The organism is Variovorax trehalosi (assembly GCF_051216415.1).
Lineage (GTDB): Bacteria > Pseudomonadota > Gammaproteobacteria > Burkholderiales > Burkholderiaceae_C > Variovorax.
On record NZ_JBPJZG010000006.1, the window covers coordinates 279,415 to 337,085 of the forward strand.

The 57,671-nt window shown below is 67.1% G+C and carries 48 protein-coding genes (2 of these 48 only partly in view); 16 read left to right on the plus strand and 32 right to left on the minus strand.

Annotated features, from left to right (window positions below):
• From era to ACSFA7_RS23390, 18 genes are all read right to left on the minus strand, one after another.
• Window positions 1–852, minus strand: partial view of a GTPase Era gene (era, locus tag ACSFA7_RS23305; protein ID WP_435501550.1) — the 5' portion only. It extends 117 nt beyond the left edge of the window; the window shows 852 of its 969 coding nt (coding positions 1–852); its start codon is at window positions 850–852; its stop codon lies beyond the left edge, outside the window.
• A gap of 7 nt (window positions 853–859) precedes the next feature.
• Window positions 860–1,546, minus strand: a complete 687-nt coding sequence (rnc, locus tag ACSFA7_RS23310; RefSeq protein ID WP_176661402.1) for a ribonuclease III — start codon at window positions 1,544–1,546, stop codon at window positions 860–862.
• A gap of 17 nt (window positions 1,547–1,563) precedes the next feature.
• Complete coding sequence (locus tag ACSFA7_RS23315; RefSeq protein WP_206177794.1) at window positions 1,564–1,932, minus strand: DUF4845 domain-containing protein; 369 nt, start codon at window positions 1,930–1,932, stop codon at window positions 1,564–1,566.
• 36 nt (window positions 1,933–1,968) lie between these two features.
• A complete protein-coding gene (lepB, locus tag ACSFA7_RS23320; RefSeq protein WP_435501551.1) occupies window positions 1,969–2,934 on the minus strand; it encodes a signal peptidase I in 966 nt (321 codons plus the stop codon).
• A 7-nt stretch (window positions 2,935–2,941) separates the two neighbouring features.
• Window positions 2,942–4,753, minus strand: coding sequence for a translation elongation factor 4 (gene lepA / locus ACSFA7_RS23325; RefSeq protein ID WP_435501552.1), 1,812 nt, complete (start codon window positions 4,751–4,753; stop codon window positions 2,942–2,944).
• Window positions 4,754–5,275: 522 nt separating this feature from the next.
• Window positions 5,276–6,760, minus strand: a complete 1,485-nt coding sequence (locus tag ACSFA7_RS23330) for a DegQ family serine endoprotease (protein ID WP_435501553.1) — start codon at window positions 6,758–6,760, stop codon at window positions 5,276–5,278.
• A gap of 107 nt (window positions 6,761–6,867) precedes the next feature.
• Window positions 6,868–7,938: a MucB/RseB C-terminal domain-containing protein gene (locus ACSFA7_RS23335; protein ID WP_435501554.1), complete on the minus strand. Its 1,071-nt coding sequence runs from the start codon at window positions 7,936–7,938 to the stop codon at window positions 6,868–6,870.
• Between the two features lie 23 nt (window positions 7,939–7,961).
• Window positions 7,962–8,627, minus strand: coding sequence for a sigma-E factor negative regulatory protein (locus ACSFA7_RS23340; RefSeq protein ID WP_435501555.1), 666 nt, complete (start codon window positions 8,625–8,627; stop codon window positions 7,962–7,964).
• A gap of 17 nt (window positions 8,628–8,644) precedes the next feature.
• Window positions 8,645–9,319, minus strand: coding sequence for an RNA polymerase sigma factor RpoE (gene rpoE / locus ACSFA7_RS23345; protein WP_256219179.1), 675 nt, complete (start codon window positions 9,317–9,319; stop codon window positions 8,645–8,647).
• Between the two features lie 10 nt (window positions 9,320–9,329).
• On the minus strand, window positions 9,330–9,812 hold the full coding sequence (locus tag ACSFA7_RS23350) for a hypothetical protein (RefSeq protein WP_435501556.1): 483 nt from the start codon (window positions 9,810–9,812) through the stop codon (window positions 9,330–9,332).
• A 13-nt stretch (window positions 9,813–9,825) separates the two neighbouring features.
• Window positions 9,826–11,070 (minus strand): beta-ketoacyl-ACP synthase II, encoded by a 1,245-nt coding sequence (gene fabF / locus ACSFA7_RS23355; RefSeq protein ID WP_206177788.1) that lies wholly within the window; start codon window positions 11,068–11,070, stop codon window positions 9,826–9,828.
• A gap of 96 nt (window positions 11,071–11,166) precedes the next feature.
• The gene (gene acpP / locus ACSFA7_RS23360) at window positions 11,167–11,406 is read right to left on the minus strand and encodes an acyl carrier protein (RefSeq protein WP_007830471.1); all 240 of its coding nucleotides are present in this window, start codon (window positions 11,404–11,406) and stop codon (window positions 11,167–11,169) included.
• Window positions 11,407–11,504: 98 nt separating this feature from the next.
• Window positions 11,505–12,248, minus strand: a complete 744-nt coding sequence (gene fabG, locus ACSFA7_RS23365; RefSeq protein WP_093434874.1) for a 3-oxoacyl-ACP reductase FabG — start codon at window positions 12,246–12,248, stop codon at window positions 11,505–11,507.
• Between the two features lie 27 nt (window positions 12,249–12,275).
• The gene (gene fabD / locus ACSFA7_RS23370; protein WP_435501557.1) at window positions 12,276–13,229 is read right to left on the minus strand and encodes an ACP S-malonyltransferase; all 954 of its coding nucleotides are present in this window, start codon (window positions 13,227–13,229) and stop codon (window positions 12,276–12,278) included.
• A gap of 49 nt (window positions 13,230–13,278) precedes the next feature.
• A complete protein-coding gene (locus tag ACSFA7_RS23375) occupies window positions 13,279–14,256 on the minus strand; it encodes a beta-ketoacyl-ACP synthase III (protein ID WP_435501558.1) in 978 nt (325 codons plus the stop codon).
• Complete coding sequence (gene plsX / locus ACSFA7_RS23380) at window positions 14,256–15,353, minus strand: phosphate acyltransferase PlsX (RefSeq protein ID WP_435501559.1); 1,098 nt, start codon at window positions 15,351–15,353, stop codon at window positions 14,256–14,258. Before plsX ends, ACSFA7_RS23375 begins: the two co-directional genes overlap by 1 nt.
• A gap of 61 nt (window positions 15,354–15,414) precedes the next feature.
• Complete coding sequence (gene rpmF, locus ACSFA7_RS23385) at window positions 15,415–15,597, minus strand: 50S ribosomal protein L32 (RefSeq protein ID WP_007830466.1); 183 nt, start codon at window positions 15,595–15,597, stop codon at window positions 15,415–15,417.
• A 155-nt stretch (window positions 15,598–15,752) separates the two neighbouring features.
• Window positions 15,753–16,310, minus strand: coding sequence for a YceD family protein (locus tag ACSFA7_RS23390; protein ID WP_435501560.1), 558 nt, complete (start codon window positions 16,308–16,310; stop codon window positions 15,753–15,755).
• A gap of 84 nt (window positions 16,311–16,394) precedes the next feature.
• Between ACSFA7_RS23390 and ACSFA7_RS23395 the strand changes: the two genes are divergently transcribed.
• The 3 genes from ACSFA7_RS23395 to ACSFA7_RS23405 are packed head-to-tail and all read left to right on the plus strand — an operon-like array spanning window position 16,395 to window position 18,885.
• Window positions 16,395–16,976 carry a Maf family protein gene (locus tag ACSFA7_RS23395; RefSeq protein WP_435501561.1) on the plus strand — a complete coding sequence of 194 codons (582 nt, stop codon included), beginning with the start codon at window positions 16,395–16,397 and terminating at the stop codon, window positions 16,974–16,976.
• A complete protein-coding gene (locus ACSFA7_RS23400; RefSeq protein WP_435501562.1) occupies window positions 16,973–17,734 on the plus strand; it encodes an SAM-dependent methyltransferase in 762 nt (253 codons plus the stop codon). The genes ACSFA7_RS23395 and ACSFA7_RS23400 overlap by 4 nt, the downstream gene beginning before the upstream one ends.
• A gap of 2 nt (window positions 17,735–17,736) precedes the next feature.
• Window positions 17,737–18,885: an MFS transporter gene (locus tag ACSFA7_RS23405; RefSeq protein ID WP_435501563.1), complete on the plus strand. Its 1,149-nt coding sequence runs from the start codon at window positions 17,737–17,739 to the stop codon at window positions 18,883–18,885.
• 17 nt (window positions 18,886–18,902) lie between these two features.
• Here ACSFA7_RS23405 and ACSFA7_RS23410 read toward each other — a convergent pair whose 3' ends face one another.
• From ACSFA7_RS23410 to ACSFA7_RS23425, 4 genes are read right to left on the minus strand one after another with little or no spacing between them, the layout of a single operon-like run.
• Complete coding sequence (locus ACSFA7_RS23410) at window positions 18,903–19,934, minus strand: S49 family peptidase (RefSeq protein WP_435501564.1); 1,032 nt, start codon at window positions 19,932–19,934, stop codon at window positions 18,903–18,905.
• A gap of 3 nt (window positions 19,935–19,937) precedes the next feature.
• The gene (locus tag ACSFA7_RS23415; protein WP_435501565.1) at window positions 19,938–20,306 is read right to left on the minus strand and encodes a Rieske (2Fe-2S) protein; all 369 of its coding nucleotides are present in this window, start codon (window positions 20,304–20,306) and stop codon (window positions 19,938–19,940) included.
• Window positions 20,307–20,316: 10 nt separating this feature from the next.
• Complete coding sequence (locus ACSFA7_RS23420) at window positions 20,317–20,991, minus strand: HAD family hydrolase (RefSeq protein WP_435501566.1); 675 nt, start codon at window positions 20,989–20,991, stop codon at window positions 20,317–20,319.
• Window positions 20,984–22,081: an RluA family pseudouridine synthase gene (locus ACSFA7_RS23425; RefSeq protein ID WP_435501567.1), complete on the minus strand. Its 1,098-nt coding sequence runs from the start codon at window positions 22,079–22,081 to the stop codon at window positions 20,984–20,986. The genes ACSFA7_RS23420 and ACSFA7_RS23425 overlap by 8 nt, the downstream gene beginning before the upstream one ends.
• A 548-nt stretch (window positions 22,082–22,629) precedes the next feature.
• Here ACSFA7_RS23425 and ACSFA7_RS23430 point away from each other — a divergent pair.
• On the plus strand, window positions 22,630–25,872 hold the full coding sequence (locus ACSFA7_RS23430; RefSeq protein ID WP_435501568.1) for an Rne/Rng family ribonuclease: 3,243 nt from the start codon (window positions 22,630–22,632) through the stop codon (window positions 25,870–25,872).
• Between the two features lie 50 nt (window positions 25,873–25,922).
• Here the strand turns inward: ACSFA7_RS23430 and ACSFA7_RS23435 are convergent, their stop codons facing one another.
• Entirely contained in the window at window positions 25,923–26,789 is an 867-nt protein-coding gene (locus ACSFA7_RS23435; protein WP_435501569.1) for a LysR family transcriptional regulator, read from the minus strand.
• Between the two features lie 108 nt (window positions 26,790–26,897).
• Here ACSFA7_RS23435 and ACSFA7_RS23440 point away from each other — a divergent pair, with 108 nt between their 5' ends.
• Window positions 26,898–28,445 carry an MFS transporter gene (locus ACSFA7_RS23440; RefSeq protein WP_435501570.1) on the plus strand — a complete coding sequence of 516 codons (1,548 nt, stop codon included), beginning with the start codon at window positions 26,898–26,900 and terminating at the stop codon, window positions 28,443–28,445.
• On the opposite strand, the gene ACSFA7_RS23445 is transcribed toward ACSFA7_RS23440, so the two are convergent.
• Genes ACSFA7_RS23445 through hemC form a run of 4 tightly spaced genes read right to left on the minus strand, consistent with a single transcriptional unit; the run spans window position 28,446 to window position 32,559 of the window.
• On the minus strand, window positions 28,446–29,729 hold the full coding sequence (locus tag ACSFA7_RS23445) for a heme biosynthesis protein HemY (protein WP_435501571.1): 1,284 nt from the start codon (window positions 29,727–29,729) through the stop codon (window positions 28,446–28,448).
• Between the two features lie 7 nt (window positions 29,730–29,736).
• Entirely contained in the window at window positions 29,737–30,837 is a 1,101-nt protein-coding gene (locus ACSFA7_RS23450) for a uroporphyrinogen-III C-methyltransferase (RefSeq protein ID WP_435501572.1), read from the minus strand.
• Window positions 30,834–31,616 (minus strand): uroporphyrinogen-III synthase, encoded by a 783-nt coding sequence (locus ACSFA7_RS23455; protein ID WP_435501573.1) that lies wholly within the window; start codon window positions 31,614–31,616, stop codon window positions 30,834–30,836. Before ACSFA7_RS23455 ends, ACSFA7_RS23450 begins: the two co-directional genes overlap by 4 nt.
• 16 nt (window positions 31,617–31,632) lie before the next feature.
• Window positions 31,633–32,559, minus strand: coding sequence for a hydroxymethylbilane synthase (gene hemC, locus ACSFA7_RS23460; RefSeq protein ID WP_435501803.1), 927 nt, complete (start codon window positions 32,557–32,559; stop codon window positions 31,633–31,635).
• A gap of 82 nt (window positions 32,560–32,641) precedes the next feature.
• Here hemC and ppc point away from each other — a divergent pair, with 82 nt between their 5' ends.
• The 5 genes from ppc to ACSFA7_RS23485 all read left to right on the plus strand — a co-directional run bounded on the left by ppc (window position 32,642) and on the right by ACSFA7_RS23485 (window position 46,067).
• On the plus strand, window positions 32,642–35,485 hold the full coding sequence (gene ppc / locus ACSFA7_RS23465; RefSeq protein WP_435501574.1) for a phosphoenolpyruvate carboxylase: 2,844 nt from the start codon (window positions 32,642–32,644) through the stop codon (window positions 35,483–35,485).
• Between the two features lie 165 nt (window positions 35,486–35,650).
• The gene (locus tag ACSFA7_RS23470) at window positions 35,651–35,869 is read left to right on the plus strand and encodes a hypothetical protein (RefSeq protein WP_257863372.1); all 219 of its coding nucleotides are present in this window, start codon (window positions 35,651–35,653) and stop codon (window positions 35,867–35,869) included.
• Window positions 35,866–44,061, plus strand: coding sequence for a glycoside hydrolase family 94 protein (locus tag ACSFA7_RS23475; protein ID WP_435501575.1), 8,196 nt, complete (start codon window positions 35,866–35,868; stop codon window positions 44,059–44,061). Before ACSFA7_RS23470 ends, ACSFA7_RS23475 begins: the two co-directional genes overlap by 4 nt.
• A 30-nt stretch (window positions 44,062–44,091) precedes the next feature.
• Complete coding sequence (locus tag ACSFA7_RS23480) at window positions 44,092–44,628, plus strand: hypothetical protein (RefSeq protein WP_435501576.1); 537 nt, start codon at window positions 44,092–44,094, stop codon at window positions 44,626–44,628.
• Between the two features lie 197 nt (window positions 44,629–44,825).
• Complete coding sequence (locus ACSFA7_RS23485; protein ID WP_435501577.1) at window positions 44,826–46,067, plus strand: MFS transporter; 1,242 nt, start codon at window positions 44,826–44,828, stop codon at window positions 46,065–46,067.
• On the opposite strand, the gene ACSFA7_RS23490 is transcribed toward ACSFA7_RS23485, so the two are convergent.
• The gene (locus ACSFA7_RS23490) at window positions 46,051–46,989 is read right to left on the minus strand and encodes a LysR family transcriptional regulator (RefSeq protein WP_435501578.1); all 939 of its coding nucleotides are present in this window, start codon (window positions 46,987–46,989) and stop codon (window positions 46,051–46,053) included. The two genes, ACSFA7_RS23485 and ACSFA7_RS23490, sit on opposite strands and share 17 nt — an antisense overlap.
• 118 nt (window positions 46,990–47,107) lie before the next feature.
• Here ACSFA7_RS23490 and ACSFA7_RS23495 point away from each other — a divergent pair, with 118 nt between their 5' ends.
• Window positions 47,108–47,572: a GNAT family N-acetyltransferase gene (locus tag ACSFA7_RS23495; RefSeq protein WP_435501804.1), complete on the plus strand. Its 465-nt coding sequence runs from the start codon at window positions 47,108–47,110 to the stop codon at window positions 47,570–47,572.
• Between the two features lie 255 nt (window positions 47,573–47,827).
• Window positions 47,828–50,227 (plus strand): alpha/beta hydrolase, encoded by a 2,400-nt coding sequence (locus ACSFA7_RS23500; RefSeq protein WP_435501579.1) that lies wholly within the window; start codon window positions 47,828–47,830, stop codon window positions 50,225–50,227.
• Between the two features lie 51 nt (window positions 50,228–50,278).
• Here ACSFA7_RS23500 and ACSFA7_RS23505 read toward each other — a convergent pair whose 3' ends face one another.
• Entirely contained in the window at window positions 50,279–50,680 is a 402-nt protein-coding gene (locus ACSFA7_RS23505) for a tautomerase family protein (RefSeq protein ID WP_435501580.1), read from the minus strand.
• 98 nt (window positions 50,681–50,778) lie between these two features.
• Between ACSFA7_RS23505 and ACSFA7_RS23510 the strand changes: the two genes are divergently transcribed.
• Window positions 50,779–51,261 carry a winged helix-turn-helix transcriptional regulator gene (locus ACSFA7_RS23510; RefSeq protein ID WP_435501581.1) on the plus strand — a complete coding sequence of 161 codons (483 nt, stop codon included), beginning with the start codon at window positions 50,779–50,781 and terminating at the stop codon, window positions 51,259–51,261.
• Window positions 51,262–51,267: 6 nt separating this feature from the next.
• Here ACSFA7_RS23510 and ACSFA7_RS23515 read toward each other — a convergent pair whose 3' ends face one another.
• From ACSFA7_RS23515 to ACSFA7_RS23525, 3 genes are read right to left on the minus strand one after another with little or no spacing between them, the layout of a single operon-like run.
• The gene (locus ACSFA7_RS23515) at window positions 51,268–52,551 is read right to left on the minus strand and encodes an AI-2E family transporter (protein ID WP_435501582.1); all 1,284 of its coding nucleotides are present in this window, start codon (window positions 52,549–52,551) and stop codon (window positions 51,268–51,270) included.
• Window positions 52,548–53,294 (minus strand): LytR/AlgR family response regulator transcription factor, encoded by a 747-nt coding sequence (locus ACSFA7_RS23520; protein ID WP_435501583.1) that lies wholly within the window; start codon window positions 53,292–53,294, stop codon window positions 52,548–52,550. Before ACSFA7_RS23520 ends, ACSFA7_RS23515 begins: the two co-directional genes overlap by 4 nt.
• A complete protein-coding gene (locus ACSFA7_RS23525) occupies window positions 53,291–54,367 on the minus strand; it encodes a sensor histidine kinase (protein ID WP_435501805.1) in 1,077 nt (358 codons plus the stop codon). The genes ACSFA7_RS23520 and ACSFA7_RS23525 overlap by 4 nt, the downstream gene beginning before the upstream one ends.
• Before the next feature lie 58 nt (window positions 54,368–54,425).
• On the opposite strand from ACSFA7_RS23525, the gene argH reads away from it, so the two are divergent.
• The 3 genes from argH to ACSFA7_RS23540 form a co-directional block, all read left to right on the plus strand.
• Window positions 54,426–55,823, plus strand: a complete 1,398-nt coding sequence (gene argH, locus ACSFA7_RS23530) for an argininosuccinate lyase (protein ID WP_354358138.1) — start codon at window positions 54,426–54,428, stop codon at window positions 55,821–55,823.
• A gap of 36 nt (window positions 55,824–55,859) precedes the next feature.
• Window positions 55,860–57,338, plus strand: coding sequence for a rhomboid family intramembrane serine protease (locus ACSFA7_RS23535; RefSeq protein ID WP_435501584.1), 1,479 nt, complete (start codon window positions 55,860–55,862; stop codon window positions 57,336–57,338).
• 183 nt (window positions 57,339–57,521) lie between these two features.
• Window positions 57,522–57,671, plus strand: the 5' portion of a protein-coding gene (locus tag ACSFA7_RS23540) for an efflux RND transporter periplasmic adaptor subunit (protein WP_435501585.1). The gene runs 1,074 nt beyond the window's last position; 150 of the gene's 1,224 nt are visible here — the first part of the coding sequence; the start codon lies at window positions 57,522–57,524; its stop codon lies off the right edge, out of view.

The window sequence follows — 57,671 nt, forward strand, 5'->3', positions numbered from 1 at the left end:
TTCCATGCCGATGCGCTTGATGCGCTCGCCCTTGTCGCCGATCACCATGGCCTTGTGGCCGTCGCGCTCCACCACGATCGTGGCGGCGATGCGCAGCAGGCGCTTCTGGCCCTTCTTTTGGGGCGGCTCTTCCTCGAACTTGTCGATGATGACGGTCGAGGTGTAGGGCAGCTCGTCGCCGGTCAGGCGGAAGAGCTTTTCGCGCACCAGCTCGCCGGCCAGGAATTTCTCGCTGCGGTCGGTGAGCTCGTCCTCGTCGTAGAACCAGGGCTGCTCGGGCAGGTACTTCTCGCAAATGCCGAAGAGGCGCTCGACGTCTTTCGAATTCTTGGCCGACATCGGCACGAACTCGGCGAAGGCGTGCTTTGCCTGCATGGTCTGCAGCCAGGGCGCGATGTCGCCGCGGCGGTGCACGTTGTCCAGTTTGTTGGCCAGGAGCACCGTCGGGATGCCCTTGCCCAGGAGCTTGAGCACGCGCTCGTCGGCTGGCGTGAAGCTGCCGGCCTCGACCACGAACAGGATCAGGTCCACGTCACCGACCGCGCCCTGCACGGTCTTGTTGAGCGACTTGTTCAGCGCGTTGGCGTGCAGGGTCTGGAAGCCGGGCGTATCGACAAACACGAACTGCGTCGCGCCCAGCGTGCGCATGCCGGTGATGCGGTGGCGCGTGGTCTGGGCCTTGCGCGAGGTGATGCTGATCTTCTGGCCGACCAGCGCATTGAGGAGGGTCGACTTGCCCACATTGGGCTTGCCGACGATGGCGATGAGGCCACAGTGTTGGGGTCCGCCTGCACCCGCAGTGTCGCCTGTGGCGTCTTCGGGTCCGGCTTCTGGATTGATAGCGTCGTTCATTGTGATTTCACGCAGCACCGCGTGCCTTGAGCCGGATCAGCATGGCGGCCGCGGCAGCCTGCTCGCCGGCGCGGCGCGAGCCGCCGATGCCGCGTTCGCGAAGGCCCAACTCGGGCACCTCGCACTCGACATCGAAAGTCTGTTTGTGCGCTGCACCCAGCGTCGCCGCCACGCGGTACACCGGCAGCTTCATTTTGTGGCCCTGCAGCCATTCCTGCAATTCGGTCTTCGGATCCTTGGCCGCCGCTTCCATGCGCGGGTTGATCTCGACCGATTCGTAGAGCCGGCGCACCAGCGCCTCGGCGGCCGCGAAACCCGCGTCGAGGTAGACCGCGCCGATCAACGCCTCGAGGGCGTCGGCCAGGATCGAAGGCCGGTTCGGCCCGCCCGAGCGCGCCTCACCCTCGCCAAGCCGCAGCAGCGGCGACAGCTGGAGTTCGAGCGCCAGCCGATGCAGGGTGTCCTGCTTGACCAGGTTGGCCCGTACCCGCGACAGATCGCCTTCGGGCAGGGCCGACAGGCGCGTGTACAGCAGGTGCGATACCGCCAGGTTGAGCACCGAGTCGCCGAGGAACTCGAGGCGCTCGTTGTGGTCGGCCGAGAAGCTGCGGTGCGTGAGCGCGAGCTGGAGCAGCCGCGTGTCGGAGAACGAGTGCTTGAGGCGCGCCTGCAGCGCGACGAGGCTGCCGTCCACCTTTTTCAGCGCCGCGTTCAGCGGGTCTCGCCCTTGTACTTGAGCGTCAGGTAGGCCGGACCGAACAAGGGGATCTCGCGTTCGTAGGCATACGAGACGACGACCTTGTCGCCGACCTTCTTGATGTCGAGATCCCTGCCGCTGACCGACTTGAAGTCGTCGATGGCCTGGGCGCGATCGAAGATGGCGCGAATTTCGGGCACCGTGGTGCCTTCCTTGGCCTTGTTGGCGGCCTTGTCGATGGCCTGCCATTCGATCAGCGTCGGAATGACCTGCGCAACGACCACGCCCAGACAGCCGAGTACTGCCGCGACGAACAGCAGGCCGATGAACGAGATGCCGCGCTGGTGCGCGGCCCTGCTGCGGATGGACCGGTTTGCTCTCATTGCCCTCTTACCCCTCGAACAGTGTTGAATGACTGCTTATTGAAATGGACCGATGCGGCCGAAATCGCCGAAGTTCATCCAGACGAAGAAGGCCCTGCCCACGATGTTCTTGTCCGGAACGAAGCCCCAGAAGCGCGAATCCGCCGAATTATCGCGGTTGTCGCCCATCATGAAATACTGGCCGGCCGGCACCTTGCAGACCACGCCTTCGACGGAGTAGCGGCAGTTCTCGCGAAACGGGAAGTCGCTGGCGCCCGGCACGAAGGACGGCGCACCTTCGTCGTTGAGGATCTTGTGCTGCTTGCCGGCGAGATCCTCGTCGAACTGCTTGAGCAGGCGCATCGATTCGCCGTCGAGATAGTCGGGCGCCACGACCTTCGACACCGGCTGGCCGTTGATCGTGAGCTTCTTGTTCAGGTAGGCCACTTCGTCGCCCGGGATGCCGACCACGCGCTTGATGTAATCCATGCTGGGCTTGGGCGGGTAGCGGAATACCACCACGTCGCCACGCGCGAGTGGCGTGCCATCGGTGATCTTGGTGTTGATGACCGGCAGGCGCAGGCCGTAGGTGAACTTGTTGACCAGGATCAGGTCGCCCGTCAGCAGCGTGGGCATCATCGAGCCCGAGGGAATCTTGAAGGGCTCGTAGAGGAACGAGCGCAAAAGGAACACCACCAGGATCACTGGGAAGAGGCCCGCCGTCCAATCGAGCCACCAGGGCTGCATCAGCAGGCGCTCGCTGGCCTTGGTGTCGGCCGTGTCGACCTGGGTGATGCCCTGGCCGGCCAGCCGCGCGTTGCGCTCTGCCATCGAAGCCTCGAGTTTGGCGGCAGCCGCTTCGCGCTTCGGCAGGAAATAGAAGCGCTCAGCCAGCCAGTACAGGCCGGTGACCACCGTGGCCACGAACAGCAGCAATGCGAAGTTGCCTTCGATCGCGCCGAAATACCAGGCGCCGACATAGCTGGCGAACGCCGCAAGGACCAGGGAAGTGATGAGTGCCATTTTTTGATCAGTCTTCGACTTGCAGAATCGCCAGGAAGGCCTCTTGCGGGACCTCGACGGAACCGATCTGCTTCATTCTTTTCTTGCCCGCCTTCTGCTTCTCGAGCAGCTTCTTCTTGCGGGTGATGTCGCCGCCGTAGCACTTGGCCAGCACGTTCTTGCGGAGGGCCTTGATTGTCTCACGCGCAATGATGTTGACCCCGATGGCGGCCTGGATGGCCACGTCGAACATCTGGCGCGAAATGATCTCGCGCATCTTCGAGACCACCGCCCGGCCGCGGTACTGCGACTGGGTGCGGTGCACGATGATCGAAAGCGCATCGACCTTCTCGCCGTTCAGCAGGATATCGACCTTGACCACGTCGGACGCGCGGTACTCCTTGAACTCGTAGTCCATGGAGGCATAGCCGCGGCTGACCGACTTCAACTTGTCGAAGAAGTCGAGCACGATCTCGCCGAGCGGCATCTCGTAGGTCAGCATGACCTGGCGGCCGTGGTAGGCCATGTTCATCTGCACGCCGCGCTTCTGGTTGGCCAGCGTCATGACGGCGCCGACGTATTCCTGCGGCATGTAGAGATGCACGGTCACGATCGGCTCGCGGATCTCGCTCATCTTGCCGACGTCGGGCATCTTGGACGGGTTCTCCACCATGATGACTTCGCCGTCGTTGCGCACCACCTGGTAGACCACGCTGGGCGCGGTCGTGATCAGGTCCTGGTCGAACTCGCGCTCCAGGCGCTCCTGCACGATTTCCATGTGCAGCAGGCCGAGGAAACCGCAGCGGAAACCGAAGCCCAGCGCCTGGCTCACCTCGGGCTCGTAGCGCAGCGACGAATCGTTGAGCTTGAGCTTCTCGAGCGCGTCGCGCAGCGAGTCGTACTCGCTGGCTTCGGTTGGGTAGAGGCCGGCGAACACCTGCGGCTGGATTTCCTTGAAGCCCGGCAGCGCCTCGGTGGCAGTGGCGGCCGCGCCGCCCGTGCCCGCCTTGATCAACGTCACGGTGTCGCCGACCTTGGCCGCCTGCAACTCCTTGATGCCCGCGATGATGTAGCCCACCTCGCCGGCTTCGAGCGAAGGGCGCGGTTCGTTGGCCGGCGTGAACACGCCGATGTTGTCGGCGTTGTACATGGCACCGGACGCCATCATCTTGATGCGCTCGCCCTTCACAAGCCGACCATCGACCACGCGCACCAGCATGACGACGCCGACGTAAGGATCGAACCAGCTGTCGACGATCATCGCGCGCAGCGGGCCGTCGGGGTTGCCGCGCGGCGCAGGCATCTTGTGCACGATCGCTTCGAGGATCTCGTCGATGCCCAGGCCCGTCTTGGCGGAGCACGGAATCGCATCGGTCGCGTCGATGCCGATCACGTCTTCGATTTCGGTGCGCGCGTTGTCGGGATCGGCGTTGGGCAAATCCATCTTGTTGAGCACGGGCACCACTTCGACACCGAGGTCGAGCGCGGTGTAGCAGTTGGCCACCGTCTGCGCTTCGACGCCTTGCGATGCATCGACGACGAGCAGCGCGCCTTCGCATGCCGACAGCGAGCGACTCACTTCATAAGAGAAGTCGACGTGGCCCGGTGTGTCGATCAGATTGAGGTTGTAGACCTTGCCGTCGAGTGCCTTGTAGTGCAACGCGGCGGTCTGCGCCTTGATGGTTATCCCACGCTCTTTTTCGATGTCCATCGAATCGAGCACCTGCGCTTCCATCTCGCGTTCTGCGAGGCCGCCGCAACGCTGGATCAAACGGTCAGCGAGCGTCGACTTGCCGTGATCGATGTGCGCAATGATCGAAAAATTTCTGATGTGATTCATCAACGGGAACGCTTAAGTACTTGAATTGGCTCGTGCTCAGCAGAGAGCAGGCAAGAAAAAAGGGCGCGTCTTCTGGAGACGCGCCCTGAACCAACAAGCAATGGCAACTGCAGTAGTTGGAACTTCATTGTAGGCAAAAAGGGAGGCACGTACATCCGGGAACAGGGTCCAAAGGGCTCGTTGCGGGTCCACAACATCAAAGATACAAACAGGTTATCCACAGGATCGGTGGAGCACTCACTGAACAACTTGTGGGCGATCTGTGGAGCACCGGTGGACTGCTGTCTGACATCTCGCATCGTGAAGGTCGTTGCACTCCTTATGCGCTGACTGGCCGCCGCGAGTGCCCTATTCTACCGAAAACCGTCCTTAGCCTTCCAAAAAGTTAGTGGGCACAAACAAAAATCAAGGCTTTTGAAGCCTCAGATTTTTTTAGGGATCCACGCCCGAACGTCGTAAACGCCTCAAAAAAACGGCCCCAAACCCGACTGCCGGGTGGGGCCACTTGACGGCAGCGCCGTATCAGCGTGCGGGACGGATCAGGGCGTATTGCGCCCAGTCGCCGCGACGGAACAGCACGCTGAGCGCCTTGCTCTTGTCGGCCTTGGCCAGCGCCGACTCGAACTCCCGGGTGTTGGCCACCTCGGTATTGCCCACGGCCAGGATGATGTCGCCTTCGCGCAGCCCTGCACGCGCAGCACCTTCGCTGGCGGCATCGACCTTCACGCCGCCCTTGAGCTTGAGCTCCTTCTTCTGCGCATCGTTGAGGTCGCTGACGGCGAGGCCGAGCGACTTGGCAGCTGCGGAAGCCGAAGGCTTCGGTGCCGGCTCGTCGCGATCGGACGCGCGCTTGGCGGGCTTGTCAGGCTCGATCTCGGCAATGGTCACGCTCAGGTCGCGCGAGTTGCCGCGACGGAACACCGTGAGCGTGCTTTTCGTGCCCGGCTTGGTGTTGCCCACCAGGCGCGGCAGGTCGCTCGGCTTCTCGATGGCCTTGCCGTCGAACTTGGTGATGACGTCACCCGGCTCCACGCCGGCCTTCTCACCCGGCGATCCGGCTTCGACGCCGCGCACGAGCGCGCCCTGCGCCTTGCTCAGGCCGATGGCTTCGGCCACATCCTTCGTGACCTGGTCGATCTGCACGCCGATGCGGCCGCGGGACACGCGTCCCGAGGTGCGCAGCTGTTCGCTCACGCGGATCGCCTCGTCGATCGGGATCGAGAACGAGATGCCCATGAAGCCGCCCGAGCGCGAGTAGATCTGGCTGTTGATGCCCACCACTTCGCCGCGCATGTTGATCAGTGGACCGCCCGAGTTGCCGGGGTTGATGGCCACGTCGGTCTGGATGAAAGGCAGGTATTCGCCGGTGTCGCGCTGCTTGGCGCTCACGATGCCGGCCGTGACGGTGTTCTCCAGACCGAAGGGCGAGCCGATGGCCATCACCCATTCGCCGACGCGCAGTTTGGAGATGTCGCCCACCTTCACCGCCGGCAGGCCGGTGGCTTCGATCTTGACGACCGCAACGTCGGTGCGCTTGTCGGCGCCGACGATCTTGGCCTTGAACTCGCGCTTGTCGGGCAGCGTGACCAGCACCTCGGAGGCATCTTCCACCACGTGCGCATTGGTCATGACGTACCCGTCGGCCGTCAGGATGAAGCCGGAGCCGACACCGCGCGGGCGTTCCTCTTCCTGGGGCTGTTGCGGCCTGTTGGGACGCGGCCCCTGGCGCGGCGTACCCGGAGCGGGCTGACCGAAGAAGCGACGGAAGAATTCCTGCATTTCCTCATCCATCTCGCCATTGCCGCCGCCGCGCTGCGCGACCTTCTCGACGGTGCGGATGTTGACGACGGAGGGGCCGACCTGGTCGACCAGATCGGTGAAGTCGGGCAGCGTGCGCGTCTGCGCATGGACGGGCTCGACGGGAAGAAAAGTGGCTCCGGCTGTCAGCGCGAGCGCGAAAGCCAGCACACCGGAACGAAGCTTGTGTCCCTCGACTTTGAACATCATGGGTTTTCTTTCAAAAGAACAGAGAGCGGCTAAAACAACAAAGGGCTATGAGTCTGCGTTGCGAGCTTGGTTCAGCGCAATCCGCGGGGCAATGGCCAGCCAGTGTGTCAACGCGTGCGAGCGAGGCTTTGGGCGAATGCGTTGAGCGTCTGCTGCGGCACTTCGCCCACTGCGGTCAGCCACCAGTCGCTCGCGGGTTCAGGCAACCGCCGGCGAATGGCGTTGGTGGCGCCGATGGTCAGCACGCCGTCCCGCGGTGCACGCGCGGCATCGTAGCGCTCGATGAAAAGCGAGACCGAAGCCAGACCGTCGGAGAAAGTCCACTGGACCGTGGCCGCATCCTGCTTCGACTTGTCGCCGCCGGTCGCGGGCCGACGAAAGAAACTGCGGGGCTTGAAACCGGCCACGGGCGCGCTGAGCGTCCACCCTTCATCCTGTGCGGTCGTGCGCTCAAGCTCGAGCTTTTCGACGCGGTAGCCCGCGGTGTTGGTCATCATCTGCGCGAGCGCCTGCGCCTTCACCGGCGCATCGAGCTGCAGTTCGGAGAACGCCGATTGCTCCACCACCCGCGATTCGCTGTCGATGGTCTGCAGCTTCACCACCAAGCCCGAGCGGCGCTCGCTCCAGATGCGGTAGCCGAAACGCAGGCCATCGTGCGGCACCAGTTGCACCACGTCGGCATCGAAACCGGCCACGCGGTCCTTGCCGATCGCGCGCACGTCGTAGAAATCGCCGATCGACGAATCGGTCTTGTCCGGCAGATTGGGAAAGAGATCGAGGTTCTCGCGCTTCTCGACCTTCACGACCTTTGCCTCGGGCAGGAAGGTCATGACATTGCGATTGCGCCGGAAGGTCGAGCGCGGCGGCCCCGAGAGCGCCTCGATGCGCTCGATCTGATGATCGCCGTCGCGCACATGCCAGATGCGCGCGCTCGACAGGTCGCCGCCCGGCGCCGACACCACGAAGGTGCCCACGTAGTTCCGTTGCCGCGCGCCGGTGTGCATGCGCTGCAGCCAGTCGGCCACGCTCATCGCCGGTGGCTCGTCCGTCTGCGCCGCAGCCGCACCCTTGGCGGTCGCCGGGCCGGAGCGGTTTTGTGCGGTGGCAACCTGCGCGAAGCAGAAGGCTGCAAACACAAGCACGAACGCGCGTGCGGAGATCGGCATCTGAACGGTCATTGCGGGCAGTTACGGACGCGCCATCAGCGCGTAGGTCCCTCGAAGGTGGCGTTGCGCAGGAAACCGGAAGGCATTTGCGAAGCACCGCCAGCCTGCTGGTGCGCTTCGAGCAATTGATCGAGGCGCGGATCGCGCAGCATGACTTGCGGATTGCCGTTTCCGACCATCACGCGCGTGGGCGTTAGCGTGGCGCTGGCTGGCTGCTGGCTGTTGACGGCCGCTGCCGCCAGGACCGAATTCATCGCGGGCTGCTGCTGAGCCGCGATCTGCGCGCCGGCCTGCGAACCGGAGGTGCCATTGCCGATCAGCGTCCAGCTGATGGCGGCCACGGCAACCATCGACGCGGCGCCTGCCACCAGTTTCCAGCGGAAGACCGGCTCGTTGGCCGCATCGGCCCTGCGCTGGACCTGGACCGCGGCCGGTGCGGCAATCGGCACCAGCGCCGGCATCGCGACCACCGGCTCCGCGGCGAGCCGCTGCTGGAAACGCGCGAGGAACGCCGAGCTGTCGCTGCACGCCGAATGGGAGCCCGAACGCAACACATCGCCCACCACGTGGTAGGCGTGCCAGGCCGCGCGCGAATCGCCTTCGGTGCAGACCGCTTCGATCGCCTGCGCGAACGCCTCGCCCTGCAAATGACCATCCGCAAGTGCGGACACCTGTTCCCGAACCGTCATCATCTGATTCATTTCATTCACCTGCTTACTTACCAACGCTTGCCGGACTGGTTGTCCAGAAGCGGTTTGACCCTGGCCGAAATGGCTTCGCGCGCCCGGAAAATACGTGAGCGCACCGTGCCGATAGGGCAATCCATGACCTCGGCAATCTCTTCGTAACTCATCCCCTCGATCTCGCGCAGCGTGACTGCCTGGCGCAACTCGGCTGGGAGCGCTTCCATGGCCGCCTCGACGGCGCTGGCGATTTCATTCGCCGCCATGACCGATTCGGGGGTTTCGTCGCTGATTGGTTCGTTTCCGGGACGGTAAGTTTCATCGTCGTCGTCAGAAGACGGCCGCAGCGCGCTTTCGGAGATGGTCGGATCGCGCTTCATGTCCACCAGCGCCTTCTTGGCGGTGTTGACAGCGATCCGGTAGAGCCAGGTGTAGAACTGCGCCTCGCCGCGAAACTGGTGCAGCGCGCGATAGGCGCGGATGAAGGTTTCCTGGGCAATGTCCTCGACCAGGTCGACATCGCGCACCATGCGGCCGATCAGACGCTCGATGCGGCGCTGGTACTTGATGACCAGGAGCTCGAAGGCCTTCTGGTCGCCCGCGACCGTGCGCTGGACCAGCTGGAAATCGACTTCGCCCGGACGCGGCGCCTCGGCCGACGCGTCGGTCAGGCCGGACTCCGGTGGCACAGGCGGGGGAGAAGTTGTCATCGACGGGGTTTCAGGGCGCGTCGGCGGGTGCCGTCGCGCGCCAGGGATCGCCCGCAGGCTCGGCGGCCGGCGCGCGCGCATAGACCGCGCGGCGCACGTCGCGCCAGCGCTCCGGCATGGATCGCTGCTCAAGCCAGACCCAGCGCGCAGCGCGACCCGGCTCCGAAAGCCTGACCAGCATCAGCGATTGGAAATCGAGCGCGACCTTGGCCCGCGCCGCTCGAACGCCACGGGTCGGATCGGCCCCCGTCAGGGACCAATAGAGTCCGTCGAAATGCAGCGTGGCAGCACCATCGCGGCGCAAGCCGAAGCCTGCGGCAACGCCCGAGAAGACGACGCTGAGAACCAGCAGCAGCTGGCGCCATCCAGCGCTATCGAAGAGATAGCAGGAAGCACCAGCGCAGCAGGCGCCCAGGGTCCAGAGAACGACAAGAATCCGGGTTGCGCCGCGTGAGCGCCCCACCGGATAGGTCACCGACGGCGCGCTGTGCATGACAGAGCAATGCTCAAGCGCGCTTGAACACCAGCGTACCGTTGGTGCCGCCGAAGCCGAAGTTGTTCTTGACCGCGACATCGATCTTCAGATCGCGCGCCTCGTTGGCGCAGTAGTCGAGATCGCACTCCGGATCCTGGTTGAAGATGTTGATGGTCGGCGGGCTCTTCTGCTCGTGCAGCGCAAGCACCGTGAACACCGATTCGATGCCGCCCGCGCCGCCCAGCAGGTGGCCGGTCATGGACTTGGTCGAATTCACGACGAGCTTCTTCGCGTGATCGCCGAAGGCGAGCTTGACCGCGTTGGTCTCGTTGAGGTCGCCGATCTGCGTCGAGGTGCCGTGCGCATTCAGGTACTGGACCTGGTCGGCGTTGACACCTGCGTTGGCCAGTGCCATTGCCATCGAACGGCGGGGGCCGTCGACGTCGGGCGCGGTCATGTGATAGGCATCGCCGGTCAGGCCGAAGCCCGCGACTTCCGCATAGATCTTGGCGCCGCGCGCCTTGGCATGCTCGTACTCCTCGAGCACCAGCACGCCGGCGCCCTCGCCCAGCACGAAGCCGTCACGGTCCTTGTCCCACGGGCGCGAGGCCGTGGCGGGATCGTCGTTGCGCGTGCTCAGCGCGCGAGGCGCGGTGAAGCCGCCAATGCCGAGCGGCGAAATAGTCGACTCGGCGCCGCCGGCGATCATGACGTCGGCATCGCCGTACTCGATCATGCGTGCCGACGTGCCGATGGCATGCAGGCCCGTGGTGCAGGCGGTCACGACGGCGATGTTCGGGCCCTTGAAGCCGTACTTGATCGACACGTGGCCCGAGATCATGTTGATGATCGATGCCGGCACGAAGAACGGCGAAATGCGGCGCGGGCCGCGGCTCGCGTATTCGCCATGCGTCTGTTCGATCATCGGCAGCCCGCCGATGCCCGAACCGATGTTGCAGCCGATGCGAACGGCCTCTTCATAGGACAGCGCTTCGCCGGTCGGCAGTCCGCTGTCCTGCACCGCCTGGATGGCGGCGGCAAGCCCCAGATGAATGAAGCGGTCCATGTGGCGCGCTTCTTTCTCCGAGATGTATTGGGTGATGTCGAAACCCTTCACCTCACCGGCGAACTTGCAGGCGAAGGCGCTTGCATCGAACGCGGTGATGTTCGCAATGCCCGACTTCCCGGCCAACAAGTTGGCCCAGGATTCGGTTGCGGTGTTTCCGACAGGAGCGATGCAACCGAGTCCGGTCACGACGACGCGGCGTTTGGTCATGCCGGCAAACCTTTCTGGAAGCGCTGAACAGTTGCTGGTCGGCGCGTGCGGTTCAGGAAAAAGCCGCCGGCCGCAGTCGCAGTGTCAGCTGGCCAATCAGGCCTTTTGATTCTTGGTGGCGTAGTCGACGGCGTTTTGCACCGTGGTGATCTTCTCGGCATCTTCATCGGGGATCTCGATGCCGAACTCGTCTTCGAGTGCCATCACGAGTTCGACCGTGTCGAGCGAGTCAGCGCCGAGGTCGGCCACGAAAGCCTTTTCATTCGTCACTTGGGACTCTTCCACGCCGAGTTGCTCGGCGATGATTTTCTTGACACGTGCTTCGATATCGCTCATTTGGTTCCCTCTGAGGGTTGTAGGTAATCGGTGGATTTTAGCCGGGCGGATTGTGGCATTTGCCTCACCCCCGGTACGGGAAAGATTGCGCCTTGCGGCTACATGTGCATGCCGCCATTCACATGCAACTCCTGCCCGGTCACGTAGGACGCCTGGGGCGATGCGAGGTACGCCACCGCATGCGCGATGTCGGCCGGCTTGCCCAGATGCCCCAGCGGGATCTGTTGCAGAAGTGCTTGTTGCTGCGCCTCGGGGAGGCTCGCCGTCATGTCGGTTTCGATGAAGCCCGGCGCGACGCAGTTGACGGTGATGTTGCGGCTGCCCAGTTCGCGGGCCAGTGCGCGGGTCATGCCCGCGACACCGGCCTTGGCGGCCGCGTAGTTGGCCTGGCCGGCATTGCCGGAGGCGCCCACCACGCTCGTGATACTGATGATGCGGCCGTAGCGCTGCTTCATCATCGGGCGGATCACCGCGCGCGAGAGGCGGAACACGGCCTTGAGATTGGTATCGAGCACCGCATCCCAGTCGTCGTCCTTCATGCGCATGGCAAGCGTGTCGCGCGTGATGCCGGCGTTGTTGACCAGCACGTGGATCGCGCCGTAGGCCTGGACGATCTCGTCGATCAGCGCCTCGACGGCGGCAGCGTCGTTCACATTCAGTGCACGGCCACGGCCGTCGAACGCGCTCAGTGCCGAAGTGATCTTCGCCGCGCTGTCCTCGGTGGTGCCGGTGCCGACGACCTTCAGGCCGCGCTGCGCCAGCTCGAGCGCAATCGCTGCGCCGATGCCGCGCGATGCGCCAGTGACCAGGGCGACTTGCCCTTCGAATTTGGGAATGCTCATATAAAAAGTATCGGGGCCTTGCGCCGTTCAGCCGGCGAGCGATTGTCGGGTGTCCGCGAGCGTCGCCGGGTCGTACACCGACGCAGCTTCGAGATCGGGGGCGATGCGCTTGACCATGCCGGCCAGCACCTTGCCCGGCCCGCACTCGATGATGGCGGCTACACCGCGCAGTTTCAAGGCCTGCACGCTCTCGACCCAGCGAACCGGGCCGGCTGCCTGGCGCACCAAGGCATCGCGAATGCGTTCGGCGTCGGTCTCTACAGCCACGTCGATGTTGTTCAGCACTGGGATCTGCGGCGCGGCAAGCGTGAGGGTGGCGAGCTTTTCGCGCAGCGCCTCGGCGGCCGGCTTCATCAGGCTCGAGTGGAAAGGCGCCGAAACGGGCAGCAGCAGCGCGCGCTTGGCACCATTGGCCTTGAGCAACTCGCAGGCCTTGTCGACAGCAGCCTTGCTGCCGGCGATCACGGTCTGCGCCGGATCGTTGAAATTCACGGCTTCGACGATTTCAGCGCTGCCTGCGCCAAACGAGGCCGTCGCTTCAGCACAGCCTGCCACGACCTTGCCGGACTCCATGCCCAGCACGGCCGCCATGGCGCCGACACCGACGGGCACCGCCTGCTGCATGGCCTGCGCACGAAAACGCACCAGCGGCGCAGCTTGCGCCAGCGTCAGCACACCCGAAGCCGCCAGCGCCGAGTACTCGCCCAGCGAATGGCCTGCCACGACGGAAGGCGTTGCGCCGCCTTCGGACAACCAGGCCCGCCAGGCTGCGACACCGGCGACCAGCATCACCGGCTGCGTGTTGGTGGTGAGCGCCAGCTCTTCCTTCGGACCGTTCTTGATCAGCGCGCCGATGTCTTCGCCCAGCGCTTCGGAAGCCTCGCGCAGCGTTTCGGCCACGGCCGGATGGTCGCCCCAGGCGTCGAGCATGCCGACAGCCTGCGAGCCCTGACCCGGAAAAACAAAAGCAAAGGATTTCATTGTTCTATGCGTCATATCGCATCGCAGCCCTCCAGAGGGCCGCAACACGCTACAGATTCAATAGCACGGCGCCCCAGGTGAACCCGCCGCCCACGCCTTCGAGCATGAGGGTTTCACCCTTCTTCACCTTGCCGGAGCGCACCGCTTCGTCGAGCGCCAGCGGAATCGAGGCGGCCGAGGTATTGCCATGCTCGTTGACCGTGACGATCAGCTTCTCGCGCGGCAGCTTCAGCTTCTTGGCCGTGCCTTCCATGATGCGGATGTTGGCCTGGTGCGGGATCAGCCAGTCGATGTCGGCCTCGGTCTTGCCGGCCTTGGCCAGCGCGGTGCGCGCGGCCTCTTCGAGCACCCGGACCGCCAGCTTGAAAACGGCTTGGCCATCCATGTGCAGCAGCGGCGTGCCTAGTACGTTGCCGCCGGACACGTGGCCCGGCACGCACAGGATGCCGACATGTTTGCCGTCCGCATGCAGGTCGCTCGACAGGATGCCGGGCTCATCGCTGGCCTCGAGCACCACCGCGCCCGCGCCATCGCCGAACAGCACGCAGGTCGTGCGGTCGTTGAAGTCGAGGATCCGGGAGAACACTTCGGCGCCGATCACCAGCGCGCAGCGCGCGGTGCCGGTGCGAATCATCGCGTCGGCCACGGTCAGCGCATAAACGAAGCCGCTGCACACCGCCTGGACGTCGAACGCCGGGCAGCCGGCGATGCCGAGCTTGTTCTGGAGGATGGCCGCCGACGACGGGAACACCATGTCGGGCGTCGAGGTCGCGACGATGATCAGGTCGACGTCGCTGGCCTTGCGGCCCGCCGCTTCGAGTGCGTGCTTTGCAGCCTCGAGGCCGAGATCGCTGCTGCTGACATCCGGCGCGGCAAAGTGACGCGCGTGGATGCCGGTGCGCTCGACGATCCACTGATCGGAGGTTTCGATGCCGCGCGTCGCCAGTTCCTTGGCGAGATCGTCATTGGTCACGCGGCGTGGGGGCAGATAACTGCCGGTGCCGGTGATGCGTGAAAAAGGGGTCATCAAACGTGAAGGGCCGTCGCGTCGACCGGCACCGCCGGTTCCTGCCGCGCGAGCAAAGGCGCGGCGTGGGCGATGCGGGCCCGCACGCGATCGAGCAGGTTGTTGCGAGCGGCATCATAAGCGCGATCCAGCGCATGTCCGAAAGCCACTTCGTCGGCCGAGCCATGGCTCTTGAAAACCAGGCCGCGCAGGCCCAGCAATGCGGCCCCATTGTACCGACGGTGATCTACGCGGCCTTTAAAAGCTTTTAGAACCGGATAGGCAACAACTGCCGCAATTTTGGTGAAGATGTTGCGCGAAAACTCTGCTCGAATGAACTCCTGGATCATCGAGGCCACGCCCTCACTAGCCTTCAAAGCAACGTTCCCGACAAATCCGTCGCACACGATGATGTCAGTTGTACCCTTGAAAATGTCGTTGCCTTCGACGTTGCCGTAGAAGTTCAAATCCTTGGAATTGGCAGCCGTACGCAGCAGTTGACTGGCCTTTTTGATCGTTTCGCTGCCCTTGATAGCTTCTTCGCCAATATTGAGCAGGCCGACCGAAGGCGCCTCGTTGCCGGTCAGCGCCGAGACCAGTGCCGAGCCGAGCACCGCGAACTGAAGCAGGTCTTCGGCGTCGCAATCGACGTTGGCACCCAAGTCGAGCACCGTGGTCGCACCCCCCTTTGCATTCGGGAGTTGCGGCGCAATCGCGGGGCGATCGATGCCGTCCAGCGTCTTGAGCAGGTAGCGCGCGATCGCCATCAAGGCGCCGGTGTTGCCGGCGGAGATGGCCGCCTGGGCAGCGCCGTCCTTGACCTGCTGGATCGCGACACGCATCGAAGAGTCCTTCTTCTTGCGCAGCGCAATTTCAATGGGATCGTCCATGCCCACCACTTCGCTGGCAGCAACGATGCGGGCGCGTGGATGCGCAACGAACCCCGCCAGTGCGGCCGGCGCACCGACCAGCAGCAACGAGGCTTCGCTGTGCCGCTCGAGAAACGCGCGGCAGGCCGCGAGCGTGACGCGCGGCCCATGGTCGCCTCCCATGCAATCCACGGCGAGCGTGATTGCGGAAGGCGCAGCAGTAAATTCGGGAGAAGAAGGCGTAGCCATCAAAACAAAGGCCCGACGCTACAGGAAAAGTAGCTTCGGGCCTTGGCCTTGGAGTGCGAGATCAGGCTTCGGACTTGTTCTTGAGCACCTGACGGCCACGGTAGAAACCGTTCGGGCTGATGTGGTGGCGCAGGTGCGTTTCGCCAGTGGTCGGCTCCACGGCGATGCCGGGCACGACCAGTGCGTTGTGTGAACGGTGCATGCCGCGCTTGGAAGGCGACTTCTTGTTTTGCTGGACGGCCATGATGGCTCCTGGACTGTTAGGTGAGTGACTGGATACGGGCTCAAGCGGTGGCAATACAAAAAAGTGCGTGGCATGTATGGAATGCCCTCGTCTGTATCGCTGCTCACGGCGGCGCGCGCGAAGCCCATGATTATAGCCTAGGCGCCGGGAAAGGGCTACTTGCCCTCTTCCGGCTTGCGCGAACGCAACGCTCCGAGCACCGCGAACGGGTTCGGCTTGGCTTCCTCGGCCGCCTGGAAATCATCGTCGCTGGACGACAGGCGAACCGGCTCGGGGCAGACATCGTGGACGGGCATGACGGGAATTTCCATCAAGAGCTCGTCCTCGATCAGGGTGTGCAGGTCGAAATCCCGGCTGGCGACCAGCAGGTCTTCGTCCGATTCCTCGTCTTCGGCCTCCGCCGTGGCCTCGTCGGCGACGAAACGAAACCAGCGATCCACCACGAGCTCCGTCTCCACAGGGGCCAGGCAGCGTTGGCAAGTCAGCGGAACGACCGCTTCGGCCTCCAGGTGCAGCCAGGGTGCGGCCTTGCCGTCGGCGCCCGGGCGCTCCTCGCCGGTGGCTTCCCAATGGACGACCGCATCGGCGGCCGGATCGGCCAGTTCGGCGACAAGGCGCACGTAGTTCGGGACCGGGTCGGCGGCATTCAGGGTTGCGGCTGCGGCGGCGAAGCCGGCCACGTCGAGCCGTTCGGGGGCAAATTCTCTCTTCATCCGCGCCAGTCTAGCTTGCCAGGCGCTTCACTTACATAGTGCGCATCAGAAGGTTTCTTGCGCGGCTCACGCACAATCGTCTCCATGCAACGCCCCGTGATCCTCGCCTCGACCTCGCGCTACCGCCGCGAACTGATGAACCGCCTGCGCCTGCCCTTCGATGTGCACGCCCCGGAAGTCGATGAAACCGCGCTGGCCGGCGAAACACCCCGCGCCCTCGCCGAACGCCTTGCCCTGGAAAAGGCCAACGCCGTCGCCGCCCGCTTCCCCGAAGCGGTGGTCATCGGCTCCGACCAGGTGGCCGACCTCGCCGGCGAGGCGCTCGGCAAGCCCGGCGACCACGCCCGCGCCACCGCCCAGTTGCGGCGGATGCGAGGCCAGACGCTGATCTTCCAGACGGCCGTCGCCGTCGTCTGCCACGCCACCGGTTTCGTCCAGCGCGACCTGGCGCCCGTGCGCGTCGTGTTTCGAGAGCTCAGCGACGCCGCCATCGAGCGCTACCTCCAGGCCGAGCAGCCCTACGACTGCGCCGGCAGCGCCAAGAGCGAAGGCCTCGGCATTGCCCTCCTGAGCGCCATCGACAGCGACGACCCGACCGCCCTGGTCGGCCTGCCGCTGATCCGCACCTGCCAGATGCTGCGCGCCGCGGGGGTCGAACTCCTGTGACCCACGGCAAGCTCTACCTCGTTCCCGCGCCGCTCGATTTCGGCTGCGACGTCCAGGCCCCGCTGCAGGACGCCCTGCCCTTGGGCACCCTGCAGGTGGCCGCCAGCATCACGCACTGGATCTGCGAGAACGCGAAATCCGCCCGCGCCTACCTCAAGCGCATCGACGCGGTCGCGCCGCTGGCCGCCCCGCTGCAAGCGCAGACCATTCAGGAACTGCCGCGCGAAGTGCACAAGAAAGGCGATCACGCCGGCCAGTTCGACGCCCGGCCGCTGCTGGCGGCCGCACTCGAAGGCCACGACATCGGCTTGCTGAGCGAAGCCGGCATGCCGGCGGTGGCCGACCCGGGCTCCTCGGTGGCGCGCGCCGCGCACGACCTGGGGATCACCGTGGTGCCGCTGACCGGCCCGGTCTCGCTGCTGCTGGCGCTGGCCGCGAGCGGCCTGAACGGCCAGAACTTCGCCTTCGTCGGCTACCTGCCGCAGGACGCGAGCGAGCGCCAGGCCCGCATCCGCGAGCTCGAAGCGATCGCCCTCAAGACCGGCCAGACGCAACTCTTCATCGAAACGCCCTACCGCAACGCCGCCTTGTTGCAGGCACTGGTTCAAACAATGCACCAAAACACCCGTCTCGCCGTCGCGCGCGGCCTGACCCTCGCAACCGCCCATGTGCGCAGCGAGACCGTGAAATCCTGGCGCGCCAAGCCGCAGACCGCAACCGACGAGCGTCTGCCCGCCGTGTTCGCGATCGGGCGCTGACGATGGTGGTGGTGACCGCCGGCACGCGCTGGGCCTCGCGCGCGCAGTTCTTTTCTTCCGGCTTTATCTTCGCGACCTGGGGCGTTCACGTTCCCACGGTCAAAGCGCACTACGGCCTCGACGAAGCCCAGCTCGGGCTGGCGCTGCTCGCAGCGGGCGCCGGCGCGATGTTCGGCCTGACCAGTGCGGGCCGCTGGATCGGCCGCCACGGCCCGCGACGGATCGCCGCCCTTTCCGGCTGCGTCTATGCGCTGCTGCTGGCGGGCCTGATCGCCATGCCGGGCTACTTCGCGCTGATGGGCCTGCTGGCCGCGTTCGGCCTCGTCACCAGCGTGTTCGACGTGGCCATCAACACCGAGGCGGCACAGCTTGAAATGCAAAGTGGCACGCCGCTGATGAGCGGCATGCACGGCATGTTCAGCCTGGGCGGCATGGCCGGCGCCGCGAGCGGCAGTGCGGTGCTTGCGGCGAGCATGGGCGCGCAGGCGCACCTGCTGCTGGTCGCGGCGGTGATGGTGCTGCTGGTCGCCGTGTCCTCGACGCGCATGCTGCCCAAGGCCGTCACGGGCGACACGGCCACTGCCGACCACAGCTTTCGCCTGCCCCGCGGCCCGCTCGCGGTGCTCGGCGTATTGGCTGCGCTGGGCTTGATCGCCGAAGGTGCGATCTACGACTGGAGCGTTCTCTATATGCAGCAGGAGCTGGGCAGCCCGCAGAAGCAGGCGGCACTCGCCTATGCGGCCTTCTCCGCGGCCATGGCTGCCGCGCGTTTCGGCGGTGATGCCATGCGGGCCCGCTTCACGCCGGTGGCCCTGCTGCGCGGCAGCGGCGTGCTTGCGGCCGCGGCGATGACGCTGGTGCTGCTGACCGATCTGCCTTGGCTCGCCCTGGTCGGCTTCGCGGGCGTCGGGGTCGGCTTTGCGAACGTGGTGCCGATCCTGTTCGGCGCCTCGGCCCGCATACCGGGCGTCGAGCCCGCCAGCGGCATCGCTTCGGTATCGGCCGTCGCCTATCTGGGATTCATGGCCGGACCCGCGGTGATCGGCCTGCTGGCGCGGGCCAGTTCGCTGACTGCCGCGCTCTATGTGGTGGTGATCTTCGCTGCGGCCTTGGCCGCTTCGGCCCGCTTCACGCGCAGCGAAGCGGCCTGAGGGTTTTTATCTGCGCTTCAGCGCAGCGCGGGTGTCGCGACCTGCAGCGAACGCACCGAGGCTTCGCCCATCGCCGCGCCGAACTTCTTGGCCAGCTTCTCGGCCACGTTGTCGCGGCGGGTGTAGTCGATGACCTCTTCGGCCTTGATCACCTCGCGCGCCACGAAATCGACGTTGCCGAGCTGGTCGGCCAGGCCGTATTCGACCGCCTGCTCGCCGCTCCAGAACAGGCCGCTGAACAGGCCGGGAGTGTCCAGCTTCAGGCGATCGCCGCGGCCGGTCTTCACCACGTTGATGAACTGCGCGTGGATCTGGTTGAGCATCGTCTGGGCGTGTGCGCGCTGCGCGTCGCTCATCGGGCTGAACGGATCGAGGAAGCCCTTGTTCTCGCCGGCCGTGAGCAGGCGGCGTTCCACGCCGACCTTGTCCATCACACCGGTGAAGCCGAAGCCGTCCATCAAGACGCCGATGCTGCCGACGATGCTGGCCTTGTCCACGAAGATCTTGTCCGCGCCGGCCGCAATGTAGTAAGCCGCCGAAGCGCAGGTCTCTTCGACCACCGCGTAGACCGGCTTCTTGTGCTTGGCCTTCAGGCGCTTGATCTCGTCGTTGATGATGCCGGCCTGCACCGGGCTGCCGCCCGGCGAGTTGATCAGCAACACCACGCCCTTGGCGCCGTCGTCCTCGAAGGCCGTCTTCATGGCCGCTACGACGAACTCGGCGCTGGCGTCGCCGCCCGCTGCGATCTCGCCCTTGATCTCGACGACGGCCGTGTGGGCCGTGGTCTTGGCGGTGCTCGGCGTGCTGCGCGAGAGCGCGAACCAGGCCAGGAAGATGAAGAACGCGAGCCATGCCAGGCGCACGAAGGTCTTCCAGCGGCGGGTGGCCTTCTGTTCGCCGAGCGCGGCGAAGGCGAGCTTTTCAAGCGTTGCGCGCTCCCAGTTGGGGCGCTGTGTGGGGTCTTGAGCCATGTTCTTGGGGGTGGCGAGGGGAGCTACCGGTTCCAACGGATCGAAACCCTCGGGTTCCCTGCGATTCGGGTCGGTCATGTGTCAGAAGGTGAGAGGTTGGAGGTTCCAGGCAGTATGCCAGTGCACCACGCCGTCTCGTTCGCTCAGGGCGATCTTCACGAGGCCGCCGCGGCAGGGGCCGCCCATGCATTCGCCGGTGTCGGGCTGGTAGACCGCGCCGTGGGTGGCGCACAGCAGCCACTGGCCGGTGTCGTCGAAGAAGCGGTCGGGCTGGAAGTCCATTTCCATCGCCACGTGGCTGCACCGGTTGAGGTATGCGTGCGGCTGGCCTTCGAAGCGCACTGCGAAGGCGCGGCAGGTTTCGCCGCCGTGGACCACATCGAAGGGCACGGCGCGGCCGCCTTCAACGAGGTCCGAGGCATTGCACAGCGGGATGCGCTCTTCGCTCACGGCGACGTCCTCAGGCGTTGTCGAGGAGCCACGTTTCCAGCGCGGCAACCGAATCGGCGACGAACAGCGGCTTGAACTCGTCGAAGCTCGCCGGCTCGTGCGCGCCGTAGCTCACGCCCACGCTGGCGCAGCCGGCGTTGGTGGCCAGCTGCAGGTCATGCGTGGTGTCGCCGATCATCAGCGTGCGCTCGGCCGGCACATCGAGCTCTTCCATCAGCTCCAGCAGCATGCGCGGATGCGGCTTGCCGAAGGTTTCGTCGGCGGTGCGCGAGGCGTCGAAGCGGTCGCGCAGCGCTACCGACTTCAGCGCCTCGTTCAGCCCGCGGCGCGACTTGCCGGTGGCCACGGCCAGCTTGTGGCCGCGCGCGCGCAGGGCGTCGAGCATCTGCAGCACGCCGTCGAACAGCACCAGGTCGTCCTGGTGCTGCAGGTAGTGGTAACGGTAGCGCGCACCGAGCTCGGGGTACTTTTCCTTCGGCACATCGGGCGCTGCGCGCGCGAGCGCTTCCGCGAGCCCCAGGCCGATCACCCAGGCGGCATCGTTCTCGGACGGTTTGGCGCCGCCGACGTCGATCACCGCGGCCTGGATGCAGCGCACGATCAGTCGGGTGGAGTCGTAGAGCGTGCCGTCCCAGTCGAAGGCGATCAGGTCGAAGCGGGGAGGTCTTGCGGAAGATTCAGTCATGAGCCGTGGGAGTGGGGTGTTGGGCCAGCGCCTGGAGCGCGGAAGGCGGCATCAGCGCGTGCAGTTCGGGCGGCAGGTCGGCCTGCAGCGCAATGCGCTCGCCGCCCGCCGGGTGGTTGAACTGCAATCGCCACGCATGAAGAAACATGCGCTTCAGGCCGAGTTTCTGCAAGGCGCGCTGGCGCTCGAAATCACCGTATTTGTCGTCGCCCGCGATCGCATGGCCGGCGGAAGCCAGGTGCACGCGGATCTGGTGGGTGCGTCCGGTCTTGATCGTCACCGCCAGCAGCGACAGCGGCGTGGCGTCGCCCGGCAGCGTGAGGCGCGCAAGCACGCGAACGAGCGTCACGGCGCGCATTGCGTCCGGATGGTCCTTGGCGACCACGCGCACGCGGCGCTCGCCGGCACCGGCGCCGGAACCATCGGGCAGCAAATACTTGGCGAGCGGCGCATCGAGCACCTTCTTGTTGGCGGGCCAGTCGCCTTCGACCAGCGCCAGATAAGTCTTGCCGGTCTCGCGCTCGCGGAACTGGTCCTGCAGCGCGACCAGGGCGCTGCGCTTCTTGGCGACCAGCAGGATGCCGGAGGTTTCGCGGTCCAGCCGGTGGACCAGTTCCAGGAATTTGGCACCCGGACGCGCCGTGCGCAGCTGCTCGATCACGCCGAAGCTCACGCCGCTGCCGCCATGCACCGCCACGCCGGCGGGCTTGTCGATGGCCAGCACCGCATCGTCTTCGAGCAGCACCGGGAACTCCCGTGCCGGCGCGGGTGGCGTGGCGCCCTCCTCCGCCCGCGGCGAAATTCGCACCGGCGGCAGCCTGAGCACGTCGCCGACCTCGATGCGGGTCTCGGCCTGGACGCGCCCCTTGTTGATGCGCACCTCGCCCGACCGGATGATCCGGTAGACATGCGTCTTCGGCACGCCTTTCAGATGGCGAAAAAGAAAATTGTCGAGCCGCTGCCCCGCGGACTCCGCGTCGACGGTGATGAATTTGATGGCCCCGTGCGCGCCTGCCTCGGCCCCGGCATTTCGATCTGCGGGATTTGGAGCGGTCTCGGGGCTTTGCTTCGCACCTATAATGTTTTTCACCAGCGCGGTCGTGTAAGTGCTTGATTAGACAGAAGTTTAGAGCACTGACGACCATGCTGTGAGGTCGATGCCGCTTTGGCGCCGAGCTGCAAACCCCGCGCAATTGCGCAAAGTGGCAGGCCCGGCACCCAAGTCAAGCCGACACCCACGAAACACCGATACGGAATACCCAGCCTGCAGCTTCCAAGCTGCCGGCGGATCGAAGCGAGTCCCTTGTTGTGTTGATGCTGCTGATTCAAATATGCCTTCGCTGGCCGACCTGGCTTCTGCCAGCGGCCTCCGGCATTGGATCTTCCGCAGCGCGCGCCCCCCTTGCGCAACCGGCGATCGAAAAGATCGCCACTCAACACCGAATCTGGCTCGCGCCCATCCACGCGCCCCCACCCCGGCTGTCTTCTTGAGCTGACGCTCGAGAGGCCTGCTCGCGCCTGGCGCGGCAGTCACAGCATCCGGGGCCAAGCGGCAATTCCCTGGTTTCGCGGGCGTCGTCCGTGCATCGTTGGCCCGTCATGGGCTGCAGAGAACGATACATATAAGGACAACGCATCATGAAGCGGATGCTGATCAATGCCACGCAAGCCGAAGAACGGCGCCTGGCCATCGTCGACGGGCAAAAGCTCCTCGACTACGAAATCGAGATCGAAGGGCGCGAACAGCGCAAGGGCAACATCTACAAGGCGGTCGTGACCCGCGTCGAGCCCAGCCTCGAAGCCTGTTTCGTCGACTACGGCGAAGACCGCCACGGCTTCCTGCCGTTCAAGGAAATCTCCAAGCAGTACTTCGCCGAAGGCGTGTCGGCCAGCCAAGCCCGCATCCAGGACGCGATCCGCGAAGGCCAGGAACTCACCGTCCAGGTCGAAAAAGAAGAACGCGGCAACAAGGGCGCGGCCCTCACCACCTTCATCTCGCTGGCCGGCCGCTATGTCGTGCTGATGCCCAACAACCCCCGTGGCGGTGGCGTTTCGCGCCGCATCGAGGGCGAAGACCGCGCCGACCTCAAGGAGGCGATGGACCAGCTCGAGTACCCCAAGGGCATGAGCATCATCGCGCGCACCGCCGGCATCGGCCGCTCGGCGCCCGAACTCCAGTGGGACCTGAACTACCTGCTCAAGCTGTGGACCGCCATCGACGGCGCGGCCAAGGGCGGCAAGGGCGCTTTCCTGATCTACCAGGAATCGTCGCTCGTGATCCGCGCGATCCGTGATTACTTCAATCACGACATCGGCGACATCCTGATCGACACCGACGACATCTACGACCAGGCGCAGCAGTTCATGGCGCACGTCATGCCCGAGCATGCCGCCCGCGTGAAGCGCTACCGCGACGACGCGGCCCTGTTCAGCCGCTTCCAGATCGAGCACCAGATCGAATCGGCCTACGCCCGCACCGTGCAGTTGCCCTCGGGCGGCGCCATCGTGATCGACCACACCGAGGCGCTGGTCTCGGTCGACGTGAACTCGGCCCGCGCCATCAAGGGCGGCGACATCGAAGAGACCGCCACCCGCACCAACCTCGAAGCCGCCGACGAAGTGGCCCGCCAGATGCGCCTGCGCGACCTGGGCGGCCTGATCGTCATCGACTTCATCGACATGGACGAGTCGAAGAACCGCCGCGAAGTCGAAAGCCGCCTGCGCGATGCGCTGCGCCAGGACCGCGCCCGTGTGCAGTTCGGCTCGATCAGCAAGTTCGGCCTGATGGAAATGAGCCGCCAGCGCCTGAAGCCGGCGCTCAGCGAAGGTTCGTCGATCCCCTGCCCCCGTTGCGGCGGCTCGGGCCACATCCGCGACACCGAATCGAGCGCGCTGCAGATCCTGCGCATCATCCAGGAGGAGTGCCTCAAGGACAACACGGCCGCCGTGCACGTTCAGGTGCCGGTCGAGGTGGCGTCGTTCCTCTTGAACGAAAAGCGCCCCGAAATCGCCAAGATCGAGCTCAAGCAGCGCGTGACCGTGCTGATGGTGCCCAACAAGACGCTCGAAACGCCGAACTACAAGCTCGAGCGCCTGAAGCACGACGATCCGCGCCTCGATCACATCGAAGCCAGCTACAAGATGGCCGACGAGATCGAAGATCCGACGGCCGTCACCCGCCGCTCGCAGGAGCCAACCAACAAGCAGACGCCGGTCATCAAGGGCGTGCTGCCCGACGCACCCGCGCCGGTCGTTCCGCCCAAGCCCGAAGCGGTGCGCGCGCCTGTCGCGGCACCCGCACCGGTCGCGCCGCCCGTCGTGAGCGCACCGGTTCCGGCACAGAGCGGCTTCTTCGGCTGGATCAAGAGCCTGTTCGGCGGCGCACCCGCCGAAGCGAAGGCGCCCGCACCGGCTGCGATTCCGGTCGAGGCACCGAAGCCCCGCCGCGATGGCCGTCCGGGCCGCGATGGCGAAGCCCGCGGCGGCGCACGTGATGGCGAACAACGTCGTGGCGGTCGCGGTGGCGAAGGCCGCGGCGAAGCGCGCGGCGAAGGCGGCGAACGCCGTGGTGGTCGCGACGGCGAACGCCGTGGCGGCCGCGGTGGCGAGCGCCGCGAAGGCCGCGGCGAAGGACGCAGCGAGGGCCGTGAAGGCCGCAGCAGCGAACTGCGCAACGACGCAGCCGCAGGCCAGCCGCGTGAACAACGCGAGCCCCGCGAGCAGCGTGAACCCCGCGAGGCACGCGCTCCGCGCGACGGCGAACAACGCCGTGGCGGTCGTGGCGAGCGTCGCGAAGGCGAAGGCCGCAATGCACCGGCCGAGGCGCTGGTCGACGGCAACGTCAACCTCGAAGCCCAGCAACAGGCCGCTCCCGGCGCCGATGAAGGCAATGCAGCGGAACGCGCACCGCGCGCTCGCGGCGAGCGTCGTGAACGCGGCGAGCGCGGTGACCGTGGCGAACGCGGTGAACGCAGCAACGACCGTGGCGGCGAGCGCAATGGCGACGCCCAACCGCGCGGCGAAGCCGTCGCCGGTGAAGGCGCCCCGCAAGGCGAGCGCCCGCCCCGCAACGGCCGCGACGAACAGCGCGCACCGCGTGGCGATCGCAATGACCGCAACGACGGCCGCCGCGAGCGCCGCAACGATGCGCCGCCCGCCGCCAACGAAGGCGAAGCGCGCGTGGCCGAAGTGGCATCCGCCGATGGCGAACAAGGCAGCGACAACGCCGGCAACGACCAGGCACCGCGCCGCGAAGGCGAAGAGCGCCGTGGCCGTTCGCGTGACCGCTACGGCCGCGACCGCCGCGAACGCGGTCCGCGCGACGAGAGCGAAGCCGGTGCACCGGTCGTCGAAGGCGCCGTCGCAGCTGCGGTGGAAGCCACCGGCGAATCGTATGAAACGCCCGCCGCCCGCCAGCAGCCGCTGCCGCTGGCATCGGAAGCCGTCGCCGAGCGCGAAGTCGTCGCAGCCCCCGAAGTGCGCGAACCCGCACCGCAGCAGCCGCCGCGCTTCGAGCGCCCTGCAGCGGCGCCCGCACCGGTCGCAGCGCCCATCGTGGTCGAGAGCCCCAAGGCAGCGCCCGCCGGCAACGGCCGCGCCCTGCCGAAGGTGCAGTCCTTCGAACTGCCGCTGAACGAACTCGCGCAGATCGCCGAGAGCTCGGGCCTGCAGTGGGTCAACTCGGATGCCGACCGCATCGCGCAAGCGCGCGCTGCCATCGCCGCCGAGCCGAAGCCGGTGCATGTGCCGCGCGAACGCCCCCCGGCGATCGTGCTCGACGAAGGTCCGCTGGTGCTGGTCGAAACCCGCCGCGACCTCGGCTCGATGTCGCTGCCGTTCGAAAAGACGGCTGCCGACGCGCAGCAGCAAAACACGCACTGAGCGAAGCAAGCTCCCTGCAAACAAGAAACGGCGCCAGTGGCGCCGTTTTTTTATGCCTGCACGCTGGCCCCCAGGTCGGGCATCTCCAGGATCATCTGCCCGAAGCGGCAGGCGCACGGCGTCTTGCCGCTCTCGCTCCAGATCAGCGAGAAATCGACGCTCGGCAGCGGCGGCAGGCCGTAGCGGCCGTCGACGATCTTCATGCCCGGCTCGACCTCTTCACGCGTCAGCACCGTCACCGCGAGCCCCGCGAGCACGGCCGCGCGAATGCCCTGCGGACTCGCCGAGGTGAAGACCACATGCCAGTCGATCGCCGTGAGGTCGAGCGCCGACCCGGCCACCTGCCGGTTGACGCAGGGCTTGGGAAAGAAGGCCAGCGGCAGCGATGCGCCCTTGGGCGCCTCGAAGGTTTCGGCCGCGGCCCAGACCAGCTGCGTGCGCCGCAGGCACGTGCCCTCCGCCACATTGGGCGGCGACATCACCACCGCGAGATCGAGCTCGCCGGCCCGGATCGCGGCGCGCAGGTCGGTGTGCATGCTCACGCAGACCTCCAGGCGCACCGCGGGAAACGCCCGTGCGAACTGCGACAGCAACGGCGGCAGGCGGTCGCCCATGAAGTTGTCCGGCACGCCGAAGCGCACCACGCCCGTGATCGGCGAAGGCTGGAAGCGCCGGGTCATCGCATCGAGCGTGTCGAGGATCTGCTGCGCATAGCGCAGGAAGTCTTCGCCGTCCTCCGTCACGGTGAGGCGACGCGTCGTGCGGTGCAGAAGCTGCCGGCCCACCTGCTCCTCGAGCTTGCGGATCTGGTGGCTGACGGCGGATTGCGTCAGGTGCAGCCGCTCGGCCGCACGCGTGAAGCCGCCGGTTTCCTTGACGGCCACGAAGGCGCGCAGAAGCGTGGGGTCGAAGTCCATGACTGGCTATAGATGATGGTTTGAAATGAATCTCAGCAAATTAAATCATTTCCATCATGAGGATGCTTTCCACAGAATCGCCCGGACCTGATGCCTGAAAGCCTTTCGATGCCTCTCTCCCACGCCGGCAAGAACCGCATTGCCCTCTCCGCGGTCTGCCTCGTCGCCCTGATGTTCGGCCTGGAGATCTCCAGCGTGCCGGTGATCCTTCCCACGCTCGAAAAAGTCCTGCACGGCGACTTCAAGGACATGCAATGGATCATGAACGCCTACACCATCGCCTGCACCACGGTGTTGATGGCCGCCGGCACGCTGGCCGACCGCTACGGCCGCAAGCGCATCCTCGTCGTCGGCATCGTCCTGTTCGGCATGACCTCGCTGGTTTGCGGTATCGCGCAGGACGCACCGGTGCTGATCGCGAGCCGCTTCCTGCAGGGCCTGAGCGGCGGCGTGATGCTGATCTGCCAGCTCGCGGTGCTGTCGCACCAGTTCCAGGAGGGGCGCGAGCGCAGCAAGGCCTTCGCGATCTGGGGCGTGGTCTTCGGCATGGGGCTGGGCTTTGGGCCGATCATCGGCGGCGTGATCGCGGCGCTGGCGAGCTGGGAATGGGTTTTCCTGGTGCATGTGCCGCTGAGCGTTCTCGCACTGGCGCTCGTGCTGGGCAGCATCGAGGAGTCGCGCGATCCGCACGCGAAGAAGCTCGACCTGCCGGGCATCGTCACGCTGTCGCTGGCGGTGTTCGGGCTCACATGGTTCATCACGCAGGGGCCGGAGATCGGCTTCACGAGCCCGTTGGCGCTCGGCATCGTCGCCGCTTCTGCCGCGAGTTTTGCCTTGTTCCTGTGGGTCGAGAAGATCAACCCGCACCCGATGTTCGATTTCTCGGTCTTCCGCATCCGCAATTTCTCGGGCGCGATCCTCGGCTCCATCGGCATGAACTTCAGCTTCTGGCCGTTCATGATCTACCTGCCGATCTACTTCCAGAGCGGCCTGGGCTACGACGCCGTCACCGCCGGCTCGGCCCTGCTGGCCTACACGCTGCCCACGCTGCTGATGCCGCCATTGGCGGAGCGCCTCTCGCTGCGCTGGCGGCCGGGCGTGGCCATTCCGATGGGCATGTTCGTGATCGGCGTGGGCTTCTTCGCGATGCGCTACGGCAGCAGCGTGGCGCACGCGAGCTGGATGACCATGCTGCCCGGCTGCCTGCTGGCCGGCATCGGGCTGGGACTCACCAACACACCCGTGACGAACACGACGACCGGCTCCGTGCCCAGCAACCGCGCGGGCATGGCGTCGGGCATCGACATGAGCGCACGGCTGATCACGCTGGCGGTCAACATCGCGCTGATGGGGTTCATCCTGCTGGAGGGCATCTTCTCGTCGCTGAGGAATGCGCTGCCTGCGTCTTTCGACGCGCAGCAACTGCGCCTGCTCGCGGAGAAGATCGCGGCCGGCAACTTCGCATCGCTTGCGCAGGGCTTTCCGGAACTGGCGCAGTTCGACCCGTCCGGCGCAATCGTCCATACGGCGCTGGTGCGCGGCTTCGGGCTGGTGATGCTCTATGGCGGCATCGGCATCTGGGTGCTGGCCGCGATCAGCTTCGTGATCTTCGGCAGCCGCAGGCCGTCGGTGCAGCCTTCGGGCGCTTGCCCCTGATCAGGTGCTGGGCGCCTGCGCCGCGCGCTTCCAGGCGGCGGCGGCCTGCTCGGCATCCTCGCGTGCTTCGGCCAGCTCGGCCAATGCGAGCCAGGCGCGGCGATAGAGCTCGGCGTCCTGCAACGCGAGCCCGGCCTGCGTGAGCAGTTGCTGCGCCTTGCCCCAGAGCTGGCGCTTCATGCAGGCCATGCCGGCCAGGTACTGCAGGTTCGCATCACGCGGGTTGTTGCGCTGGGCGGTCTCGATGCGGGCCAGCCAGTCGGCGTCCACCGAGTCGAGCCCTGCTTCGAGCGCACGCGCCAGCTTGACCCGCAATGCATCGCCAAGGCTGCGCGGGTTCGCCACCATGCGCTCCCAGGCGGGCAGCAGCCAGCCGCGCGCGAGCGCCAGGTCGCCATGCAGCACCACCATGCGCTGAGCCCCGTGGATCGCCACCTCGGGCATCTGGCGTTCGTTGCTGTCGAGTTCGGACCAGGCGCGCATCAATTGCGCCGGGTCGTGCGCGCCCGACAGCAGCTCGGTCGCCAGGCCGCGCACGATGCTCTGCGCCGCCGCATCCGAGAAGGCGCGGTGCTTGGCCAGCAGGCGGGCGGTTTCGAGGGCTTCGAGCGTGCGCCGGTCCTGCCGCGCCGCCTTGAGGCGAAGGCGCAGGGCCAGCGTGCGCCGCTGTGCGCCCTGGGGGAGTTCTTCGAGCCGGGCGAGCGCGGCAGCCGCATCGCGGTCTTCGAGCGCCCAGCGCGCGGCGCGCAGTTGCACGCCCTCGCGCGTTTCGGGGCTCGCGAGCACCGTGCGGTCGACGCTCTCGTTGAGCGCCTGCTGCAGATGTGCATCGCGCGCCGGCTTGTCCTGCAAGGCCTGCGCGCTCTCGGCCGCCAGCAGGTGCGACAGCACGCGCACCTGCTGTGCCTGCGGCAGGTGCGCATCGAGCGCCGCCAATGTCTTTTCCTGCACCAGCGCAGCCTGCGCGGCCTTGCGTGCGCGCGAGAAGCGGCCGGCGATCAGCTGCACCATCGCATCGAGCAACGCGGCGTGCAGCGTGCGCTCCTTCTGCTGGAGGCGCCACTGGCGCGCCTGCGTCGGCAGCGAGAACAACGCGGCCAGTGCGCGCAGCGCAACGTGCAGCAGCACGAAGGTCGCCAGCAGGATCACCAGCACCAGGTTGAGCGACAGGTCGACGCGCCAGGGCGGCCAGAACACTGTGATCGTGCCCTGGTTGTTGCCCGCGAAAAGAGCGACTGCCGCGGCGACGGCGAACAGCGCGAGGAGCCAGATTGCAGCGCGCATGACCGGGTTATCGCCCTGCGGCCGCGGTGGCCAGTGCCGCCAGCGTGTCGTCGACGCGTGCCGGCTCGGTGGTCTTCACCTGCGCCTGCAGTTGCTGCAGCAGCGTGGCGGCTGCCTGCGTGCGGCGCGATGCGGGGTCGAAATAGCGGTTCAGCGATGCGGTCACCTGGGCCAGTTCGGCGCGCGTGGCATCGACCTGGCGCGACAGCAGCGAGAGGCGCGCATTGAGCAGCTTGAGCTTCAGGTTCTCGCGCAGGAAGTAGGTCTGCTCGGGCGCCAGCAGGATGGCTTCGGGACTTTGGATGCGGCCGACGCGCACCAGCGAGCGGGCTTCGCCGCGCACGGTGAGCAGTGCGCGCCGCCACCACGGCGCATCGGCCGGAATCGGTTCGGGCTGCCACGCGTTGACGCCCGTGCCGCGCACCGCCACCGCATTGATCGCGGGCAGGTCGTCCACGTTGCGCATCAGCTCGTCGAGCTTCTGCAGCGCTTCGGCGCTGTCGACGCTGGAGTTGCTGCGCAGGCGGTCGGCATCGCGCTGCATGGCGCGCTGCAGCGGTGCGAGCCGCGGCTGCGCGGCGCGCGAGATGCGCAGGTCGCCGGCCTTCAGCGCAGCCAGCAGGGGTTCGACGTTGCCGGTGACCTGGGCCTGCTGCAGCGCGAGGCGCACGGCCGACTCGATATCGACCACGAGGTTTTCATCGCGCGAACGCGAGAGGCTCTGCATCAGCTCTTCGAGCTGCGAGCGCTGCAGCGCGACTTCGGCCACGCGGGTTTCGATGAGTGCCACGCGGGCCGCGGCGTCGCGCACCGTGTCGCTCGCCTGGCGCGCCAGCGTGCGCGCTTCCATCGACTGCGCGGTGGCATCGGCGCTCTGGCGTGCCAGCTGCTCCTTCATGCCGCTGACCTTGTTCCACAGCGCGATGGTCATCACCAATGCGACCAGCGCCAAGAGCGTGAGGAGGCCCAGGCCGATGCGGGACAGCAAGGTGGCCGCGGCGGCCATGGCGGCTGGCGTCTGGTGCGGCGCCAGCGTGGCGGGCACCGGCGCCGTTGCGGCAGCGGGAGAAGAAGGAGAAATGTCGTCTGACGGGGACGCGGCGCTCATGCCAACGATTCTATCGACGCGATCAACGCATCCCGCAGGGGTGTGCAGACACGCAACGCACCAAAACCCGCAGCCCGCGCGGCTTCGCCGATGCGTGCGTGCGTCGCGACCGCGCTCGCGGCGTGCCAGTCGGTACCGGGCATCGCGCGCTGGAGATTGGCGATCGCCTCGGAGCTGCTGAAGAGCCAGATCGCGCGGCCTTGCGCACCATCGACGGCGAGTTGACGTTGTCTGACATCGAACAACGGCGGCAATCGGCGGTAGGCCACCACCGTGTCGCGCTGCCCGCTCGCCGCGTCGATCTCCTTGGCGAGCCAGTCGCGGCCGGTGGGCTGCCCGGCCTCATCACCGCCGCGCACGATGAGCACGCGCACGCCCGCCGACACCTGGGCCTGCACGCGCGCCCACAGCGCTTCGGAGTCAAAGCGCGTGGCCTCGGGCGGCGGTGCGTCGATGGCCTCAGGCGGCACGCCGGCGCGCAGCAAGGCGCGCGTCGTGCCGGGGCCCGTGGCCCAGAAACGGCGGCCGGCCATCGCTTCGTCGGACGAATCCGCGTCCCTGTTCAGGAAGAAATGCTCGACCGCCGTCGCGCTCACGAACATCAGCGCTGCGTAGTCTTCGAGCCGCCGCCAGGCCGCGCGCAATGGCTCGGCATCGTGGACCGGCTCGATGACGATCAACGGCAGCGCCACCGCATCGAGGCCGGCGGCGCGCAGGTCGTCGACCCATTGCACCGCCTCGCGCGCGGGCCGCGTGACGATGACGGGCCGCGCAGTCATCTGATGACCACGGATTTCAGTGGGCGCCTGCGTCGCGCAGCAACGCGGCCGCGTGTTCGCCGAGCGCGTCGGCGCGTGCGAAGTCGCCGACCTCGGCCTGTGCATGGACGCGAACGAGCGGCGCGTTGCCTTCGGGGTCGCCCCAGGCGGCATCGATGCGCAATGCGCCGTCGGCCTGCCAGCGGGCGTGCGCCGCGAGCGGCATCGAGCAGCTGCCGCCCATCGCGCGGCTCACTGCGCGTTCAGCGGCGGTCGAGAGCCAGTCGCCCTGGTGCGCGAGCGGCGCGAGCAGTTCGATCAGGTCCTTGCGGTCGGCGCGCACCTCGATGCCCAGTGCGCCCTGCCCTGCGGCCGGCAGCATGTCGTCGGGTTCGAAGGCCACGCGGATGCGGTCTCCGAGGCCGAGGCGCTTGAGGCCCGCGGCGGCCAGGATGATCGCGTCGTACTGCCCTTCGTCGAGCTTGCGCAGGCGCGTGTCGAGGTTGCCGCGCAGCGGTTCGATGCGCACGTCGGGCCGCCTGGCCTTGAGCAGCACCACGCGGCGCAGGCTCGAAGTGCCGACCACCGCGCCGTGCGGCAGTTCGTCGAGCGAGGCATATCGGGGGGAGACCAGTGCATCGCGCGGGTCCTCGCGCTCCAGCACGCAGGCCAGGACGAAGCCTTCGGGCAGGTCCATCGGCACATCTTTCAGCGAATGCACCGCGATGTCGGCGCGACCGTCTTCGATCGCCGTTTCGAGTTCCTTCACGAAGAGGCCCTTGCCGCCGACCTTGCTCAGGCTCTTGTCGAGGATCTGGTCGCCCCGGGTCGTCATGCCCAGGAGGCTGACCGTATGGCCTCTTTCTTGCAGAAGCGCTTGCACGTGTTCGGCTTGCCAAAGGGCCAGCCGGCTTTCGCGCGTTGCGATCACGATATTGCTCAAGACCGCTCCCAAAAAGTACAGGTTTCAGACCGCTGGAATGCTAGCATGTTGCGCCGCAGCAACGCAGGCGGCGCGTCCATTCAAGTCCCAGGAACAACATCGAATGAAAGCCAGCAAGACCCCTGCTCCCCCCAAGCGCCGACAGGCCGAAGACCAGCCACTGATCGACGACATCCGGCTCCTGGGCCGGATCCTCGGCGATGTGATCCGGGAGCAGGAAGGAGACGAAACCTATGCGTTGGTGGAGAAGATCCGCACCCTGTCCGTGGCCTTCCGCCGCGATGCCGACCATGCGGCCGACCGCGCGCTCAAGAACCTGCTCAAGGGCCTGAGCGCCGCCGAGACGGTGCGCGTGATCCGCGCCTTCACCTACTTCAGCCACCTGGCCAACCTTGCGGAAGACCGCCACCAGATTCGCCGCCGCACCGAGGCCGATCGCGAAGGCGTGCTGGCCGACGGCGACCTGCAGACCGCCCTCGCGCGCATCCGCAAGGCCGGCGTGAAGCCCGACGAAATCGTCGCCTCGCTCGCCCACAGCTACGTGTCGCCGGTGCTCACCGCGCACCCGACCGAAGTGCAGCGCAAGAGCATCCTGGATGCCGAGCGCGCCATCGCCTTGCTGCTCACCACACGCGACGAAATCAAGCTGCGCCAGAACGCCTATGCGAGCGGCAAGGACGCGCTCTCGCCCATCGAGCTCGCCGAGAACGAAACGCAGATGCGCACGCGCGTCACGCAGATCTGGCAGACGCGGCTCCTGCGCTTCTCCAAGCTCACCGTGGCCGACGAAATCGAGAACGCGCTGAGCTACTACGAAGCCACGTTCCTGCGCGAGATTCCGCGCGTCTATGCCGACCTCGAGAAGGCGTTGGTGCAAGGCGGCCACACGCCATCGGTCGCGCCGTTCCTGCGCATGGGCCAGTGGATCGGCGGCGACCGAGACGGCAACCCCAACGTCACCGCCGAGACGCTCGAATACGCGCTCGGCCGCCAGTGCGAACTGGCGCTGCGCCACTACCTCACCGAGGTGCACTACCTGGGCGGCGAGCTCTCGCTCTCGGCCACGCTGGTCGATGTGTCGGTCGAGATGCAGGCGCTGGCCGAGCGCTCGCCCGACACCAGCGAACACCGCAAGGACGAGCCCTACCGCCGCGCGCTCACCGGCGTGTACGCGCGCCTGGCAGCCACGCTGCGCGAGCTCACCGGCGGCGAAGCGGCGCGCCATGCCGTCGCGCCGCAGAACCCGTACGCCAACGCCGAGGAATTCCTCGCCGACCTGCGCACCGTGGAAGAGTCACTCAACGAGAAGCACGGCAGCGTGCTTGCGGCGCAGCGACTGCGTCCGTTGATCCGCGCGGTCGAAGTGTTCGGCTTCCACCTCGCCACCGTCGACCTGCGCCAGAGTTCCGACAAGCACGAGGCGGTGATCGCCGAACTGCTCGCCACCGCGCGCATCGAGCCGTCGTACGCGTCGCTCGCCGAAGAAGCCAAGCAGACGCTGCTGCTCAGGCTGCTCGACGATGCCCGCCCGCTGCGCGTGCCCGATGCCGACTACTCGCCGCTCGCCAAGAGCGAGCTGGCCATCTTCGCCGCCGCCCGCACCGCGCGTGCGCGCTACGGCGTGGCGGCCATCCGCCACTACATCATCAGCCACACCGAAACGGTGAGCGACCTGCTCGAGGCGCTGCTGCTGCAAAAGGAAGTGGGGCTCCTGCGCGGCGCGATGGCCACCAACGCAGTGTGCGACCTGATCGTCGTGCCGCTGTTCGAGACCATCGAAGACCTGCGCAACGCCGCGCCCATCGTGCGTGCCTTCTATGCGCTGCCGAACATCCAGGCGCTCATCGAGCGCTCGGGCGCCGAGCAGGACGTGATGCTCGGCTACAGCGACAGCAACAAGGACGGCGGCATCTTCACCAGCAACTGGGAGCTGTACCGCGCAGGCATCGCGCTGGTGTCGCTGTTCGACGAGCTCAACAAGAAGAAGGCCAACCCCATTCGCCTGCGCATGTTCCACGGCCGCGGCGGCACGGTGGGCCGTGGCGGCGGCCCGAGCTACCAGGCGATCCTCGCGCAGCCGCCGGGCACGGTGCGCGGCCAGATCCGCCTCACCGAGCAAGGCGAAGTCATCGGCTCGAAGTACGCCAACCGCGAGATCGGCCGCCGCAACCTAGAGACGCTGGTGGCCGCCACGCTCGAAGCCACGCTGCTGCCCCAAGGCAAGTCGGCGCCCGCCGCCTTTCTCTCGGCCGCGGGCGAACTCTCGAGCGCCAGCATGGCCGCGTACCGCAAGCTGGTGTACGAAACCCCGGGCTTCGGCGACTACTTCTTCGGCTCCACGCCGATCCGCGAGATCGCCGAACTCAACATCGGCTCGCGCCCCGCATCGCGCAACCCGAGCCACAAGATCGACGACCTGCGCGCAGTGCCGTGGAGCTTCAGCTGGGGCCAGTGCCGGCTCACGATTCCGGGCTGGTTCGGTTTCGGTTCTGGCGTGGAGCAGTTCCTCGCCTCGGCCGGCAACGCCGCCGGCAAGAAGGAACGCGTGGCGCTGCTGCAGCGCATGTATGAACAGTGGCCGTTCTTCCGCACGCTGCTGTCGAACATGGACATGGTGCTCGCCAAGAGCGACCTCGCCCTCGCCTCGCGCTACGCCGAACTCGTGACCGACCGCAAGCTGCGCCAGAAGGTGTTCTCGATGATCGATGCCGAATGGCACCGCACCTCGGACGCGCTCACGCTCATCACAGGCGCGAAGCAGCGGCTCGAAGGCAATGCGGAGATGCAGCGCTCTGTTCGACATCGCTTTCCGTACATCGATCCGCTGCACCACCTGCAGGTGGAACTGATGCGCCGTTATCGCGCGGGCGATGGCGGCGAGCGACTGCAGCGCGGGATTCACATCTCGATCAACGGAGTGGCTGCGGGATTGCGCAACACCGGTTGATTTTTTAGGCTTCGAGCACCAAAGAGGGCGCCTTGTGCGCCCTCTCCTACATCCACAGGCGCCAATCAGGCACCCGTAAGGTCATTTAAAAGGGTACGGTCGGGCACGTTCACAGTTCTCGCAATCGCGCGGCAGCTCGAAGTCGTTTCACAGGAGCCCGTTGCAATGTCCGTCCCGCAGTCCCTCACCCATTCGCAAGTCGATTTCGTCAACGACGATTTCGAAGCCCTGGCTTCCCACATGCGCCATTGCGCGCGCGCCCACGGCCGATGGTTCTCGGTGCGAAGCCACATGCAACGTGTGCGCGCACTCGCTGCGGGCCGCATCGTCACGATGGCCTGCATGGCCGCGGTCCTCGTCATCGGTCTCTTCGCGATCGCTTGAGCGCCGCAGCCGTCGCCGACCGCCTCCAGGGGCTCAGTCACTACGCCCGGACCCTGCTTCTGGGTCCGCATGACCCCGTAGCCCCTCCGATCCGCGCCGAACTCTTCGGTGCTCAACGCTTCGAACAGCACGGCCACAGCCTCGCGCGCGCGCAGGTGGTGGAAGAAGACCGCCGTCGCGCGCGCGAGGGCGCACCTTTCTTTCCGCGCGTGGACGAGAACCTGGAATCGCTGCGCGCAGCCTTCGACTACATCGCACGGATCTCGCAGAGCGGGCGCTATGTGTCGCCGGCCGCCGAATGGCTGCTCGACAACTTCCACCTGGTCGAGGCGCAGCTCCAGCAGATCCACGATGGCGTGCCGCGCAGCTACTACGCGCGCCTGCCCAAGCTGGCCACGCCGCCGCTCGCGGGCCTGCCGCGCGTGTACGGCATTGCGTGGGCGTACGTGGCGCACACCGACAGCGTGCTCAACAAGACGCTGTTCACCGCTTTTCTCAACGCGTACCAGGACATCGACGAGCTCACGCTCGGAGAGCTCTGGGCGTTGCCCACCACGTTGCGCGTGGTGCTGCTCGAAAACCTGCGCCGCGTGGCCGAGAGCATTGCCGAGAACAAGGTCGCGCGCGAGATCGCGCATGCCGCCTGGGATGCGGCACCACATCTCTCCGCGCAGGACCTCGACGTGCTCTACCGCGCGCTGCAGAGCCACGGCCTGCAGGACAACTACCTCACGCAGCTCTGGCAGCGCCTGCCCGTGGAGCACGGCGAGAACATGCCCGCGCTCGTGCGCTGGACCGAACAGCACTGCCCCAACGGCCCGGCGCTGATCAACGACGCGCAGAACGCGCAGGCGGCCGCCAACCTCACGGTCGGCAACATCATCACCACGCTGCGCATGATCGGCCAGGTCGAGTGGAGCGACCTGATCGAGCCGGTGAGCCGGTCGCTGCGCGTGCTGCGCGAACTGCCGAGCTTTGCGAGCGAAAGCGAACTCACACGCCAGCAGATCACGCATGCGATGGAGCGCGTGGCGCGCGACACCGAACAGCCCGAGCGCGAAGTGGCCGAGGCCGTCGTGCGCATGGCCGCGAGCGCGCCGGCCGACGACGCGGCCGCGGAGACCGACCGTGCAGACGGCACCGCGGGCTACTACCTGTTCGGCCAGGGCCGGCCAGCGCTGATGGCCGCGCTGCAGTCCGACGGGCAGGCGGGCCGCAATGGCCGTGCAGTCCATGGCCGTCCGACGGGGAGCCATCGCAGCTGGCGCCTGCCCGTGTACCTGTCGGCAGTCGCCGTGGGCACCGCATTGCTGCTGTTCGCCGTGGCGCATGGCCTGCCGCACCGCGGCGACTGGACCACCGTGGTCGCGCTCGTGCTGCTCGCATGGCCGCTCTCCGAGGCGCTGATCGCGCTCGCGCAGCGGATCATGGCGGAGTCGGTGCGCGTGCAGGCGCTACCGCGCCTGGACTTCGCGGCCGGCATTCCCGAGCGGCACCGTGCGCTCGTCGTCATTCCCACTTTGCTGACCTCGACCGCGAACAATGTGCAGCTCGCCCACCGGCTCGAGCTGCACTGGCTCGCGAATCGCGAGCAGCACGCGCAGTTCGCGCTGCTGACCGACTGGGCCGACGCCCCGCAGGCCTCGCTGCCCGAAGATGCACCGCTGCTGGACGATGCCATCCAGCGCATCGCCGCGCTCAACGCTAAATACCCCGTGGCCGACGGCGCGACGCCGCGCTTCCTCGTGCTGCACCGCCCGCGCACCTGGAGCGACACCGAAGAACGCTGGATGGGCTGGGAGCGCAAGCGCGGCAAGCTCGAGATGCTGGTGCGCCTGCTCGCGACCGGCGATGCCGGCGGCTTCCTGCCGCTGGCGCCGGGCCAGCAACTGGCCACGGGCCGCACGCCCTACGTGCTGACGCTCGACAGCGACACGGGCCTGCCGCCCGGCGCGTTGCGCGACCTGGTGTCGATTGCCGCGCATCCGCTCAACGCACCCGAGGTCGATGCAGAAACCCGTCGCGTCGTCGCGGGCTTCGGCATCCTGCAGCCGCGCATCGTCACGCCGTTCCCGATGCGCAACGAGCGCTCCCCTTTCCACTGGATGTTCGCCGGCCAGTGCGGGCTCGACCCCTACGGCAGCGGCGCCTCCGACATCTACCAGGATGTGTTCGGCAGCGGCTCCTTCACCGGCAAGGGCCTGCTGAACGTGCGCGCGGTGCACGCCACGCTGGACGGCCGCCTGCCCGACAGCGCGGTGCTGAGCCACGACCTGCTCGAAGGCACGGTCGCGCGCTGCGCGATGGTGAGCGACGTGGTGCTGATCGAAGACCATCCGCATCACGCCGGCGTGGCCGCCTCGCGCGTGCACCGCTGGGTGCGCGGCGACTGGCAACTTCTGCCGTTGATGTGGCGCGCCCGGCGCTTCGGCATCGACGCGCTGGGCCTCTGGAAGATGGGCGACAACCTGCGCCGCTCGCAGGTGGTGCCCGCCTCTTTCGCGCTGCTGGTGCTGGTGATCTTCACGCAGGCCATGCCGCTCGGCTGGGCGCTGGCGGCCGTCGGCTCGGCGCTCACGCTCGGGCCGCTGCTCGGCGCGCTGGCCGGGCTGGTGCCGACGCGGCGCGCCATCGAGCTGCGCCACTTCTTCGATGTGGGTGCCGTCGAATTGCTGCGCGCCATGTCCGGCGCGGCCTGGCAGTTCGTGCAGCTCGCGGCGCAGACGCGGTTGCTGCTCGACGCGGCCTTGCTCGCGACGTGGCGATTGGTTGTGAGCCGCAAGCACCTGTTGCAGTGGACCACCGCTGCGCAGGCGCAGGCGCAGTCGAGCCAGCAGTTGCTGCCGTTCCTGCGCGGTGGTGCCCTCAGCAGCGTGGTCTGCCTTGCCCTCGCAGTGGCAGCGCACTGGAGCGCATACCCGGTGATCGGTCCGCTGCTGTTCGTCATCTGGGCGCTCGCGCCTGTCCTTGCGTGGTGGAGCAGCCGCGTCGATGCCGAGGTGCCCGATCCGCTGAGCACCGAGCAGCGCAGCTACCTCGAGACACTCGCGCACGACACCTGGCTGTTCTTCGAGCATGTGGTCGGCCCCGACGACAACCACCTGCCGCCCGACAACCTGCAGCTGGAGCCGCAGCCCACCATCGCCCATCGCACCTCGCCGACCAACATCGGCATGTACCTGCTGGCGGCGTGCTGCGCGCGCGAGTTTCGCTGGATCGACACGGCGGCACTGCTCGCCCGCATCGCCGCCACGCTCGATACCGTCGACCGCATGCAGAAGCACCAGGGCCACCTCTTCAACTGGTACGACACGCAGACGCTCAAGCCGCTGCCGCCGGACTACGTCTCCAGCGTGGACAGCGGCAACTTCGCAGGCCATCTCGTGGCGGTGGCGCAGGCCTGCCGCACCTTTTCCGCGGAGGGCTGCGAGACCCACGAAGCACCCGCACTCGAAGCGCTCGCGCAGCGCTGCGACGCGCTGCATGCCGGCATGGATTTCAGCGGTCTCTACGACGCCAAGCGCCACCTGTTCCACATCGGCCTGCGCGTCGAGGAGAACGTGCTCGACGCGAGCTACTACGACCTGCTGGCCTCCGAGTCGCGCCTGCTGAGCTTCCTGGCGATCGCCAAGGGCGATGTGCCGCGCCGCCACTGGATGGCACTGGGCCGGCCGTTTCTGCTGGTGGGCTTCGAACCCAGCCTGAAATCATGGTCGGGCTCGATGTTCGAGTACCTGATGCCCGCGCTCGTGATGTCCGAGCCCGAAGACGGCCTGCTGCAGGTGGCCAACACCGCGGCCATCGCCGAGCAGCAGGCCTTCGGCCGCGCGCAGAACCTGCCGTGGGGCGTTTCGGAATCGGCCTACTTCGCGCAGGACCACTCGCTCGCCTACCAGTACTCCCCCTTCGGCGTGCCGCGCCTGGCGCTGCGCCGCACGCCGCCCACCGACCGCGTGGTGGCGCCCTATGCGAGCGCGATGGCCGCGTTGCTGGCGCCGGCGGCGGCGGTGAGCAATCTCGAACGGCTCGAATCGCTCGGCGCGCGCGGCGAGTTCGGCTTTCACGACGCGGTCGACTTCACCACCTCGCGCCAGGCCGAAGGCCAGGACTTCACCGTGGTGCGCAACTTCATGGCGCACCACCAGGGCATGTCGCTGGTGGCGCTGTGCAACGTGCTGTGCGCCGACGGGCCGCGCCGCTGGTTCGGCAGTGCCGCGCTGGTGCAGGCGCACGAGTCGCTGCTGCACGAACGCACGCCGCGGCAGATCATCGGCAGCGCCGATCCGCGCACGCCGCCCGAGCCCAGCCAGACCGAGCTGGCGCCGCTGTTCCAGCCGCGCCTGGTCGATCCGATGGCGGCCGGCTTCCAGCCCACGCACCTGCTGTCGAACGGCCGCTACACGGTGGCACTGCGCGCCAATGGCGCAGGCGTGAGCCGCTGGCGCTCGTTCAACGTGACGCGCTGGCGCGACGACCCGCTGCGCGACAGCCACGGCACCTTCTTCTACATCCGCGACGAAGGGCAGCGCGAGCTCACCTCGCTCACCGCCCTGCCCGCGCCCGGCGCCGACTGGCTCTACCGCACCCGCTTTCTCGCCGACCAGGTGCAGTTCGATGCCGCCGGCCCCGGCCTGCAGGTGCGCACCACGGTGCTCATCAGCCCCGAGGACGACACCGAGCTGCGCAACATCACGCTGCACAACTCGGGCGACGAGACGCGCACGCTCGAACTCATCTCGTACTTCGAGCCGGTACTCTCGAACCCCAAGGCCGACGAGGCGCATCCGGCCTTCGCCAACCTGTTCGTCGAATCGCGCTGGGAACCCGCGTGGCGCGCACTGCTGCTGTCGCGCAAGCCCCGCCTGCACGGTGACCCGGTGGTGGCGGCCGCGCATTTCGTCGCCTCGGTCGATGCGCATGTGCTCTCCATCGACTGCATGACCGACCGGCGCGCCTTCATCGGCCGCAACCGCTCGCTCGCGAGCCCCGCGCTCGACCCGCAGCCGCTGCACGTCAACGGCACACCGGTGAACGGTCTGGACCCGATCGCGTGCCTGCGCGTGCGCCTGTCGATCGCACCGGGCGCCACAGCGCGCCTGAGCTTCGCGACCGCCGCCGACGAGAGCATCGAGGCGTTGATGCCCAGCATCGACCGCTACCTGCAGCCGATGCACGTGGAGCGCGCCACGCGCATGGCCGCCACGCTGGCGCAGGTGCGGCTGCGCGACCTGAGCATCGCGCCCGCGCAGAACCTTGCGCTGCAGGACCTCACGACCATCCTCACCTACACCACGCCCCGCGTGATGAAGGACCGCGGGCTCATCGACCTCAGGCAGATCTGGCGCTTCGGCATCTCGGGCGACAAGCCCATCGTGCTGGTCTACATCCATTCGATGAACGGCATGGGGCTCATCAACACGCTGCTGCGCGCGCAGCCGTGGTGGGGCTTCGGCGGCGTGGCCTGCGACCTGGTGGTGCTCAACAGCGAGCCCAACTCCTACCTGATGCCGCTGCAGCGAGAGATCGAGACCCTGCGCACCCGTGTGCAGCAACAGACCCAGAACAGCTTTCCGCGCAACGACACGGCCGGCTTCTACCTGCTGCGCGATCACGAAGTGGCGCCCTCGGAGAAGGCTGCGCTCTCCAGCCTCGCGCGCGTGGTGTTCACGGCCGACGGGCGCGCCCTCGAGGTACAGGTGGCCGCGTTGCACGAAGCGCGCAGCCCGACGATTGCCGACGACAGCAGCGCGCCGGTGCCGCAGCGCACACCACTGCTGATGCGCTCCGCCGCGGCCCAATCTGCGCAGCCCGCGACGACGCCAATGTCCTCGCCCGCCGGCCGCTTCGATGCGGAGAGCGGCGAGTTCCGCTTCGACGTCGACATGGACAACCGCACGCCGCGCCCCTGGGTCAACGTGATCGCCAACGCGAACTTCGGCTTCCAGGTGTCCGAGTGGGGCACCGGCTTCACCTGGGCCGGCAACAGCCGCATGCACCAGGTCACGCCGTGGTCGAACGACCCGGTGCAGGACCCGGCCTTCGAGCACTACCTGCTGCAGGACCTGGCCACGCGCGAGCTGCTGCCACTCACGCCGGCCGGACAGGGTGCCAGCGGTTCCGAAGCCGTGCGCCACCGCGTGCGGCATGGGCAGGGCTACACGGTCTTCGAATGCCGGCTGCGCAACCTGACACTCAAGACCACCTTCTTCGCGGATCGCGACGATGCCGTCAAGCTGGTGCAGGTGCGCGTGCACAACGAGGGCTCGAACCAGCGGCGCCTGCGCGCGCTCGGCATGGTCGAGTGGCAGATGGGAGCGGCGCGCGGCGAGCGGCGCACGGTGCACTGCTGGAAGCCGGAAGACCAGCCCGCGGTGTTCGGCCAGCAGCGCGAATCGGGCGGCGGCTTCGGCGGCAGCACGGCCTTCCTGCTGCTCGCCGGTTTGTCCGGGGCCACGCAATGGACCTGCGACCGCAACGAGTTCTTCGCGGGCCACGGCATCGTCGAGGTGCCCGAGACGCTCGCGCGGCGCGCGGGCAGCGGGCTCGATGCCTGCGCGGCCATCGGCGGCGAGTTCGTCGTCGGTGCCGGCGAGACGGCTACCTTCACTTTCGTGCTGGGCCATGCCGACAACGCCGACGCGGCACTCGAACTCGCCCGCCGCTGGCGGCAACGCGACGTGTCCGAGGCGCTCGCGCAGGTGCGCGGCTTCTGGGACGAGCTCCTCGGCCGCCTTGCGGTGCGCACGCCCGATCCGTTGTTCGATGCGATGGTCAACCGCTGGCTCATCTACCAGACGCTCGCCTGCCGGCTCTGGTCGAAGGCCGGCTTCTACCAGGCGGGCGGCGCCTTCGGTTTTCGCGACCAGTTGCAGGACGCGATGGCCTTCGCGCTCACCGATCCGGCGCGGCTGCGCGAGCAGATCCTCGTCAACGCCGCGCGCCAGTTCCCCGAGGGCGACGTGCAGCACTGGTGGCACATGCCCGGCGGCGCCGGCGTGCGCACGCATTTCTCGGACGACCTGCTGTGGCTGCCGTTCGCAACGGCGCACTATGTCGAGGTGACCGGCGATGCATCGCTGCTCGACCAGGTGGTCGGCTTCATCGAAGGCCCGGCGATTCCCGATGGCGCCGAAGACGCCTACTACGCGCCGCAGAACAACGGCCGCACGGCCACCGTGTTCGACCACGGCGCGCGCGCCATCGACCGGAGCCTCAAGACCGGCGTGCACGGCCTGCCGCTGATGGGCACGGGCGACTGGAACGACGGCATGAACCGCGTGGGCAACGAAGGCCGCGGCGAATCGGTGTGGCTCGCATGGTTCCTCTGCAGCGTGGTCGAGCACTACGCGCCGATCGCCGAAGCGCGCGGCGAACACGAGCGCGCGGCACGCTGGACCGAGGCGCGCCGCGGCTGGATCGCCGCGCTGCACGACGCCGGATGGGACGGCGCATGGTTCCGCCGTGCCTTTTTCGACAACGGTGCGCCGCTGGGCTCATCGACCAACGACGAATGCCGCATCGACCTGATCGCACAGGCGTGGTCGGTGCTCTCGGGCGCATCGGACGAGGCGCACACCGGCCCTGCGATGGCCGCCATCAAGAAGCACCTGCACGACGAGCCGGCCGGCCTGCTGCGTCTGTTGACGCCGCCCTTCGCGCACTCGACCAACAACCCCGGCTACATCCAGGCCTACCCGCCGGGCGTGCGAGAGAACGGCGGGCAGTACTCGCACGGCGCGGTATGGGCGCTGATGGCGCAGGCCCTGCAGGGCGACCATGAGGCGGCGTGGCAGAGCTTCGAGGGGCTGAGCCCGGCGCACCGCGCGGCGAATCCGGAGCGCGGGCCGGCCTACGAGCTGGAGCCCTACGTGATGGCGGGCGACATCTACGGCGCCGCGCCGTATGTCGGACGCGGTGGCTGGAGCTGGTACACCGGTTCGGCCGCGTGGCTGCATCGCGCCTCCGTCGAAACGCTGCTGGGGCTGAGCGTGAAGGGCAGGCAGCTTTCGCTGACGCCGCACGTGCCCGCGCACTGGCCGGGCTTCGAGATCGCATTGCGGCTCGGCGAGCGCAGCCTCACCCTGCAGTGGGGCGCGCCCGAGGTCGCCGCGACGCCCACGCACCATGTGGCGGTGGGCGAGTGGATCGACTGGCAGGCGCTGCCGGCGGATGCGGTGCTGCGGGTGGGTTAAGGTCCGCGGGCCCATTCACCCGCACATCCAATGACCAAGATCCAGTTCCGCCGCAAGCTCATCGTCATCATCCTGCTGTGCGTGGCGGTCACGGGCGCGGTGGTGCGGCACTACGCGGAGCGCGGCACCACCACGCGCGACATCGCCACGCTGCTGATGGTGCTGTGGGTGCCGATCATCGGCAACGTGATCGCGTGGCTCATCGGCAAGCTGCCGCGGCGCGCGCCCCGGCCCGTGCAGGCCGAGCCCGCGAGCTTCGATGCACGGGGCGCGTTCACGCCGCATCGGCGGGTCGCGCTCACGCTGCGGCCGGCGGCACTGCCGGTGCACGACGTGCCGCTGGGCGCCGGGGAATACCGTGGCGCGCTGGTGATCGACAAGGAAGGCTTCTCGGCCCGATGGATCGTGCCGCAGGGCGAGGCGCTGGCGCGCGGCGAGCCGCACACGATCGACATCGAATTCCTCTCGCCGGACCTGGCCCTGCCGCGCTTTGCACCGGATGCGGAATTTCGCGTGCTGGTCGACGACCTGTTCGTGGCCGACGGCCGGGTGCTGCAACCCGCCTAGCACCATCGGGTGGCGATAGCCACCACCGAGGCGGCAATCGCGCGCCCGACAGCAAAAAAGGGGCGATTGTTCGCTGAAGGGAAACTGACTACTGCCGCGAGCCCCCTTTGTCGCGCGGCAGTCAGCTTCCACACTCCCTGGACTCCCGCAACAAGCATCGGCACGCGCTTCGCCGATGCACTCCAGGACCCCTCTCCATGATGAATGCACCCAGCAGCACCCCCTGCATCGACGACCTGTCGCCGCCGCCCGGGCTGGTCAAGACAACCCGTTCCGCCTGGCTCGCGGTCAGCTCCATCGCCGTCGGCACCTTTGCCATGGTCTCCACCGAGTTCATGCCCATCGGCCTGCTCACCGACATCGCGCGCGGCCTGAACGTCTCCGACGGCACGGCCGGTCTCATGATCACGATGCCCGGCGTGCTCGCCGCCTTCGCCGGGCCGGCGCTGATCGTCGCGTCCGGCAAGCTCGACCGGCGCACCGTGCTGATCGCGCTCACCACCCTGCTGATCGCCTCGAACCTGCTCGCGGCCTTTGCGCCGAACTTCGCCACCATGCTCGTCGCGCGCCTGCTGCTCGGCCTGTGCGTGGGCGGCTTCTGGACCTTTGCGCCGGCCGCCGCCACGCAGTTGGTGCCCGACGCTTCGAAGGCGCGCGCCATGTCGCTGGTGCTGGCCGGCGTGTCGGCCGCCACGGTGCTCGGCGTGCCGGCGGGTTCGTTCCTCGGCACGCTGTTCGGCTGGCGCGCTTCGTTCGCGGTGACCGGCGCGCTCGCCGCGGTGGTTCTGCTGGTGCAGCTCTGGCTGCTGCCCGCGATTCCGCCGGCGCGCGCCATCGGCGCACGCGACCTCCTCACGCCGCTCACGCGCCGCATGGCGCAGGTCGGCCTGCTCGCGGTGCTGTTCTTCATTGCCGGCCACTTCGCGGCCTACACCTACCTGAAGCCGCTGCTGCAGCAGGTGTTCGGCCTGGAGCCCAACGCGGTGTCGACGCTGCTGCTGGTGTACGGCGCGGTCGGCTTCATCGGCACTTTTGTCGGCGGTAGCCTGGTGGCGCGCAGCGTGCGCGGCACCACCTTGCTGGCAGCGCTGATGCTCGCGACGGCGCTGCTGCTGTCCACGATGATCGGCAGCGGCTTCGTGCCCGGTGCTGTGGTGGTCTTCATCTGGGGCGTGGCCTTTGGCCTGATCCCGGTGGCGCTCACCGGCTGGATGATGGAAGCCGTGCCCGATGCACCCGAAGCCGGCCAGGCGCTGCTCGTGAGCGGCTTCCAGGTGGCAATCGCCTCGGGCGCGCTGATCGGTGGCCTCACGGTCGACAACTTCGGCATCTCCAGCGCGATGGTGCTCAGCGGCGTGCTGGTGCTGATCGCCGCGCTGATCGTCGGCACGCTCGGCCGGGCGCGCGGCGGTCCGGTGCTGGCTACCTTGCCCGAGTAACCGCCCCCGCCTTCCTGCCCGCCGCCGCGATCGCATCGAGCACCACGCGCAGGGCCTTGCTGACCGGCTTGTCCCGCCGGATGACGACAGCCAGCGTGCGATGCATGCGCGGCGCGAGGCGGCTGATCTTCAGGTCGGGGTGGGCGCCGCGGCCCATCATCGCCATGCGCGGCACGATGCCGTAGCCCAGCCCCGCAGCCACCATCTCCTTCATCGCCTCGACGCTGCCCAGCTCCATCACGGGCTGCGGCTGCAAGCCTTCCGAGGCGAACCAGCGGTCGACCAGCCTGCGCGTGTTGGCCGCGGGCTCGAACAGCACCAGCGGCAAGGCGCCCAGGTCGCCCGGCGTGACCCGCGCCTTCAGTGGTGCGAGGTCGCTGCGGCCGATGGCGACGAACTCGTCGTCGAGCACCGGTGTCACGCTCAACGAACGGCCGGCGGCGGGCAGCGTGACCAGTGCGAGGTCGATGCTGTTCTCCTCGACCTTGCGCACATGGTCCTCGGTGTTGCCGGTGCTCACCACGATGCCGAGTGCGGGAAACTCCTCGCGCAAGTTGCGCAACACGGCCGGCAGGAAATGCAGGCACGCCGTGGCGCCGGTGCCCAGGCGCACCCGGCCTGTGACGCCGCTCGCGTGGTCGGCCAGGGCGTCGATGGCGTTGTCCACCGCGGTCTCGATGTGTTGTGCATGGCGCAGCAACTCCATGCCGGCCGGCGTGGCCCTCGCGCGCTTGCCGACCCGTTCGATCAACCGCACCGCGAGCCTGCGCTCCAGCTGGCGCACCTGCAGGCTGATGGCCGGCTGCGTGAGGCCGAGCCGGTCGGCCGCGGCCGAGAAGCTGCCGGTTTCGATCACCAGCGCGAAGGACTTGAGCTGGTCGAGGTTCAGTGTCTTGTCCAAAGTATTTGTTATTCTTTGCATATGTCAGCAAAGCTTCTCTTATCGATGGTGGAACGTCAAGATTCAGGGCATGCGTTCACAAACCCTCTTGTCCCACGCTTCCACCGCCATTGAAATCCTCGATGCCGGGCCGCACCACATGGCCTCGGTGCAAGCCATCTACAGCCACTACGTGCAGCACGACTTGTGCTCCTTCGAGGAAGAAGTGCCCAGCGTCGAAGAGATGCAGGCGCGCCGCACCGAGGTGCTGCGGCGCGGCCTTCCCTACCTGGTCGCGCTGAAGAACGGCGAGGTGGTCGGCTATGCCTACGCGAGCCCCTACCGCGCCCGCTCGGCCTACCGCCACACGGTGGAAGACTCGATCTACGTCGCGCACGGCATGCACGGCCACGGCATCGGCAAGGCGCTGCTACAAGCGGTGATAGCGCGCTGCACCGAGAGCGGCTTCATGCAGATGGTGGCGGTGGTGGGCAACAGCGCGAACGCCGGCTCGCAGGGCCTGCACGAGCGGCTGGGATTCACGCAGGTGGGCGTGCTGCGCGATGTCGGGTTCAAGTTCGGGCGGTGGGTGGATACGGTGTTGATGCAGCGCGCCTTGCGCTGAGCCCAGTCATTACATATGCATGGCCAGTGCGCAAACACGCGCGCCGCGTCACGCGCCCCGCGAACGACAAACAGCGACCGAGGCACAGGACTTGCTTTTGTCGTCCGTCTTTTACGGGGGATGCGTAATGCAACGCGTTGGCGATAACGCCAGTCGTTGGAAATGCGCGTGCTTGCGAATCAGACACTTGTTGGAGTGAGCTGTTCGCCAAGCGCCAGTCACTCCTGTCTTGCAATGGATCAGGGAGAGATTGAAATGAAAAATGAACGTGCAAAGCACGTGCTGAAAGGGTGCGCCTTTCTTTTTGCCTTCGCGCTGTTGAGTGGATGTGGCGGAGGTGATGGAGGAGGTGCGATGTCGTTCACACCGACACCATCCACAGCGCCGCCCTCCAGTACGACGGCGCCTTCCGACCCCGCCCCCACGGCGCCAGTGACCGTGATGCCGCAGCCGGAAGACCCATCCGTCATCACACGGTTCTCGTCCACGGTGCCATTCGGCGAGAAGGGCAGCTTCGTGAGCTCGGGGCAGATCGTCTATGGCTTCGGCACCACGGCGGTTTCCGACGCGCGGTACAAGGACGTGATCTATACCGTGCCGGTGCGCGGCACGGTGAGGTATCCGACCGGTGAGGCCGGGACGGCCGGTATGTCCAAGGTCAAGCTGTCATCCACGGGAGGGTATCCGGTGGTGGTGTTCCTGCACGGCATGCACGACTCCTCCGAACTCAACAATGCCAAGGGCTATGACTACCTGCAGAAGAGTCTGGCCGAGAACGGCTATGTGGCAGTCTCCATCGACGCGGGGAAAATCAACGGTTGGAGCCAAGGCAAAACTGCGTCCGACGCGGGGGCGCTTGCGCGCGGGCAATTGCTCATGACAACGCTCGATCTGTTGCGTGCCGGCAATGCCACGGGCGTCTTCAACGGCGTCGAACTGGCGGGGCTCAAGGGAAAACTGGACCTCGACCGGGTGGGTATCCTCGGGCACTCACGTGGTGCGGAAGCGGTGGCGTATGCGGTGGAACTGAACAAACAGCGCATCGGCATCAGCTACCAGGACGTCGAGGCGGCGCGCGAACTTCGCACGGCTCTCGCTCTTGCAAAGACCGAACAGGCACAAGCCCAAACGCGCGTCGATGGCGCCACCGCTGCCGATGCTGCAGCCAGCGCAAAGCTCAGCAAGGCGAAGGCAGCACTGGCTGCTGCGCAGGCGCTGTCACCCCCCGCGCCTTCGTCTTTGATCGATTTCATGACGCAGGAAGCGCAACAACTGCAAATTCAAGCGCTGGATGCGCAGGCAAAACTCCGTGCGGAAAAGGCTGCACTGGACACAACAAAGATCAAGGTCAGGGACGCGAGCGCGATCCGCTTGAGAAGCATCAATGCGGACAGTACGAAATGGCTGGCGCAGACGACGTCTCCGGACGCCCTGCTTCAGTCCGGCATCGTGCTTCCTTCCAGCAGCGAAGCGCCCCACAAGCTCCGCGCGGTCTTCTCGCTGGCGCCGATCAACGCGAAGCAACTGTCGCGCGTGACCCATGTGCCGTTTGCGACCTTGCTGCCCACCTGCGATGGTGACGTCTCCAATCTGGCGGGCGCACAGATCTTCGACGACAGCCGCTATACGGCCGAGGATGAAAGCGCCCCCAAATTCCAGATCGCCGTAAGGGGGGCCAATCACAATTTCTACAACAGCTATTGGTCCGAGTCCGACGACGCGGCATGGACCACTCCTCCCGATTGCAAGAACCCCACGATGATCGAGACGCTGCGACTGACGCCTCCCGATCAACGGCGCAACGGCGCTTTCTTGATGGAGTCGTTCATGCGCTACTTCGTCGGCGACGAAGCTCAGTTCGCACCGTATTGGAAAGGGCAAGCCCCCATCCCGACGATGGCCTGCCCGGGTGGCGAAACCAGCTGCGACGAGCGCGTGGTATTGACGATCCATCAACCAGCGGCCCAGCGCAAGCTGCTTCAGGATTTCCGCAGCGCCGACAGCATCGCGAAAAATCCGAGTGGACTGTTGACCGTCCTCGAAAACTTCGAACAGACCGTGCAATGCCAGTTCCTGGGGATCAGTGAATGGGCTGCACCCGCCAGAAACGCTGCGTGCACGGATCCTGTGACAAAGCTTTCTGTCGCTTCTCTGTTCACGGAAGGCGAAAACTACGACCCCAGGTACACCGACCCAAAGGCCTTGCTGATCTGGTCGGTCACCGACCAAGCCCAACTGCAGTGGGACAAGCCTGGCTCTGCCATGACCGTCAACACCGGCGACCTTTCGGCCAAGGGCTTCGACACCCTCAGCTTCAGGGTGGCCGTCGTGGCCCCTATCGGGCAGGAGGTCGAGGTCACTGTCGTCGATACGACGGACCGCAAGGTGGCGATCAAAGGCAGCGATTTCAGCGATGCGCTCTATGGCATCGCGCGCAAGCGCAATGGCACGATCCCGCTGGTCGATGCACCCGAGGACGCGATCTACGCGAACACGGCGACCACCCGGCCGCTGCTGAACATGGTGGCGATCCCGCTCAAGGCGTTTGCACTGCATGGTGTGGACCTCGAACACATCAAGCAAGTAGCATTCAGGTTCCCCAAAGCTTCCGGCAGCGTCGCAATCAATGACGTTCAGCTGCAGCGAATGGACTGACGCCGCAGCACCATCGAGCCCGGGGCCCGAAGCACCTGGGCTCGAAGTCGGTCACGTTTTCAGGTGCGTTTCATCCTCCGACCATTCCGGGCTGTAGCCGCCCAGCGTCGGGTGGTACATCTCGTCGCCCGAATGCTGGGTGAATTCGACGTTGAGCCGGTCCTCGCGCAGGCCCAGCACGTCGATGCAATCGCGGCACAGGGCCTTCGCGACTTCGAGCCGCAACTCGGCGGAACGGCCGCGCCGGATGTCGCACATGAGCACCGACACCTCGGTCGGCTCGCCGTCCACCATGCGCCAAACGCCGCCCTCGCCCACCTCGCGGATCGCGACGCTGATGCGGCGGATGTCCACGCTCATCAGGTGCGCATAGGTTTCGCAGAGCTTGCGCGCGAGGCGCTTCTTGTCGGCCACTTCATGGCGGCCGTTCACATCGAGCTGGAGGTAGGGCATGCCGGGCACCTTACGGACAATCGATTCCCATCAGTTGCGGTGCAGGCATTCAGGTTTTTATTTGCCACCGGAAGGCCAACCCCGGTCTAATACAGGCCATGGCCAAGAGACGAAGCCTCAAATCAGACACCTGCCCGATGGCGCGCTCGCTCGACATCGTCGGCGACCAGTGGTCGCTGCTCATCATCCGCGACGCGTTCGACGGCATGAAGCGCTTCGGCGAATTCCAGCAGAGCCTGGGCGTGGCGAAGAACATCCTCGCGGACCGGCTGAAAAATCTTGTGCAGGAGGGCGTGCTCGCGCTGGTGCCCGCCTCCGACGGCACGATGTACCAGGAGTACGTTCTCACGCCCAAGGGCAACGGCCTCTTCCCCGTGGTGGTGGGCCTGCGGCACTGGGGCGAGCAGCATCTCTACGGCAAGGGCGAGGCCCACTCGGTGCTGCTCGAGCGCGACAGCGGCAAGCCGGTGCGCAAGCTCGACCTGCGCACGCACGACGGCAAGCCGCTCGATGCGGCCGGCACGTTCGTGAAGAAGCTCCCGGCGAAAAAAGCGGCGCGCAGCAAGGCACCACCGGGCTGAACGCCCCTACTCGCCCAGCAGCTCGCCGATCGGCTGCAGGTCTTCCACCCGGTCGCAGATCGACTTGATCACCATCGTGATCGGAATGCCCAGCAGCAGTCCCCAGATGCCCCAGAGCCAGCCCCAGAAGATCACGCCCACGAACACGGCCACCGGGTTCATGCGGCTGGTGCGGCTGGTGAGCCAGGGCATCAGCAGGTTGCCGATGACCGTGTGGATGGCCAGCGACACGCCGCCCACCAGGATGCCCATCTGCAGACTGTTGAACTGCAAAAAGGCCACCAGCCCCGCGGCCACCAGCACGATCACCGAGCCGATGTAGGGAATGAGGTTGGTCACGGCCGCGATGATTCCCCAGACGGCCGCGTTCTCCACCCCGATGACCCAGAACGCAAGCCCGGTCGTCACACCCACCACCACGCTCACCAGGATCTGCACCAGCAGGTAGCGTTCGATGTTGCGGGTGATGTCGTCCAGCACATGCACCGTGACCTTCTTCTTCTGCAGGCTCGATCCGGTGATCTTGATGAGCTTGCGGCGGAAGGTGTCGCCCGAGCACAGCGCGAAGTAGGTAAGGAAAGCCACCAGCGTGAGTTGCCCGAGGGCGCTCAACAGACCGACCGTGCCGCTGAGCAGGTAGTCGCGCACGTTGAAGCCGGGCCGCTCGATGATGACGCGGGCCACGCCGCGCCGCGAAGCGACGCGCGCGGAGTTCTCCTCGGCCGCCTTCTCCAGTTGCGCGGCCGCCTGCTGCACGGACTCGAGCGGCGTGGCGCTCGCGCCCTTGTCGCGGCGCATGGCCTGCCCCAGCTTCTGCGCGGCGATCGGCAGCGAATCGACCAGTTGCGATGCATTGGCCGAGAGCGAATAGCCCGTCCAGCCGATGCCGCCGAACAGGCCCACGAGGATGAGCGCGGCGCCGATCCAGCGCGGCAGGTGCCAGCGATGCAGCATCTCGACCAGCGGCGACAGCGCGTAGGTCAGCAAGAGGCTCAGCATCAGCGGAATGAACACCGCCTGGCCCCACTGCAGCGCGAAGACGCTGGCCAGCACGGCGAGCACCACCAGCGAGGCGCTGCGCACGTCGACCGGCATGTGCAGCAGCAGGCGCCTGCGCTGGGCTGCGGTGGGCTCCGCGGCGGGCTCCTCGGGTGCGGATGCGGTCGCAGGGGCGGCAGGAGAAGGCGTCTCCGAAGCTTCGACGGCCGGGGGCGGGGGCGCCGGCTCGGGCTGTAGCGCCTCCGCAGTCGGGGGTTTATCTGGCGTGGGAGGCTTGTGTTCGTCGGTCATCGCGTTTCCTTGAGCACCTCGCGCACGGCGGCGAGCTGTCGCCGCGACACCGCGACGGGTTCGGGAATCGCATCGAGCCTGAGGGCCCAGCCTTCGGCGTCTTCGCCGTCGTCGTATTTCTCTAGCGCGCGGATGGCCGAGCGGGCCACCAGCGCATTGCGGTGCACCCGCAGGAAGCGGTTCGGATAGCGCTCCTCGAACTCGTTGAGCGAGCCATCGAGGATGTGGCTGCGCGTGGCGGTGCGCACGGTGAGGTACTTGTATTCGGACTTCAGGTACAGCACCTCGGACAGCGGCACCCGCTCGGCGCGGCCGCGGTCCTGGATCAGCACGGTCTCGGGCACCGCCTCGGCCTGCAGCGCGCGGCGCTCCTTCAGGAAGCGCTCGGCTTTCAGCAGCGCCTGCTGCAGCCGCTCGGCGCGCACCGGCTTGGTCAGGTAGTCGACCGCGTCGAGCTCGAAGGCAGTGACCGCGTGCGTCGCATGCGCCGTGACGAACACCACGGCCGGCGCATCGGGGTTGCTGCGCAGCGCGCGCGCCACCTCGATGCCGTCGACGCCGGGCATGTGCACGTCGAGCAGCACCAGGTCGAGGTCCATCGTGGCCAGGTGCTGCTGCGCCTCCGCGCCCTGCGAGGCCTCGGCCACCACTTCGGCGGCGGGCGTGGTGCAGTCGCGCAGCAGGGTGCGCATGCGGGAACGCGCCAGGGCTTCGTCGTCGACGATCAGGGTCTTGAGGGTCATGATGATTCGGCGGGGATCGCGATGCGTACCCGGTAGTTTTTCTGGTCCATGCCGGCGCTGAACTGCATCTGCATGTCGTGGAGCAGGCGCAGCCGGTCGCGCACGTTGGCCAACGCAATGCCGTGGCCTCGCGGCAGCGGCTCGTCGGCCCAGCGCAACGGCGGCAGGCTGTTGACCACCTCGATCACCACCATGCTGCCGCGCCGCTCGGTGCGGATGCGCAGCTTGGCGCCCTCGGGGCTGGGCTCCACGCCGTGCTTGATGGCGTTCTCGACCAGCGGCTGCAGCAGGAGCGGCGGCAGTCGCGCGTTGCTGGCAGCGGCGTCGAGATCCCAGCGGATGCGCAACCGCTCGCCGAAGCGCACCTGCTCGATCGCCAGGTAACGCTCGGCGAGCGCGATCTCATCGGCCAGCGTGCCCGATTCGCCCGGGTCGGCCAGCGCCTGACGGAACAGCTCGGCCAGGTCTTCGAGCATGGTCTCGGCCTTGGCGGGCTCCTCGCGCACGAGGGCGATGGCGCTGTTGAGCGTGTTGAAGAGAAAGTGGGGGCGGATGCGCGATTGCAGTTCCTCGAGCCGGGCCGTGGTCGCGGCGGGCGTCTGGCCGCGCGCGCGCAGGGCCATCGCAGTCATGACCAGACCTGCGAAGAGCGCGCCGGCCAGGCCGCTGGCCAGCCACGGCGCATTGGCCAGCACGCCCGTCAGGCGCAAGAGGCCGCAGCCATAGAGCGATGCGAGCGCACCGAGCAGGGCGCCGGCCGCGTACTGCCACTGGCGCGGCAACCGCCGCAACTGCTTCTTGAGCCCGCAGGCCGTCACCAGCCACAACAGGGTCGCCGGCAAGGCGCCGCCGGTGACGGTGGCGGTCTGCACCAGCCATTCGCCGGGCGTGGAGACCACGAAGAGCGCGGCAATGGCCACCACCACCTCGACGAACACCACAGTGCGCAGCACCACCCCGATCTGGCACGCATCGAACAGCGAGGGCCCGCCGCGCAGGGGCGCACGAGCCCTCTCCGACGGCGTCGGGGGCGTGGAGCCAGAGGTGGCCGATAAAATCGCCGGGTTGCGCATCGCAGACATCACAGTTACATCGGGTGACCAACCCATTATTGCCTCCTGGACGGCTCCCATGACCCAAAACCAACTCGACAAGAAATCCGAAGCCTGGTCGGCCCTTTTCTCCGAACCGATGAGCGACCTGGTGAAGCGCTACACCTCCAGCGTCTTCTTCGACAAGCGCCTCTGGCAGGCCGACATCGAGGGCTCCCTCGCCCATGCCGGCATGCTCGCCGCCCAGGGCATCATTCAAAAGCAGGACCACGCCGAAATCGAACGTGGGATGGCGCAGATTCGCAGCGAGATCGAATCGGGCGCCTTCGAGTGGAAACTCGACCTGGAAGACGTGCACCTGAACATCGAGGCGCGCTTGACCCAGCTCGTGGGCGATGCCGGCAAGCGCCTGCACACCGGCCGCAGCCGCAACGACCAGGTGGCCACCGACGTGCGCCTGTGGCTGCGCGGCGAGATCGACCTCATCGGCGACCTGCTCACGGAGCTGCAGAAGGCGCTGGTGGACATTGCCGAGAAGAACGTCGAGGTGATCCTCCCTGGCTTCACCCACCTGCAGGTGGCCCAGCCGGTGAGCTTCGGCCATCACATGCTGGCGTACGTGGAAATGTTCAGCCGCGATGCCGAGCGCATGGGCGAAGTGCGCCGCCGCGTCAACCGCCTGCCGCTGGGCGCCGCAGCCCTCGCCGGCACCAGCTACCCGCTCGACCGGGAACTGGTCGCCAGGACGCTGAACATGGACGGCGTCTGCCAGAACAGCCTGGACGCCGTGAGCGACCGCGACTTCGCGATCGAGTTCACCGCCGCGGCCAGCCTGTGCATGGTGCACATCAGCCGCATGAGCGAAGAGCTGATCCTGTGGATGAGCCAGAACTTCGGCTTCATCCAGATCGCCGACCGCTTCACCACGGGCTCGTCGATCATGCCGCAGAAGAAGAACCCCGACGTGCCCGAGCTGGCCCGTGGCAAGACCGGCCGCGTGGTCGGCCACCTGATGGCGCTCATCACGCTCATGAAGGGCCAGCCGCTGGCCTACAACAAGGACAACCAGGAAGACAAGGAGCCGCTGTTCGACACCGTCGACACGCTCAAGGACACCCTGCGCATCTTTGCCGAGATGATCGGCGGCATCACCGTGAAGCCGGAGGCGATGGAAGCCGCGGCGCTGCGCGGCTACGCCACCGCCACGGACCTGGCCGACTACCTCGTGAAGAAGGGCCTGCCGTTCCGCGACGCGCACGAAACCGTCGCGCACGCCGTGAAGGCCGCCACCTCGCACAAGGTCGACCTGGCCGAGCTGCCGCTGGCCGTGCTGCAGCAGTTCAACCCGAACATCGAGAAGGACGTGTACGACGTGCTGAGCCTGCGCGGTTCGCTGAACGCACGCAACATCCTCGGCGGCACCGCGCCTGCGCAGGTGAAGGCGCAGATCGCGCGCCACCGCAAGCGGCTCGGCTGATCGCGGCACCGCAGCAGCAGCAACCGGCCCCCCACCGTGTTCTACGCCATCCCGCTCGAGAACAAGCCGAGCTGGCGCAACCCGCCGTGGCTGACGGTGCTACTGATCCTCGTGAACATGATCGTGTGGTGGGGACCGCAGACCAGCGAGGAGAACGGCCGCGAGCGCGCCGCCCGCTACTACGCCAAGAGCGTGCTGCCCGAGCTGGAACTGCCGCCGTTCGTGGAGTGGCTGAAGAAGACCGACGCGAAGCGCGGCAAGCTGGGCGAACGCATGTTGAAGGCCGAGGTCTACGACCAGTTGATCCAGGCCATGGAACAGGACAGGGCCTTCCAGAAGAAGCTGAAGGCCGAAGAGATCATCACACCCGCCCACCCGCAGTACGCCGAGTGGAAGCGCGACCGCCAGCAGTACGAGTCGATGCTGCCCGCCCCCTTCACCGAGCGCTGGGCGCAGGACTACGGCAAGGACGCCGGGTTCAGCAAGCCCTGGACCCTCATCACCTCCGCCTTCCTGCACGGCAGCACCGGCCACCTGCTGGGCAACATGCTGTTCCTCTTCCTGTTTGGCGCCTCGGTCGAGCTGGCGCTGGGCCGCAGCACCTACCTCAGCTTCTACCTGCTGGGCTGCGTGGGCGCCTCGGCGCTGGCCGCCTGGGCCTATGCGGGCAAGGGATCCTTCGGGCTGGGCGCCTCGGGCGGGGTCTCGGCGCTGATGGGCATGTACGCGGTGATGTACCGGCTGCGGCGCATCCGCTTTTTCTACCAGCTGTTCTTCTATTTCAACTACGTCAGCGCGCCGGCCCTGCTGCTGCTGCCGGCCTGGATCGTCAACGAGCTGATGCAGCACTGGCTCGCCGACGAGGGCGTCGCCTACATGGCCCACCTGGGCGGCCTGCTCACGGGCGCCGCGCTGATGGGCGGCGCCATGCTGCTGGGCCGCGTGAAGACGCCCGAGACGGTGAAGTCGGAAATGGTGAACGACGACGACCGCTTCGATGCGCACGTGGCCGCCGCCCGCCGGCTGGGCGCCGCGATGAAGTTCGAGCAGGCCGCCGCCGAGTGGCGCGCCGCAGCCGCCCTGCGCCCCGGCGACACCGACACGCTGCGCGCCTGGTTCAACACCGCGCGCCTCCAGCCCGCGAGCGAAGACTTCCACCAGGCCGCGCGCCGCATCTTCCGCCTGCCCGCCACCGACCCCGAGACGATCGCCCTGCAGCACGCGAGCTACCGCACCTACCTGGACCAGGCCAGGCCCGGCCTGCGCCTGAAGCCCGACGACATGGCGCGGCTCGCACGTCGGTTCGCACGCATCCGCGAGTTCGGCGATGCCGACATGCTGTGCCGCATCCTGCTGAAGACGGCGCCCGACCATCCGCAGCTGGCGGACACGCTCTCGGTGTGCGCCAACGGCCTCTTGCACGCGGGCGAGCGCGAGAAGGCGATCGGCCTCCTGCCGCACCTGCTGCGGCTCGCGCCCAACGACATGGTCACACGCGCCCTGCAGCGCGCCTGAAACCACGCCGTCCCCTGGGGCTGTCATGCCCCTGTAGACCGGCGCGGCCACCATATGGCGTTGCAGGCACTGCAATTGCTGCGTCTCGCGTGTAAAGCCGGCCCTTGCGCCCGCGCCTCATTGAACTTGGGGCTGCCCGCCCGCTCCATCCGGGGCTTTTTTCTTACTTCCGTTGCCTGATTCATGCCTGACCACACCTCCTCCCGCTTTGCTCTGCTCTTGACCGCCCTGGCCATCGCCGCGCTCGCAGGGTGTTCACGCACCAGCGTGGAGACGCCCACCGCATCCAAGGCAGCCGCCGCACCGGAAAAGGAAGTCGGCGTCGTCACGCTC

Coding starts and splice junctions, on each gene's coding strand:
- plsX (WP_435501559.1), bottom strand. CDS start 15,353: ATGGCTACGCCTTCTTCTCCCGAATTTACTGCTGCGCCTTCCGCAATC.
- ACSFA7_RS23315 (WP_206177794.1), bottom strand. CDS start 1,932: ATGAGAGCAAACCGGTCCATCCGCAGCAGGGCCGCGCACCAGCGCGGC.
- ACSFA7_RS23420 (WP_435501566.1), bottom strand. CDS start 20,991: ATGACTGAATCTTCCGCAAGACCTCCCCGCTTCGACCTGATCGCCTTC.
- ACSFA7_RS23510 (WP_435501581.1), top strand. CDS start 50,779: ATGGCCAAGAGACGAAGCCTCAAATCAGACACCTGCCCGATGGCGCGC.
- ACSFA7_RS23525 (WP_435501805.1), bottom strand. CDS start 54,367: ATGCGCAACCCGGCGATTTTATCGGCCACCTCTGGCTCCACGCCCCCG.
- ACSFA7_RS23395 (WP_435501561.1), top strand. CDS start 16,395: ATGCAACGCCCCGTGATCCTCGCCTCGACCTCGCGCTACCGCCGCGAA.
- ACSFA7_RS23410 (WP_435501564.1), bottom strand. CDS start 19,934: ATGACCGACCCGAATCGCAGGGAACCCGAGGGTTTCGATCCGTTGGAA.
- ACSFA7_RS23450 (WP_435501572.1), bottom strand. CDS start 30,837: ATGAGCGCCGCGTCCCCGTCAGACGACATTTCTCCTTCTTCTCCCGCT.
- lepA (WP_435501552.1), bottom strand. CDS start 4,753: ATGAATCACATCAGAAATTTTTCGATCATTGCGCACATCGATCACGGC.
- ACSFA7_RS23520 (WP_435501583.1), bottom strand. CDS start 53,294: ATGACCCTCAAGACCCTGATCGTCGACGACGAAGCCCTGGCGCGTTCC.
- ACSFA7_RS23515 (WP_435501582.1), bottom strand. CDS start 52,551: ATGACCGACGAACACAAGCCTCCCACGCCAGATAAACCCCCGACTGCG.
- ACSFA7_RS23445 (WP_435501571.1), bottom strand. CDS start 29,729: ATGCGCGCTGCAATCTGGCTCCTCGCGCTGTTCGCCGTCGCCGCGGCA.
- ACSFA7_RS23335 (WP_435501554.1), bottom strand. CDS start 7,938: ATGACCGTTCAGATGCCGATCTCCGCACGCGCGTTCGTGCTTGTGTTT.
- ACSFA7_RS23430 (WP_435501568.1), top strand. CDS start 22,630: ATGAAGCGGATGCTGATCAATGCCACGCAAGCCGAAGAACGGCGCCTG.
- ppc (WP_435501574.1), top strand. CDS start 32,642: ATGAAAGCCAGCAAGACCCCTGCTCCCCCCAAGCGCCGACAGGCCGAA.
- ACSFA7_RS23405 (WP_435501563.1), top strand. CDS start 17,737: ATGGTGGTGGTGACCGCCGGCACGCGCTGGGCCTCGCGCGCGCAGTTC.
- ACSFA7_RS23480 (WP_435501576.1), top strand. CDS start 44,092: ATGACCAAGATCCAGTTCCGCCGCAAGCTCATCGTCATCATCCTGCTG.
- ACSFA7_RS23485 (WP_435501577.1), top strand. CDS start 44,826: ATGATGAATGCACCCAGCAGCACCCCCTGCATCGACGACCTGTCGCCG.
- ACSFA7_RS23340 (WP_435501555.1), bottom strand. CDS start 8,627: ATGAATCAGATGATGACGGTTCGGGAACAGGTGTCCGCACTTGCGGAT.
- fabF (WP_206177788.1), bottom strand. CDS start 11,070: ATGACCAAACGCCGCGTCGTCGTGACCGGACTCGGTTGCATCGCTCCT.
- rpmF (WP_007830466.1), bottom strand. CDS start 15,597: ATGGCCGTCCAGCAAAACAAGAAGTCGCCTTCCAAGCGCGGCATGCAC.
- ACSFA7_RS23495 (WP_435501804.1), top strand. CDS start 47,108: ATGGCCTCGGTGCAAGCCATCTACAGCCACTACGTGCAGCACGACTTG.
- ACSFA7_RS23490 (WP_435501578.1), bottom strand. CDS start 46,989: ATGCAAAGAATAACAAATACTTTGGACAAGACACTGAACCTCGACCAG.
- fabG (WP_093434874.1), bottom strand. CDS start 12,248: ATGAGCATTCCCAAATTCGAAGGGCAAGTCGCCCTGGTCACTGGCGCA.
- ACSFA7_RS23470 (WP_257863372.1), top strand. CDS start 35,651: ATGTCCGTCCCGCAGTCCCTCACCCATTCGCAAGTCGATTTCGTCAAC.
- ACSFA7_RS23440 (WP_435501570.1), top strand. CDS start 26,898: ATGCCTCTCTCCCACGCCGGCAAGAACCGCATTGCCCTCTCCGCGGTC.
- ACSFA7_RS23455 (WP_435501573.1), bottom strand. CDS start 31,616: ATGACTGCGCGGCCCGTCATCGTCACGCGGCCCGCGCGCGAGGCGGTG.
- ACSFA7_RS23330 (WP_435501553.1), bottom strand. CDS start 6,760: ATGATGTTCAAAGTCGAGGGACACAAGCTTCGTTCCGGTGTGCTGGCT.
- ACSFA7_RS23500 (WP_435501579.1), top strand. CDS start 47,828: ATGAAAAATGAACGTGCAAAGCACGTGCTGAAAGGGTGCGCCTTTCTT.
- ACSFA7_RS23505 (WP_435501580.1), bottom strand. CDS start 50,680: ATGCCCTACCTCCAGCTCGATGTGAACGGCCGCCATGAAGTGGCCGAC.
- ACSFA7_RS23350 (WP_435501556.1), bottom strand. CDS start 9,812: ATGCACAGCGCGCCGTCGGTGACCTATCCGGTGGGGCGCTCACGCGGC.
- argH (WP_354358138.1), top strand. CDS start 54,426: ATGACCCAAAACCAACTCGACAAGAAATCCGAAGCCTGGTCGGCCCTT.
- fabD (WP_435501557.1), bottom strand. CDS start 13,229: ATGAAATCCTTTGCTTTTGTTTTTCCGGGTCAGGGCTCGCAGGCTGTC.
- ACSFA7_RS23390 (WP_435501560.1), bottom strand. CDS start 16,310: ATGAAGAGAGAATTTGCCCCCGAACGGCTCGACGTGGCCGGCTTCGCC.
- ACSFA7_RS23435 (WP_435501569.1), bottom strand. CDS start 26,789: ATGGACTTCGACCCCACGCTTCTGCGCGCCTTCGTGGCCGTCAAGGAA.
- acpP (WP_007830471.1), bottom strand. CDS start 11,406: ATGAGCGATATCGAAGCACGTGTCAAGAAAATCATCGCCGAGCAACTC.
- rpoE (WP_256219179.1), bottom strand. CDS start 9,319: ATGACAACTTCTCCCCCGCCTGTGCCACCGGAGTCCGGCCTGACCGAC.
- ACSFA7_RS23375 (WP_435501558.1), bottom strand. CDS start 14,256: ATGACCCCTTTTTCACGCATCACCGGCACCGGCAGTTATCTGCCCCCA.
- lepB (WP_435501551.1), bottom strand. CDS start 2,934: ATGGCACTCATCACTTCCCTGGTCCTTGCGGCGTTCGCCAGCTATGTC.